Origin of the sequence: Streptomyces sp. NPDC014870, assembly GCF_043081505.1 — a bacterium.
Taxonomy (GTDB): domain Bacteria; phylum Actinomycetota; class Actinomycetes; order Streptomycetales; family Streptomycetaceae; genus Streptomyces.
This window is the reverse complement of sequence record NZ_JBIBWQ010000006.1, coordinates 459648-516471: the sequence shown is the minus strand read 5'-3', so window position 1 is coordinate 516471 and position 56824 is coordinate 459648. Positions and strand designations below refer to the sequence as shown.

At 72.1% G+C, this 56824-nt stretch carries 44 protein-coding genes and 1 other RNA gene; 29 read left to right on the top strand and 16 right to left on the bottom strand.

The window, feature by feature from the left end:
• Nucleotides 1–245 precede the first annotated feature (245 nt).
• Nucleotides 246–746 carry a hypothetical protein gene (locus tag ACF09C_RS20375; protein ID WP_392092974.1) on the top strand — a complete coding sequence of 167 codons (501 nt, stop codon included), beginning with the start codon at nt 246–248 and terminating at the stop codon, nt 744–746.
• A gap of 74 nt (nt 747–820) precedes the next feature.
• On the opposite strand, the gene ACF09C_RS20370 is transcribed toward ACF09C_RS20375, so the two are convergent.
• Genes ACF09C_RS20370 through ACF09C_RS20350 form a run of 5 tightly spaced genes read right to left on the bottom strand, consistent with a single transcriptional unit; the run spans nt 821 to nt 6252 of the window.
• Nucleotides 821–2131: a DUF58 domain-containing protein gene (locus ACF09C_RS20370; protein WP_392092972.1), complete on the bottom strand. Its 1311-nt coding sequence runs from the start codon at nt 2129–2131 to the stop codon at nt 821–823.
• Nucleotides 2132–2143: 12 nt separating this feature from the next.
• Nucleotides 2144–3127, bottom strand: coding sequence for an AAA family ATPase (locus tag ACF09C_RS20365; protein ID WP_392092970.1), 984 nt, complete (start codon nt 3125–3127; stop codon nt 2144–2146).
• Entirely contained in the window at nt 3124–4335 is a 1212-nt protein-coding gene (locus ACF09C_RS20360; RefSeq protein WP_392092968.1) for a DUF4350 domain-containing protein, read from the bottom strand. Before ACF09C_RS20360 ends, ACF09C_RS20365 begins: the two co-directional genes overlap by 4 nt.
• Entirely contained in the window at nt 4332–5021 is a 690-nt protein-coding gene (locus ACF09C_RS20355) for a DUF4129 domain-containing protein (RefSeq protein WP_392092966.1), read from the bottom strand. The genes ACF09C_RS20360 and ACF09C_RS20355 overlap by 4 nt, the downstream gene beginning before the upstream one ends.
• Nucleotides 5022–5025: 4 nt before the next feature.
• Nucleotides 5026–6252 (bottom strand): hypothetical protein, encoded by a 1227-nt coding sequence (locus ACF09C_RS20350; protein ID WP_392092964.1) that lies wholly within the window; start codon nt 6250–6252, stop codon nt 5026–5028.
• Between the two features lie 470 nt (nt 6253–6722).
• Here ACF09C_RS20350 and mtrA point away from each other — a divergent pair, with 470 nt between their 5' ends.
• The 6 genes from mtrA (at nt 6723) to ACF09C_RS20320 (ending at nt 14149) form a co-directional block, all read left to right on the top strand.
• Complete coding sequence (mtrA, locus tag ACF09C_RS20345) at nt 6723–7400, top strand: two-component system response regulator MtrA (protein ID WP_055539974.1); 678 nt, start codon at nt 6723–6725, stop codon at nt 7398–7400.
• 1 nt (nt 7401) lies between these two features.
• A complete protein-coding gene (gene mtrB, locus ACF09C_RS20340; RefSeq protein ID WP_392092962.1) occupies nt 7402–9432 on the top strand; it encodes an MtrAB system histidine kinase MtrB in 2031 nt (676 codons plus the stop codon).
• Nucleotides 9422–11284 (top strand): LpqB family beta-propeller domain-containing protein, encoded by a 1863-nt coding sequence (locus ACF09C_RS20335; RefSeq protein WP_392092961.1) that lies wholly within the window; start codon nt 9422–9424, stop codon nt 11282–11284. The genes mtrB and ACF09C_RS20335 overlap by 11 nt, the downstream gene beginning before the upstream one ends.
• Before the next feature lie 113 nt (nt 11285–11397).
• Complete coding sequence (locus tag ACF09C_RS20330; protein WP_392092959.1) at nt 11398–12153, top strand: ComF family protein; 756 nt, start codon at nt 11398–11400, stop codon at nt 12151–12153.
• Between the two features lie 341 nt (nt 12154–12494).
• The gene (hpf, locus tag ACF09C_RS20325; protein WP_362423456.1) at nt 12495–13175 is read left to right on the top strand and encodes a ribosome hibernation-promoting factor, HPF/YfiA family; all 681 of its coding nucleotides are present in this window, start codon (nt 12495–12497) and stop codon (nt 13173–13175) included.
• 218 nt (nt 13176–13393) lie between these two features.
• Complete coding sequence (locus ACF09C_RS20320) at nt 13394–14149, top strand: response regulator transcription factor (protein WP_362423492.1); 756 nt, start codon at nt 13394–13396, stop codon at nt 14147–14149.
• Nucleotides 14150–14275: 126 nt separating this feature from the next.
• Here the strand turns inward: ACF09C_RS20320 and ACF09C_RS20315 are convergent, their stop codons facing one another.
• Both ACF09C_RS20315 and ACF09C_RS20310 read right to left on the bottom strand, forming a co-directional pair.
• Entirely contained in the window at nt 14276–15439 is a 1164-nt protein-coding gene (locus ACF09C_RS20315; protein ID WP_392092956.1) for a winged helix-turn-helix domain-containing protein, read from the bottom strand.
• Between the two features lie 30 nt (nt 15440–15469).
• Nucleotides 15470–16072, bottom strand: a complete 603-nt coding sequence (locus ACF09C_RS20310) for a GNAT family N-acetyltransferase (protein ID WP_392092954.1) — start codon at nt 16070–16072, stop codon at nt 15470–15472.
• A 264-nt stretch (nt 16073–16336) separates the two neighbouring features.
• Between ACF09C_RS20310 and secA the strand changes: the two genes are divergently transcribed.
• Entirely contained in the window at nt 16337–19147 is a 2811-nt protein-coding gene (gene secA / locus ACF09C_RS20305) for a preprotein translocase subunit SecA (protein WP_392092953.1), read from the top strand.
• A 132-nt stretch (nt 19148–19279) separates the two neighbouring features.
• Here secA and ACF09C_RS20300 read toward each other — a convergent pair whose 3' ends face one another.
• The gene (locus tag ACF09C_RS20300; protein ID WP_392092952.1) at nt 19280–19768 is read right to left on the bottom strand and encodes an Rv3235 family protein; all 489 of its coding nucleotides are present in this window, start codon (nt 19766–19768) and stop codon (nt 19280–19282) included.
• Nucleotides 19769–20062: 294 nt separating this feature from the next.
• Here ACF09C_RS20300 and ACF09C_RS20295 point away from each other — a divergent pair, with 294 nt between their 5' ends.
• Complete coding sequence (locus ACF09C_RS20295) at nt 20063–20569, top strand: DUF6912 family protein (RefSeq protein ID WP_392092950.1); 507 nt, start codon at nt 20063–20065, stop codon at nt 20567–20569.
• Nucleotides 20570–20606: 37 nt separating this feature from the next.
• The gene (locus tag ACF09C_RS20290; RefSeq protein WP_392092949.1) at nt 20607–21284 is read left to right on the top strand and encodes an HAD family hydrolase; all 678 of its coding nucleotides are present in this window, start codon (nt 20607–20609) and stop codon (nt 21282–21284) included.
• 251 nt (nt 21285–21535) lie between these two features.
• Here ACF09C_RS20290 and ACF09C_RS20285 read toward each other — a convergent pair whose 3' ends face one another.
• Nucleotides 21536–22090, bottom strand: coding sequence for a DJ-1/PfpI family protein (locus ACF09C_RS20285; protein ID WP_392092947.1), 555 nt, complete (start codon nt 22088–22090; stop codon nt 21536–21538).
• 384 nt (nt 22091–22474) lie between these two features.
• Between ACF09C_RS20285 and ACF09C_RS20280 the strand changes: the two genes are divergently transcribed.
• Nucleotides 22475–27436 carry an NAD-glutamate dehydrogenase gene (locus tag ACF09C_RS20280; RefSeq protein WP_392092946.1) on the top strand — a complete coding sequence of 1654 codons (4962 nt, stop codon included), beginning with the start codon at nt 22475–22477 and terminating at the stop codon, nt 27434–27436.
• 117 nt (nt 27437–27553) lie between these two features.
• Here ACF09C_RS20280 and ACF09C_RS20275 read toward each other — a convergent pair whose 3' ends face one another.
• From ACF09C_RS20275 to ACF09C_RS20265, 3 genes are all read right to left on the bottom strand, one after another.
• Nucleotides 27554–28678, bottom strand: a complete 1125-nt coding sequence (locus ACF09C_RS20275; protein WP_392093018.1) for a glycosyltransferase 87 family protein — start codon at nt 28676–28678, stop codon at nt 27554–27556.
• A 360-nt stretch (nt 28679–29038) separates the two neighbouring features.
• Complete coding sequence (locus ACF09C_RS20270) at nt 29039–29842, bottom strand: ABC transporter ATP-binding protein (protein WP_392092944.1); 804 nt, start codon at nt 29840–29842, stop codon at nt 29039–29041.
• Entirely contained in the window at nt 29835–30761 is a 927-nt protein-coding gene (locus tag ACF09C_RS20265) for an ABC transporter permease (protein WP_392092943.1), read from the bottom strand. Before ACF09C_RS20265 ends, ACF09C_RS20270 begins: the two co-directional genes overlap by 8 nt.
• Nucleotides 30762–30913: 152 nt before the next feature.
• On the opposite strand from ACF09C_RS20265, the gene ACF09C_RS20260 reads away from it, so the two are divergent.
• Nucleotides 30914–31519, top strand: coding sequence for a TetR/AcrR family transcriptional regulator (locus ACF09C_RS20260; RefSeq protein ID WP_392092941.1), 606 nt, complete (start codon nt 30914–30916; stop codon nt 31517–31519).
• Nucleotides 31520–31717: 198 nt separating this feature from the next.
• On the opposite strand, the gene ACF09C_RS20255 is transcribed toward ACF09C_RS20260, so the two are convergent.
• Nucleotides 31718–35344, bottom strand: coding sequence for an FtsK/SpoIIIE domain-containing protein (locus ACF09C_RS20255; protein ID WP_392092940.1), 3627 nt, complete (start codon nt 35342–35344; stop codon nt 31718–31720).
• 431 nt (nt 35345–35775) lie between these two features.
• Here ACF09C_RS20255 and ACF09C_RS20250 point away from each other — a divergent pair, with 431 nt between their 5' ends.
• The 4 genes from ACF09C_RS20250 (at nt 35776) to ACF09C_RS20235 (ending at nt 41437) form a co-directional block, all read left to right on the top strand.
• A complete protein-coding gene (locus tag ACF09C_RS20250) occupies nt 35776–37470 on the top strand; it encodes a protein kinase (RefSeq protein ID WP_392092938.1) in 1695 nt (564 codons plus the stop codon).
• 127 nt (nt 37471–37597) lie between these two features.
• The gene (locus ACF09C_RS20245; RefSeq protein ID WP_392092936.1) at nt 37598–38863 is read left to right on the top strand and encodes a serine/threonine-protein kinase; all 1266 of its coding nucleotides are present in this window, start codon (nt 37598–37600) and stop codon (nt 38861–38863) included.
• 43 nt (nt 38864–38906) lie between these two features.
• Nucleotides 38907–40010, top strand: a complete 1104-nt coding sequence (gene prfB / locus ACF09C_RS20240) for a peptide chain release factor 2 (RefSeq protein WP_392092934.1) — start codon at nt 38907–38909, stop codon at nt 40008–40010.
• A 386-nt stretch (nt 40011–40396) separates the two neighbouring features.
• Complete coding sequence (locus ACF09C_RS20235; RefSeq protein ID WP_392092932.1) at nt 40397–41437, top strand: LPXTG cell wall anchor domain-containing protein; 1041 nt, start codon at nt 40397–40399, stop codon at nt 41435–41437.
• 124 nt (nt 41438–41561) lie between these two features.
• Here the strand turns inward: ACF09C_RS20235 and ACF09C_RS20230 are convergent, their stop codons facing one another.
• Complete coding sequence (locus ACF09C_RS20230) at nt 41562–41747, bottom strand: hypothetical protein (protein WP_392092930.1); 186 nt, start codon at nt 41745–41747, stop codon at nt 41562–41564.
• Nucleotides 41748–42011: 264 nt separating this feature from the next.
• On the opposite strand from ACF09C_RS20230, the gene ftsE reads away from it, so the two are divergent.
• From ftsE to ACF09C_RS20195, 7 genes are all read left to right on the top strand, one after another.
• Complete coding sequence (ftsE, locus tag ACF09C_RS20225) at nt 42012–42701, top strand: cell division ATP-binding protein FtsE (RefSeq protein WP_260229593.1); 690 nt, start codon at nt 42012–42014, stop codon at nt 42699–42701.
• 21 nt (nt 42702–42722) lie between these two features.
• Nucleotides 42723–43640 carry a permease-like cell division protein FtsX gene (gene ftsX, locus ACF09C_RS20220; protein WP_362423403.1) on the top strand — a complete coding sequence of 306 codons (918 nt, stop codon included), beginning with the start codon at nt 42723–42725 and terminating at the stop codon, nt 43638–43640.
• A gap of 78 nt (nt 43641–43718) precedes the next feature.
• A complete protein-coding gene (locus tag ACF09C_RS20215; protein ID WP_392092928.1) occupies nt 43719–44909 on the top strand; it encodes a S41 family peptidase in 1191 nt (396 codons plus the stop codon).
• Between the two features lie 18 nt (nt 44910–44927).
• The gene (gene smpB, locus ACF09C_RS20210) at nt 44928–45470 is read left to right on the top strand and encodes an SsrA-binding protein SmpB (RefSeq protein WP_392092926.1); all 543 of its coding nucleotides are present in this window, start codon (nt 44928–44930) and stop codon (nt 45468–45470) included.
• A 110-nt stretch (nt 45471–45580) separates the two neighbouring features.
• Nucleotides 45581–45950: a transfer-messenger RNA gene (gene ssrA / locus ACF09C_RS20205) on the top strand.
• A gap of 212 nt (nt 45951–46162) precedes the next feature.
• Entirely contained in the window at nt 46163–47536 is a 1374-nt protein-coding gene (locus ACF09C_RS20200; protein WP_392092925.1) for a nitrate/nitrite transporter, read from the top strand.
• Between the two features lie 76 nt (nt 47537–47612).
• Nucleotides 47613–48749 (top strand): uroporphyrinogen-III synthase, encoded by a 1137-nt coding sequence (locus ACF09C_RS20195; RefSeq protein WP_392092923.1) that lies wholly within the window; start codon nt 47613–47615, stop codon nt 48747–48749.
• A 25-nt stretch (nt 48750–48774) separates the two neighbouring features.
• On the opposite strand, the gene ACF09C_RS20190 is transcribed toward ACF09C_RS20195, so the two are convergent.
• Together ACF09C_RS20190 and ACF09C_RS20185 are read right to left on the bottom strand one after the other, a co-directional pair.
• The gene (locus ACF09C_RS20190) at nt 48775–49170 is read right to left on the bottom strand and encodes a type II toxin-antitoxin system VapC family toxin (protein ID WP_392092921.1); all 396 of its coding nucleotides are present in this window, start codon (nt 49168–49170) and stop codon (nt 48775–48777) included.
• Nucleotides 49167–49406 (bottom strand): hypothetical protein, encoded by a 240-nt coding sequence (locus ACF09C_RS20185; RefSeq protein WP_392092919.1) that lies wholly within the window; start codon nt 49404–49406, stop codon nt 49167–49169. Before ACF09C_RS20185 ends, ACF09C_RS20190 begins: the two co-directional genes overlap by 4 nt.
• A 114-nt stretch (nt 49407–49520) precedes the next feature.
• On the opposite strand from ACF09C_RS20185, the gene ACF09C_RS20180 reads away from it, so the two are divergent.
• The 6 genes from ACF09C_RS20180 to ACF09C_RS20155 all read left to right on the top strand — a co-directional run bounded on the left by ACF09C_RS20180 (nt 49521) and on the right by ACF09C_RS20155 (nt 56668).
• Nucleotides 49521–50072, top strand: coding sequence for an ABATE domain-containing protein (locus ACF09C_RS20180; RefSeq protein WP_392092917.1), 552 nt, complete (start codon nt 49521–49523; stop codon nt 50070–50072).
• Between the two features lie 94 nt (nt 50073–50166).
• Nucleotides 50167–50754, top strand: a complete 588-nt coding sequence (locus ACF09C_RS20175) for a sigma-70 family RNA polymerase sigma factor (RefSeq protein WP_362423382.1) — start codon at nt 50167–50169, stop codon at nt 50752–50754.
• On the top strand, nt 50751–51644 hold the full coding sequence (locus ACF09C_RS20170) for a zf-HC2 domain-containing protein (protein ID WP_392092916.1): 894 nt from the start codon (nt 50751–50753) through the stop codon (nt 51642–51644). Before ACF09C_RS20175 ends, ACF09C_RS20170 begins: the two co-directional genes overlap by 4 nt.
• Before the next feature lie 101 nt (nt 51645–51745).
• Entirely contained in the window at nt 51746–54091 is a 2346-nt protein-coding gene (locus tag ACF09C_RS20165) for a HelD family protein (protein WP_392093017.1), read from the top strand.
• 443 nt (nt 54092–54534) lie between these two features.
• Nucleotides 54535–55974, top strand: a complete 1440-nt coding sequence (locus tag ACF09C_RS20160) for an NAD-dependent malic enzyme (RefSeq protein ID WP_392092914.1) — start codon at nt 54535–54537, stop codon at nt 55972–55974.
• A gap of 412 nt (nt 55975–56386) precedes the next feature.
• Nucleotides 56387–56668, top strand: coding sequence for an HU family DNA-binding protein (locus tag ACF09C_RS20155; protein WP_017237029.1), 282 nt, complete (start codon nt 56387–56389; stop codon nt 56666–56668).
• Nucleotides 56669–56824 lie beyond the last annotated feature (156 nt).

Below are 56824 nucleotides of genomic sequence, written 5' to 3'. Positions count from 1 at the left end.
CTGCAGGGGGGACCCTGTGGGAGAGTAGGACGCCGCCGAACAATTTTTAGCCTCAACCCCCGGACCTGGTCCGGGGGTTGAGGCATTTTTGCGTTGCGCTTCTTTCGGCCATCTCTTGATGTGGCCATGACATTTCAAGGTCGCTGTGGCACCCTCGTGGCGCACCGCACTCCGAACCCGGGTGGCTCACCCAGCGGCTCGGGTTCCCCCCACCCACAACGCTGTGGCAAGGAGGAGCGACTGACATGAAGTACACCCCCACACTGACCGGATTGGCTGCCTTGGTGATCGCGGCCGGCATCGGTGCTTCCACGACGGCGTACGCCGACACGACTGAGGAGCGCAAGGTCGACGGAGTGATCGTCGTCTCGGGGAACACCTGCAGCTGGACCAACGCCACCGCCAGTGCCAGTCCGCCGAGCGCTCTCACCGTCGACCGGGCCACCATCAACAAGCCTGGTGGCAACCTGACGTGCGGCGGGGGCATATCCGCCTCGCTCAACAACAACCCGGCCTTCACCTTCGACGATGCCGCCGGTACCGCGAGGACCGACGTCATCGACATCACCGGGCAGCAGTCGTTCGTCTCCTGCCGGTACAAGGCGACGAACATCGTCTGGAACCGGGACGGGGCCACCAGGAAGTACCTGAACACGCCGTTCACGGCATCCAAGGTCTCGGGCTCGTTCCTGTGCCCGGGGTCCTTCAGTGCCGCGGCCGGGGAGGCCTCCGTCGTGTTCCGTTGATTGATTCGGATGCAGTGAGCGATATCGGTGGTCGGTGCGGCGTGTTCGCCGCGCCGACCACCGGTTCGTGTGGGTCAGAGGCGGCCGGCGGCCTTCAGGGCCAGGTAGGCGTCGGCCAGGGCCGGGGCCAGGTTGTCGGGAGTGGCGTCGACGACCGTGACCCCGTGGCGACGGAGCTGGTCGGCCGTGCGGTGGCGCTGGGCCTGGGCCTGGGTGGCGGCCGCGGCTTCGTAGACGCCGTCGATCGTGCCGCGGCGGGTGGCCATGTCGGCCGTGTGCGGGTCCGCTACCGAGGCCAGCAGGACCGTGTGGCGCTGGGTGAGCTGAGGGAGCACCGGGAGGAGGCCCTCCTCGATCGGGGCCGCGTCGAGGCTGGTCAGCAGCACGAGGAGGGAGCGGCGCGGGGCTCGGGCCAGGGCGGTGGCGGCAAGGCCTCGGGCGTCCGTCTCCACGAGTTCGGGTTCGAGCGGGGCGAGGGCGTTGACGACGGCCGGCAGGACGTCGCCGGCGGAGCGGCCCTGTACCTGGGCGCGGAGTCGGCGGTCGTAGGCCAGGAGGTCGACGCGGTCACCGGCGCGTGCGGCGAGGGCGGTGAGGAGGAGGGCGGCGTCCATCGCGGCGTCGAGGCGGGGGACGTCCCCGACGCGTCCGGCGGAGGTGCGGCCGGTGTCGAGGACGATGAGGATGTGGCGGTCGCGCTCGGGGCGCCAGGTGCGGACGGCGACGGTGGTCTGGCGGGCCGTGGCCCGCCAGTCGATGGAGCGGGTGTCGTCGCCGGGGACGTACTCGCGGAGGCTGTCGAACTCGGTGCCCTCGCCGCGGGTGAGGACGCTGGTGCGGCCGTCGAGCTCGCGGAGGCGGGCAAGGCGTGACGGCAGGTGCTTGCGGCTGGCGAAGGAGGGCAGAACGCGCAGCGTCCACGGCACGGTGTGGTTGCCCTGTCGGGCGGCCAGGCCGAGGGGGCCGTAGGAGCGGACGGTGACGCGGACGGCGTGGCGGTCGCCTCGACGGGTGGGGCGCAGGGACGTCGTGAGGCGTCGGCGTTCGCCGGCGGGGACGGTCAACGTGTGGCGTGAGGCGGCCTGTTCGGAGCCGGGCAGCCAGCTGCTGGGCGGCCAGGCGTCGCGGAGCTGGGCGCGCAGGCGGCGGCTGGAGGGGTTGGTGACGGTGAGCTGGACCTCGGCGGCGTCACCCAGTCGAACTGTTGTGTCACCGCTTCGGGTGAACTGCAGCGTTCGCACTGGCGCGGCCCTCGCGTAGTCGCACAGAATTGCGAGTGCGAGGGGTGCGTTCACCGCGAGCATCCCCGTCCAGCTGGGGGCGAGGATGCCCACGGGGAGTGATCCGAGAGCGGCGAGCAGGGCGGTTCGTCCGGTGAGGGCCATGGGGCGCCGTTCTCAGCGGGGTACGGGGACGTGGGCGAGGATCGAGTTGATGACGGAGTCGGCGGTGACGCCCTCCATCTCGGCCTCCGGGCGGAGTTGGACGCGGTGGCGGAGCGTGGGGAGCGCGAGGGCCTTCACATCGTCCGGGGTGACGTAGTCCCGGCCGGTGAGCCAGGCCCAGGCGCGGGCGGTGGAGAGCAGGGCCGTGGCACCTCGGGGGGAGACGCCGAGGGTGAGTGAGGGGGAATCACGCGTGGCACGACAGATATCGACGACATAGCCGGCGATCTCGGGGCTCACCGAGGTCTTGGCGACGGCATCGCGGGCGGCCTCGAGTTCGGCGGGGCCGGCGACCGGTCGGACTCCGGCGGCCTGGAGGTCGCGGGGGTTGAAGCCGTTCGCGTGCCGGGTCAGGACGTTGATCTCGTCCTCGCGAGAGGGCAGCGGGACCGTCAGCTTCAGCAGGAAGCGGTCGAGTTGGGCTTCGGGGAGCGGATAGGTGCCCTCGTACTCGACCGGGTTCTGGGTCGCCGCGACGAGGAACGGGTCCGGGAGCGGACGGGGGATTCCGTCGACGGTGACCTGGCGTTCCTCCATGGCCTCGAGGAGGGAGGACTGGGTCTTGGGGGGCGTCCGGTTGATCTCGTCGGCGAGCAGCAGGTGGGTGAAGACCGGGCCGGGCTGGAAGGAGAACTCGGCGGTGCGGGCGTCGTAGACGAGGGAGCCGGTGACATCGCTCGGCATCAGGTCGGGGGTGAACTGGACGCGCTTGGTGTCGAGTTCGAGCGTTGCCGCGAGCGCGCGGACCAGCAGCGTCTTGGCGACGCCGGGGACGCCTTCGAGGAGTACGTGGCCCCGGCACAGGAGGGCGACGACGAGACCGGTGACGGCGGGGTCCTGGCCGACCACGGCCTTCCCGATTTCGGTGCGCAGGGCCTCCAGGGAGGCGCGGGCGCTGTCCGAGCTCGTCGGGGTCTCGGGGGTCGGGGCGCTCATGAGGTGCGTACCTCTCTTTCGAGGGCGTCTAGTTGGTCAGCCAGGTGGATGAGTGCGGCGTCGTCGGCGGGGGCCGGGCCGAAGAGCAGGTCCCTGGGGTCCGCGCCGGTTCCGGGGAGCCTCGTGGAGAGCGCGGGGAGCAGGGTCTCGGGGGAGTGCGCGTCCTGGGCGGCGACGCCGAGGAGCGGGGCGATCCGGGTGCGGGTCGCGGTGCGCAGGACGGCGGCGGCGCGGTCGCGGGCGTCGGCCTTGCGGTAGAGGCGGGCGCGGCCCTCGGTGGCCTCGGAGGCGCGGATGGCGACCGGGAGGGGTTCGGTCACCAGGGGGCCCAGGCGCCGTCCTCGCCAGATGGCGGCGAGGACGGCGGCCAGGGCGAGTTGGAGCGTCCCCCAGAGCCAGCCCGGGGGGACGAGCGAGAAGAAGGAGTCGGTGGTGCTTTCGGGGGTCCCGTTCCCGGGAGTGCCGTCGGCGGCGGACGGATCTGTCAGGGAGGGGAGGTACCAGAGGAGATGCGGGCGGGAGCCGAGGAGCTGCAGGGCGAGCGAGGCGTTGCCCTGCTCGTCGAGACGTTCGTTGGTGAGGATGTCGGCCGAGCCGAGGAGGACGGTGTCACCGCCTCCGGGGGTGGACAGCGCGACGAGGGTGGGCCGGTCGTCGGCGGGGTAGCAGGTGGTCGCGCCGTCGGTGTCGACGGTGTAGCGCTCGCCGCCGATGTCGACGCTGCCGGCGCGCACGGCGGCGGGAAGGGCGCAGTGCGGTTCGCGGGCCTTCACCGAGGTGCTGGGTGCCGTGGTGACGTCGGGGGCGAGGGTGCCGAGGGACGCGGATCCGGCGCCGACGAGGACGGTGCGGCCGCCGGAGGCGGTCATGGTCCGCCGCAGGACGGTCTGCTGATGGTCGGTCAGCAGGTCCGGTGTGGTGACCAGGAGGGTGCTGTCGGCGTCGGCGGCGGTCGTGGCCTCGTCGAGGGTGGTGACCACCTGGACGGTGACGCCCTGGGCCCTGAGGATCTCGGCGACGGCGCGGCTGCCGTTGGGGTCGGCCGAGCGCGGGTCGAGGTGGCCGTGGTGGTCGGCGGAGCGCACGGTCGCCAGGACCAGGCCGCCGATGAGGACCAGGGCGAGGACGACGAGCACACCGCGGGCCCGGGCCCAGAGCTGGCGGGGTGCGAGCGAGGTCGAGGTGGTGCTGGTACGGGGCCGGCTCATACGGGCGCCCCCGCGTCGGCGGTGTCGAGGGTCGGCCTGGTCCGCTCCAGGGAGGTGTCCAGGTTCTCGATGCGGCGGTACGCGGCTTCGTCGGCGGTGCGGCCGCCGTATGTGACGTCGTCGAAGGAGCGGGCCGCGGCGCGGAGTTCGTCGGTGTGGGCGGGCAGGGTGCGGGCGGCCTCGGCGGCGGCCTCGTCGGCGGTGCGGCCGGGGCGGGGGTCGAGCAGCGTGCGCTCCTCCAGGGAGCGGACGATGGCTCGCATCCGCTCCTGGACGGCCTGGTTCCAGCGGCCTGCGGCGGCGTGTCGGGCGGCGGCGGTCCGGTGGTCGTCCGCGGTGCGGGGGCCGTCCTCGAAGAGGGAGTCGCCGTCGGCGGAGGTGCGTCGGGGGGTGCCGAGCCGCCACCAGAGCGCGGCGACCAGGGCGAGTACGACCACGACGAGTACGACCAGTCCGAGCAGGCCGCCGGGGGTCGCGCTCGCGGCCGCGTCGAAGAGGCCGCCGACCCATTCCCAGAAGCGGTTCAGGCCGCGTTCGAGGAGGCTGGGGTCGTTCTCGTGGTACATCGGTTTGGACAGTTCCCGCTCCGCCGCCTCCCGTGCGGGGTCGCGGGGAACGTCCACCGGTACGTCGTCGGCGCCCAGGAACGGCCGCCGCGCCGTGATCGTGCCCCCCGTTTCGATCACCCCGTCAGCTCCCGGTGGCCGGTTCGCCGGGGGCGGGGCCGTAGCCGGGGACACCGGCGGCTCGGGCGAGTTCGAGGTCCAGGGCTTCGCGGCGGATGCGCTGGTCGACGTAGAGGAGGACGGTCACACCGGCCGAGATCGGGTACGTGATCGCGTTGATGAGGACGCTGCCGATGCCGGTGATGATCAGGAAGGGCCAGCCGAACTCGGGGGTGGAGTCGGAGAGCAGGCTGCTGAACCCGTCGCCGTCCGCCGCCATTCCGGCGATGGTGAACGGGACGAGGACGATCATCGCGACCAGCAGGATGATCAGCTGGGTCAGCAGCGTGATGCCGAAGATCCGCCACCAGGAGCCCTGGACCAGCTTGGCGGACCGCTTCAGCGACGTGATGACGCCCTGCCGTTCCAGCATCAGGGCGGGCGAGGCCAGGCTGAAGCGGACCATCAGCCAGATGACGACCACCAGTCCGCCCAGCGCGCCCAGGGCGACGAGCAGCGCGCCGGCCGCGGAGCCGATGAGGAGACCGGGCAGCAGGGCGACGGTCATGATGCCCGCGCTCATCAGCGGCAGGAGCAGGGTCAGCCCGCAGAGCTTGAGCACCCGGGGCCTGGCCTCCTGCCAGGCGGCGCCGAGCGTGACCGGGCGGCCGAGGACCGCGCGGCTGATGACCACGGTGAGCAGCGCGGCGCTGACCAGGGTGGCCATGATGAGGATGAGGAACGCCGGGATGGAGGCGATCAGGCTCGTCTGCAGGGAGTCGCCGAGCTGGGCCAGGGCCTCGTCCGGGGTCGCGTCCCGGTTGATCGCGGGCGGCGTGGGGACCAGGTAGCGCTGGACGAGGATCTCGGCGATCTGCGAGATCACCGCGACGGTGACCGTGATCGTGAGGACCGTGCGCCAGTAGGTGCGCATCGTCGACACCGCGCCGTCGAGGATCTCGCCCATGCCCAGGGGGCGCAGCGGGATCACACCGGGCTTGGCGGCCGGGGGCCGCCCCCAGTTGCCGTAGGGCGGCTGTCCGCCCCAGCCCTGGCCGGGGCGGGGTGCAGGTGCCTGCCCGGGGACCGGGGCGGTCGGCGGGGACCACTGTCCGGCGGGCGGCTGGTCCTTGGACCACTGGGGGGCGGAGTCGTTCACGTCACCGGGCGTCGCGGGCCGGGGGACCCCGGCGCCGTCCTGGCCGTCGGAGGGAGCGGACCCGGGCGAGGTCCAGCCCGGAGTGTCGTTCACGGTCGTCCACCTCGAGGAATGGTCGCGGGGCCGACTCGGCGAGCCGGCACGGTCACAGGGGCCGTCCCCATGGGGGCGGCGGGCCGTGAGCCATCGTGCCACGAGGGGCCCTTCGGCGGGCGGGGGCCTGTATCACGTTCGTACCGCCATCGATCCCACCGTGGACGGGGACCGGGCGCAGATCGGGCGGATGTCTGATCAGTGGGGACAAAACGCGGCGGGCGCTGGGCGAGCGGCCGTCGCGGGGGAGCGGCCGGTGGTGCGGGCGGAGGTGTTCCCGTGGGCTGAGTGGGGCCGCTCAGGGTACGGTTCAGCACGGCTGACGGGGGTTACGGGGGTGACATCCATGTCCGGTATCGACACTCACGGACACCGACCGTCAACGGTGGGCAACCGCGGACGTCACCGCAGGTCAGTGAGGTATCTCACCAGCCGCCTTGAGACTGATACGGAAATGGGATGATGTCGATATGAAGGGACGCGTTCTCGTCGTCGACGACGACACCGCACTGGCCGAGATGCTCGGGATCGTGCTGCGGGGTGAAGGGTTCGAGCCGTCGTTCGTCGCGGACGGCGACAAGGCGCTCGCGGCATTCCGCGAGGTCAAGCCGGACCTGGTGCTGCTGGACCTGATGCTGCCCGGAAGGGACGGCATCGAGGTGTGCCGGCTCATCAGGGCCGAGTCCGGCGTGCCCATCGTCATGCTGACGGCCAAGAGCGACACCGTCGACGTCGTCGTGGGCCTGGAGTCCGGGGCCGACGACTACATCGTCAAGCCGTTCAAGCCGAAGGAGCTCGTCGCCCGGATCAGGGCGCGGCTGCGGAGGTCGGAGGAGCCCGCCCCTGAGCAGCTCGCCATCGGTGACCTGGTCATCGACGTGGCCGGGCACTCGGTGAAGCGGGACGGGCAGTCCATCGCCCTGACGCCGCTCGAGTTCGACCTGCTGGTCGCGCTGGCGCGCAAGCCGTGGCAGGTGTTCACCCGCGAGGTCCTGCTGGAGCAGGTCTGGGGCTACCGCCACGCGGCCGACACCCGGCTGGTGAACGTGCACGTCCAGCGGCTGCGCTCGAAGGTCGAGAAGGACCCGGAGCGGCCGGAGATCGTGGTGACCGTCCGGGGCGTCGGTTACAAGGCGGGGCCGAGCTGACATGAGTATGGGCAGTGCTGCTCCAAAGGCCGGGGACCGAGGAGTCCGGTCGGGGCGGGCTGCCGGACCGGGGCGGGGGGGCTCGCGTTTCGGCCGTCTGCTCCAGGACGGGGCGCCGGGTGGTTCGGCGCTCCGGCTCCTCGCGCGCTGGGTGCGTCGTCCGCTGCTGCCCGCCGTACGGCTGTGGCGGCGGAACATCCAGCTGCGGGTGGTCGCGGGCACGCTGCTGATGTCGCTCGGCGTGGTGCTGCTGCTCGGCCTGGTCGTCATCGGCCAGGTCCGCAACGGGCTCCTCGACGCCAAGGAGCAGGCCGCCCAGAGCCAGGCGGCCGGCGGGTTCTCCGCCGCCCAGGACAAGGCGGCGACCACGCCGGCCGGGCCGGGCGGGCAGGAGGGCGGCCGGGCCGGTTCCTCGCTCACCTGGCGTTCCACGCTGGTCGAGCAGCTCGCCAGCGGTGGCCAGAGCGCGTTCAACGTGGTCGCGCTCTCCCTGGAGGACTCGGACGGGCCCGCGAGCCGGGGCGCCCGCGCCTCCGGCGAGGTCGACCCCGCCACGAGCATCCCCGCCGAACTGCGGCACTCCGTCGGGCAGGGCGCGGGCACCTTCCAGACGTACACCCGGATCCACTACACCAACGGCAAGAGCTCCGAGCCGGGGCTCGTCGTCGGCAAGCGGCTCAACGACTCCGAGGGCACCCAGTACGAGCTGTACTACCTCTTCCCGCTGACGCAGGAGGAGGACTCCCTCACCCTGGTCAAGGGCACTCTGGCGACGGCCGGGCTGTTCGTCGTGGTCCTGCTCGGCGCGATCGCCTGGCTCGTGGTGCGCCAGATCGTCACGCCCGTACGGATGGCGGCGGGGGTGGCCGAGCGGCTGTCGGCCGGGCGGCTGCAGGAGCGGATGAAGGTCACCGGCGAGGACGACATCGCCCGCCTCGGTGAGGCCTTCAACAAGATGGCGCAGAACCTCCAGCTGAAGATCCAGCAGTTGGAGGAGCTGTCGCGGATGCAGCGGCGGTTCGTCTCGGACGTGTCGCACGAGCTGCGGACCCCGCTGACGACCGTACGGATGGCGGCCGACGTCATCCACGAGGCGCGCGTCGACTTCGACCCGGTCACCGCGCGCTCCGCCGAGCTGCTCGGCGACCAGCTCGACCGCTTCGAGTCGCTGCTCGCCGACCTGCTGGAGATCAGCCGCTTCGACGCCGGAGCGGCGGCCCTGGAGGCCGAGCCGATAGACCTGCGCCAGGTCGTACGGCGGGTGATCGGCGGCGCCGAGCCGCTCGCCGAACGCAAGGGCGGCCGGATCGTGGTCGTCGGCGACGAGCAGCCGGTCGTGGCCGAGGCGGACGCCCGCCGGGTCGAGCGGGTGCTGCGCAACCTGGTGGTCAACGCGGTCGAGCACGGTGACGGCCGGGACGTCGTCGTCAAGCTGGCCGCCGCAGGCGGGGCCGTCGCGATCGCCGTACGGGACTACGGCGTGGGCCTCAAGCCGGGCGAGGCGACCCGGGTGTTCAACCGCTTCTGGCGGGCCGACCCGGCACGCGCGCGTACCACCGGCGGGACGGGGCTCGGCCTGTCCATCGCCGTCGAGGACGCGCGGCTGCACGGCGGCTGGCTGCAGGCCTGGGGCGAGCCCGGCGGCGGCTCGCAGTTCCGGCTCACCCTGCCGCGGACCGCGGACGAGCCGCTGCGCGGCTCCCCGATCCCGCTGGAGCCGGAGGACTCCCGGCGCAACCGGGAGGAGGCCAGGAACCGGCCCGGCGTCCCGGGACCGGGACGCCCGCACGGGGAGACGCGGGGAAACGCCACGCACCAGGGCCAGGTGTCGCTGCCGGTGCAGCCCGGGGGAGCCCGGCCGGCCCTGCCCGTACCGCCGCGGGTGCCGCCGGCGGCACGGGCCACGGTGGATCCGACGGCGTTGCCGGGCAGTGGTGCCCGGGTGGTCGCGCGGGCCACGGCGGAGGCCGACAGCGGTGAGGCGAGGGCCTCGACGCACGCCGAGGGGGAGGACGGAACACGTGGGCGCTGACTTCCGAGGCGGGCGGAAGGCGGCCAGGTCGAGCGTGCTGCTCGCGTGCGGCGGGCTGCTGGTGGCCGGGTGCGCGACGATGCCCGACGGCGGGGACGTACGGCAGGTGAAGGCGTCCAACCTGGGCGACTCGCAGGTCCGCGTCTACGCGGTGCAGCCGCGTGAGAACGCCGAGCCGGACGAGATCGTCGACGGCTTCCTGGAGGCCATGACCAGTGACGATCCGGGGTTCGCGACGGCCAAGAAGTATCTGACGAAGCAGGCCGCGAAGAACTGGAAGCCGGAGCAGAGCATCAACGTGCTCACCACGGCGCCGGACCGCGAGCAGGCCGACCGGCTGCCCGACCCCGAGACGCAGGGGCGGTCCTACCCGATCCGCGGCCGGCAGATCGCGACCGTCGACGCCCGGCACGCCTACCAGCCGAGGAAGCCCACCGAGTACCGGGACTTCATCCACGTCGTGCAGCAGCCCGCCGCCGACGGGAAGGGCAAGGAGTGGCGCATCGACCACCTGCCCCCCGGTCTGGTCCTCAGCGAGGCCGACTTCCAGCGGAACTACCGCTCCGTCAATACGTACTACTTCGCGTCCGGTGAGGACTGGGTCGTCGCCGACCCGGTGTACATCCGGCAGCGGCAGGACCCGGTGACCCGGATGGACCCGGTGACGCAGACCGTCAAGGCGCTGCTCGAAGGGCCGACGAACTGGCTGCAACCCGCCGTCGATTCGCGTTTCCCGTCCGGTACGCGGCTGAAGGACGGTGTCACCGCGCTCGCGACGGACGACCAGTCGACGCTGAAGGTGCCGCTGAACGCGAAGGCCGACCGGGTGGGCGGGGAGGTGTGCCGCGAGATGGCGGCCCAGCTGCTGTTCACCCTGGGCGACCTGACGTCCGTGCGGGTCGAGCAGGTGGAGCTGCAGCGGGGTTCCGACGGCGGCCGGCTGTGCGTGCTGTCCAAGGCGCAGGCCGAGGAGTTCGCTCCGGTGCGCGACTCGGGACGGGCGGAGAACCCGTTCTTCGTCGACGAGGAGGGCATGCTCAGGACGCTGCCGGTCGGCGGCAAGGAGGACGCGCCGGCCGAAACGACCCTGGGGCCGTTCGGCAAGGGCGCGACGCCGCTGCGGTCGGTCGCCGTCGACCGGGACGAGAGCCGCGCGGCCGGGGTCGGCAAGGACGGCAAGGAGCTGCGCGTGGCGTCGATCCTCGCCGACCACGAGCTGCGGCCCCCGCTGGTGTCGAGCACCGCGGCCCGGCCCGAGGACCGGCTGTCCGTGCCGAGCTGGGACGGGCGCGGTGACCTGTGGGTCGCCGACCGCGACCCGGCCGACCCGAAGCTGTGGACCGTGCCGGACGGTGAGGGCACGCCTGTCGAGGTACGGGCCCCCTGGCTGACCGGCGGCGTGCGCGTGGAGTCGCTGCGGCTCTCCGCGGACGGCGTGCGCATCGCCCTTCTCCTGAAGGAGAAGGACGGCCGGACGACCCTGAAGATCGGGCGGGTCGAGCGGGAGGGCGACGCGACGCGGCCGACGGTCTCGGTCGTGGACCTGCAGGCCGTGGCGCCGCGCATGGAGACGGTCACGGCCGTGTCCTGGGCCGGCCCGAGCCGGCTCGTGGTGGTCGGCAAGGAAGCCGGTGGCGTCCAGCAGGTCCGGTACGTCCAGACCGACGGCGCGACGTCGGCGGCCTCGGTGCTGCCGGGCCTCAACGGGGTGACGGCGGTGACCGCTCCCAACGACGACAGGGCACCGGTCGTCGCGGACTCCGGCAACGACGGCATCGTGCGACTGGTGCCCGGGGCGAACTGGCAGCGGCTCGTCAAGATCGCGGGCAGGGCGCCGGTCTACCCGGGGTAGCCGGCGCGCCGCGGGGTCCCTCCAGGGCCGTGCCGCCAGGGGCCTCTCCGGGCGCTCGTGGGGCGTTGTCCACAGGGGTGGCCGGGTCGGTTCCGCAGGAGGACAGTGGAGCCATGCGCGGGTGGTGGCGCGAGATCGCCGGGCTGGTGCTGCCGGTCGCCTGTGGAGGCTGCGGCAGCCCCCGTACGGAGCTGTGCCCGCCGTGCCGCGAGGAGCTGAGCGGGCCCGGGCCGCGCCGGGTCACGCCCCTGCCCGAGCCGGCCGGGCTGCCGGTGGTGCACGCCGCCGCGCCGTACGCCGACGCCGTGCGCTCCGTGCTGCTCGCCCACAAGGAGCGGGGCGCGCTCTGTCTGGCCGAGCCGCTCGGCGGCGCGCTCGCGGGCGCCGTGGAGGCGGCTGCCGGGCGCTGTGACAGCCCGGGGGCCGGCCCCCTTCTCCTCGTACCGGTGCCCTCGTCCCGTCGCTCGGTGCGGGCGCGTGGCCACGATCCGACCCGGCGCGTCGCGCTCGCCGCCGCGGGGCGGTTGCGCCGTCGGGGGCGGGCCGCACGGGTGATTCCGGTCCTGCGTCAGCGTCGTGCCGTCGCGGACCAGTCGGGACTCGGCGCCGCGGGACGTTTCGCCAATCTGGCCGGGGCACTGGAGGTCGTGGCGGGCGGTGCACGGCTCATGGAACGCGGGCGGGTGGTGCTCGTCGACGATCTGATGACCACGGGCGCGTCGCTGGCCGAGGCGGCGCGGGCACTGAGTGCCGTACACCCCTCGTTCATTCCGGGACTGAACGGAGGAGATGTGGAGAGAGGATCCCTACGCCCGACGGCGGCGGTGGTCGCCTGTTCTCCATCGTCGTTCGACATACGTTCGACATAAACCGGAACTGCCCGGGGACTTGCATCGTTGCAGGTGGTGAGAGGTGAATACACCCGTACGGAGGTATGTCGCCGCAGCGGGTGCCGACACCCGACCGAACGAGCTATGTTCGGTTGTGAGGAGTGGCGAATGCTACGCCTCACCGAATGCACGGGTGCGCCTACAGGACAGGAGTTCAGGGCGAATTAACCTCAGGTTGGTGGGGTGGGGATCTTGCCGACTGGGGAGGAGGAGGTGAAAGTCGCCAAGTCCGAGGCTCCGGCATTCACCGGAGTCTGGTGCAAAGGGAGATGCTCAGTGGCGTAGGAGCCGATCTGAGCGATCCGGGAACGGAGTTCTGCGTGGACATCGTCGTCAAGGGCCGCAAGACCGAGGTGCCCGAGCGGTTCCGCAAGCACGTGGCCGAGAAGCTGAAGCTGGAGAAGATCCAGAAGCTCGACGGCAAGGTGATCAGCCTCGACGTCGAGGTGTCCAAGGAGCACAACCCGCGGCAGGCCGACCGGTCCGACCGTGTGGAGATCACCGTCCATTCCCGAGGCCCGGTGATCCGGGCGGAAGCGGCAGCAGGCGACCCGTACGCAGCGCTCGACCTCGCCCACGGCAAGCTCGAGGCGCGACTGCGCAAGCAGCACGACAAGCGGTACACCCGCCGCGGCAACGGCCGGCTGTCGGCCGCGGAGGTCGCCGACGTGGTGCCGGGTGTCGCCCAGCTCAACGGGAACGGCCAGCTGGTCGCCGAGGAGTCCGGTGCCGTGCCCACCACGATGATGGGCTCCATCGAAGTACAGGGCGAAGGCCCCCTGGTGGTCCGCGAGAAGACGCACGCGGCCGCCCCGATGACCCTCGACCAGGCGCTCTACGAGATGGAACTCGTCGGTCACGACTTCTATCTGTTCGTCGACTCCGACACGAAGCAGCCGAGTGTCGTCTACCGGCGACACGCGTACGACTACGGCGTCATCCACCTGGAGAGCGACCCGCTCGCCGAGGGTGGCGGCGCCGGCGGTGCCCTCGGCGGCTGACCCGCAGCCCGCAGGCACCCCCCCACCACATCCACAACTGTCCATCTCGGTGCCCCTGGAGCGCCCCGTGCGCCCCCAGGGGCACCCCCGTGCGACCACGGGATCGCCGCGTCGTCGCCCGGGCATGAAATCATGGCGTGCACGCCAACCGGTGCTCCCTGAGCAGCGGTTGGAGGACCGAACACGAATTCAGGCCATGGCCTTCAGGGGGAGGAACGATGGCGGACAGCTTCGGGCCGGTGCACAGCGGGCGAGAGTCCGATGGCGCGGCCTTCCCCGAGGGATCGGATTCGGCCAGCGGGGACTCCCGCAAAGAGCCGATCCGGGTCCTTGTGGTGGACGACCATGCCCTCTTTCGCCGGGGTCTGGAGATCGTCCTTGCCCAGGAGGAGGACATCCAGGTCGTCGGCGAGGCGGGTGACGGGGCGGAGGCGGTCGACAAGGCCGCGGATTTGTTGCCCGACATCGTCCTGATGGATGTGCGGATGCCCAAACGAGGCGGCATCGAGGCGTGTACGTCCATCAAGGAGGTGGCCCCCAGCGCGAAGATCATCATGCTGACGATCAGCGACGAGGAGGCCGATCTCTACGACGCGATCAAGGCGGGCGCGACCGGCTATCTCCTGAAGGAGATCTCCACGGACGAGGTCGCCACGGCGATTCGCGCGGTGGCCGACGGCCAGTCGCAGATCTCGCCGTCGATGGCGTCCAAACTCCTCACCGAGTTCAAGTCGATGATCCAGCGGACCGACGAGCGCCGCCTTGTGCCCGCGCCCCGGCTGACCGATCGCGAGCTGGAGGTGCTGAAGCTGGTCGCCACCGGGATGAACAACCGGGACATCGCGAAGGAACTCTTCATCTCCGAGAACACGGTGAAGAACCACGTCCGGAACATCCTGGAGAAGCTGCAGCTGCACTCCAGGATGGAGGCCGTGGTGTACGCGATGCGGGAGAAGATCCTCGAGATCAGGTGAGGGCCGCGGGGCACACGCCCTCGGCCACGCGCCCCGGCCACGCGTCCTGGGCTCGCGTCCTGGGCAAGCGCCCCGAGGGCTCGCGCCCCGGGCATGCGCGCCCCGCGGGGCGCCCCCGGTGTGTCCTCAGCCGAGGGCGGCGGTCAGGGCCTTGGCGATCGCCGGGGTGTCCGTGCGCTCGATGCGCACCGCGTCGCAGCCCACCCACTCGGCCGCCTCGCGCAGTGCCTGAGCCATCGGCGCGACCGCCTTGGCGGACTCCAGGGACACCTGGCGGGCCACCAGCGTGCGGCCGTCCCGGGCCGGGTCCACCCGGCCCAGCAGCTTGCCGCCCGCGAGCAGCGGCATCGCGAAGTAGCCGTGCACGCGCTTCTGCTTCGGCACGTACGCCTCCAGGCGGTGCGTGAAACCGAAGATCCGCTCCGTCCGCGGCCGCTCCCAGATCAGCGAGTCGAACGGCGAAAGCAGCGTCGTACGGGGCCGTCCGCGCGGCTCGCTCGCCAGCGCCGCCGGGTCCGCCCAGGCCGGCTTGGACCAGCCCGCGACCGCGACCGGGACCAGGCCCGAGGCCTCGACGACCGCGTCGAACTGCTCGCTCTTCAGCCGGTGGTAGTCGGCGATGTCCGCGCGCGTGCCCACCCCGAGCGCCTCGCCCGCCTGTCGGACCAGCCGGCGGAGGCACTCGGTGTCGTCCAGCTCGTCGTGGAGCACCGCGTCCGGGATCGCCCGCTCGGCCAGGTCGTAGACCCGCTTCCAGCCGCGCCGCTCGGTGCACACCACCTCGCCGTACATCAGGGCCCGCTCGACGGCGATCTTCGACTCGGACCAGTCCCACCACTCGCCCTTGTTCTTCGCGCCGCCGAGCTCCGTCGCCGTCTGCGGGCCCTCGGCCCGCAGCTGCTTGATCACCGCGTCGTACGCGCCGTCGGGCAGGTCGTGGTACCACTGCGGGCGGCCGCGGTAGGCGCGGCGCCGGAAGGCGAACAGCGGCCACTCCTCGACCGGCAGGATGCAGGCCGCGTGCGACCAGTACTCGAAGGCGTGGCCGTCGGTCCAGTACGCGTCCTCGACCGTCGTACGGCCCACGGCGCCCAGGCGCGCGTACGGGATCAGCTCGTGCGAGCGGGCCAGGACGGAGATCGTGTCGAGCTGGACCTGCCCGAGGTGACGCAGCACGCCCCGCACGCCCGCGCGGCGGTCGGGCGCCCCCAGGAAACCCTGGGCGCGCAGGGCGATGCGGCGGGCTTCGTCCGCGGACAGTTCGGCGACGGGCTGCGGCGTGGTGGTCATGATCCGCACCCTAGACGGCGGCACTGACACTCAGGCCGCGGAAGGCGGAACCGGCGGCTGGGCGGGCTGCGCCGGCAGATACGGCAGGGAGCCCGGCAGCCCCAGGTCGGAGGGGAGCAGCGAGCCCACCCAGGTGTCCCGCAGGACCCCCTTGTTCGGCAGTGCGGCCCGCAGGACGCCCTCGATCCGGAATCCGGCCTTCTCGGCCGTGGCCAGCGAGCCCACGTTGCCGACCTCGGCCCGCCACTCCAGGCGCGTGCAGGCCAGGTCCGTGAAGGCCCAGCGGGCGAGGGCGAGGACGGTCTCCGTCATGTAGCCGCGGCCCCGGTGCTCCTTGGCCGTCCAGAAGCCGATCTCCCAGCTGCCCGAGCGCGGGTGGTGGAGCGCGGCGGCGGCGAGGAGCGGGCCGCCCTCCCGGAGCCGTACGGCGAAGGAGTACTCGGTGTCGTTGCGCCAGCCGTCCGGGACGATCCGGTTGAGGAAGAACTCGGCGTCCTGACGGACGTAGGGCGAGGGCACCGTCGTCCAGCGCTGGATGTCGGGGTCCTGGCAGTGGGCGAGGACCTCGTCCAGGTCCTCCGGCCCGAAGGTCTCGAGGGTCAGGCGGTCCGTGGTCAGTGTCGTCGGCTCCATGACGGAATTCTGGTCAGCGCGGACCACCGCGGCGAGCGGTTTTCGTGACCGGGCGAGCCGAACACTTTTCGGGTGGCGCGGCACCTTCGGCGCTTCTCGTGCGTTCTCATTCCGGGCAGCGGTGACGCTCCGGCCCTCGGGCCTCCCGGCGCGGCGGCGGTCTCGCTTACGATGGCCGTTGCGGTGGGGACCACCTGCCGTGCCCGCGCCCGAGTCCATCACACGACCCAGTGCCAGGCCCGACCGGCAAGGAGACCAGCCTCAGTGTCCGTCTTCAACAAGCTCATGCGTGCAGGCGAAGGCAAGATCCTGCGCAAACTGCACCGCATCGCGGACCAGGTCAACTCCATCGAAGAGGACTTCGTCAACCTCTCCGACGCCGAGTTGCGTGGGCTCACGGAGGAGTACAAGCAGCGGTACGCCGACGGCGAGAGCCTCGACGACCTGCTCCCCGAGGCCTTCGCGACCGTCCGCGAGGCCGCCAAGCGCGTCCTCGGCCAGCGTCACTACGACGTGCAGCTCATGGGCGGCGCCGCCCTCCACCTCGGCTATGTCGCCGAGATGAAGACCGGTGAGGGCAAGACCCTCGTCGGTACGCTCCCGGCCTACCTGAACGCGCTGTCCGGCAAGGGCGTCCACCTGATCACGGTGAACGACTACCTGGCCGAGCGCGACTCCGAGATGATGGGCCGGGTCCACAAGTTCCTGGGCCTGACCGTCGGCTGCATCCTGGCCAACATGACCCCGGCCCAGCGCCGTGAGCAGTACGGCTGCGACATCACGTACGGCACGAACAACGAGTTCGGCTTCGACTACCTCCGCGACAACATGGCGTGGTCGAAGGACGAGCTCGTCCAGCGCGGCCACAACTTCGCCTGTGTCGACGAGGTCGACTCGATCCTGGTCGACGAGGCCCGTACGCCGCTGATCATCTCCGGCCCGGCCGACCAGGCCACGAAGTGGTACGGCGACTTCGCCAAGCTGGTCACCCGCCTCACCAAGGGCGAGGCCGGTGTCCCGCTCAAGGGCATCGAGGAGACCGGCGACTACGAGGTCGACGAGAAGAAGCGGACCGTCGGCATCCACGAGTCCGGCGTCGCCAAGGTCGAGGACTGGCTGGGCATCGACAACCTCTACGAGTCGGTGAACACCCCGCTCGTCGGGTACCTGAACAACGCCATCAAGGCCAAGGAACTGTTCAAGAAGGACAAGGACTACGTCGTCATGGACGGCGAAGTCATGATCGTCGACGAGCACACCGGCCGTATCCTCGCCGGCCGCCGCTACAACGAGGGCATGCACCAGGCGATCGAGGCGAAGGAAGGGGTGGACATCAAGGACGAGAACCAGACGCTCGCCACGATCACCCTGCAGAACTTCTTCCGCCTCTACGACAAGCTCTCCGGCATGACCGGTACGGCCATGACCGAGGCCGCCGAGTTCCACCAGATCTACAAGCTCGGCGTCGTCCCGATCCCGACGAACAGGCCGATGATCCGCAAGGACCAGTCGGACCTGATCTACCGGACCGAGGTCGCCAAGTTCGCCGCCGTCGTCGACGACATCGCGGAGAAGCACGAGAAGGGCCAGCCGATCCTCGTCGGTACGACGTCGGTCGAGAAGTCCGAGTACCTCTCGCAGCAGCTCTCCAAGCGCGGCATCCAGCACGAGGTGCTCAACGCCAAGCAGCACGACCGTGAGGCCACGATCGTCGCGCAGGCGGGCCGCAAGGGCGCCGTCACCGTCGCCACGAACATGGCCGGCCGAGGCACCGACATCAAGCTCGGCGGCAACCCGGACGACCTCGCCGAGGCGGAGCTGCGCCAGGCGGGCCTCGACCCGGTCGAGCACGTCGAGGAGTGGGCCGCGGCCCTCCCCGCCGCCCTCGAGCGCGCCGAGAAGGCCGTGAAGGCGGAGTTCGAGGAGGTCAAGGAGCTCGGCGGGCTGTACGTGCTCGGCACCGAGCGCCACGAGTCGCGCCGGATCGACAACCAGCTGCGCGGCCGTTCCGGCCGTCAGGGCGACCCGGGCGAGTCCCGCTTCTACCTCTCCCTCGGTGACGACCTGATGCGCCTGTTCAAGGCCCAGATGGTCGAGCGCGTCATGGCCATGGCCAACGTGCCGGACGACGTGCCGATCGAGAACAAGATGGTCACCCGCGCCATCGCCTCCGCCCAGTCCCAGGTCGAGACCCAGAACTTCGAGACGCGTAAGAACGTCCTGAAGTACGACGAGGTCCTCAACCGGCAGCGCGAGGTCATCTACGGCGAGCGCCGCCGCGTCCTGGAGGGCGAGGACCTGCACGAGCAGATCCAGCACTTCATGGACGACACGATCGACGACTACATCCGCCAGGAGACCGCAGAGGGCTTCGCGGAGGAGTGGGACCTCGACCGGCTGTGGAACGCGTTCAAGCAGCTCTACCCGGTGAAGGCGACCGTGGACGAGCTGGAGGACGCGGCCGGTGACCGCGCGGGCATCACGGCCGAGTTCATCGCCGAGTCCGTCAAGGACGACATCCACGAGCAGTACGACGCCCGTGAGAAGTCGCTCGGCTCGGACATCATGCGCGAGCTGGAGCGCCGCGTGGTCCTCTCCGTGCTCGACCGCAAGTGGCGCGAGCACCTCTACGAGATGGACTACCTCCAGGAGGGCATCGGCCTGCGCGCGATGGCCCAGAAGGACCCGCTGGTCGAGTACCAGCGCGAGGGCTTCGACATGTTCACCGCCATGATGGAGGGCATCAAGGAGGAGTCCGTCGGCTACCTGTTCAACCTGGAGGTCCAGGTCGAGCAGCAGGTCGAGGAGGTCCCGGTGCAGGACGCGGCGCCGTCCCTCAGCAAGCAGGACGCGGTGCCGGCGGGCAACGGGCGCCCGGAGATCCGCGCGAAGGGCCTGGAGGCCCCGCAGCGTCCGGACCGGCTGCACTTCACCGCGCCGAAGGTGGACGGCGACGGCAGCGTCGTCGAGGGCGACTTCGTCAGCGAGGACGCGTCGGCCGGCGGTGACGGTCTGACGCGTGCGGAGCGGCGCAAGGCGCAGAAGAGCACGGGCGGGCGTCGCCGCAAGAAGTAGCCCCCGGGGGTTTCCCTGCGGTGGAGAAGTAGCCCTGGGATTTCCTGGGGTGGAGGGGCCGGGCACCTGGTGGGTGTCCGGCCCCTCCGTCGTGCTGCGGGCGCGCTGGCGGGCCGGCAGCACGGGCGTGTTTCAGGGGTGGGCGGTCTGGGGTGGCACGCGTGCGTGGAGGCCGTCCAGCTCCACGGCCGCGCAGCGCCAGCGGCGGTCGGCGCCGGGTTCGAGGCGGAAGGCCATGGCCCGTACCCCCTGGCCCGTCGCGACGCTGGCGAAGGCCTCAAGACCGCCCGTGGTGGTGGGCTGGGCGTGGCAGCGGCGCAGGACGGGACGGATGGTCCCGTGACCCCCGAAGGGGGTCGTGGGGGCCAGCTGGACCAGCTGCTCGTACGCCTCGCCCACGGTGTGGCCCAGCATCCAGTGGACGGGCCGCTGGCCGCTGAGGACGAGCAGCAGACGCTCGGCGAAGTAGGTGTGGGTGGGGAGGGCGCGGGGCGCCGTACGGGCGCGTGGCACCGTCGCTCCCGGGCGCGCCCCGGCGGAGCCCCGGGGGCCCGTGCCCGCGGGGCCGCGGGGTGCGGTGCGGCTGGTGGTGGGCGTGTGCGTGGTGGTGGTGCCGGCCATCGTGGGTCCCCGTCCCTCGTGATTCTGGTGTGCGTCTGCGCCCGGTGGTCTACCCGGCGGTAACTTCTGTTGGGGATCTTGTACGGGGACGGTTCGCGGCGTCGCAAGGCGGCGGGGAGGGGCCGGCGAGGTACCGGCGGGTTCACCTATCAGGGTGATGGGGCCTGTGCTCCGGGTCTGTCGGCGTGGGGTGGGGGATCCCTCGGGTGGACCGGCGAGACCGTCGCCCGAAGACCCCGATGGGGTACTCCGCACGTATCCTGAGGGCGTTTCCGACTACGAAAGCGGCCAGCCATGCGCGTGTACGTCCCCCTGACCCTTCCCGGTCTCGCACAGGCGCACAAGGCGGGCGAGGTCGGGCCCGGTCCGCTGACCGCCTACGCCGTCACGCCCGCGCTGCGCGAGTGGTACGTCTCCGACGACATCGAGGAGCTCGAGTACGCGGCGCTCAACCGGGCCGCCGCCGCGTCGCTGCGGCTGCTCGCCGGGGACCCCTCGGCCGCGCGGCGCCGGATCGTCGTCGCGGTCGACGTGCCCGACAAGGAGGCCGTGGTCGACCCCGACCGGGGGCTCGACGCCGGTTCGCTGGGCGAGGTCCGTATCGCCGGAGCCGTGGCGCTGGCCAAGGCGGCGGCCGTGCACGCCGACGCGGACGACGCCGAGGCGGACGTCTCGGCGGCGGCGGACGCGCTGGGCGCGGCGGACCTGGGCGACGACGACGCGCAGTTCACGGTGGACGGGGCGGAGGACCACGAGCTGCTGTGGTTCGGGGTGCAGGAGATTCCGGGGCTGCTCGGCTGACTCCTCGCGTGTCGGTGGTCGCCGGTACCGTCTTTGCATGGGGAAGCACGGGAAGCACCACGGGAAGCACCTGGTCTGGGACTGGAACGGCACGCTGCTCGACGACATCGAGGCGGTCATCGGCGCGACGAACGCGGCCTTCGCCGAGCTGGGTCTTGAGCCGATCACGCTCGCGCGGTACCGGGAGCTGTACACGGTGCCGGTGCCGAAGTTCTACGAGCGGCTGATGGGGCGGCTGCCGACGGATGCCGAGTGGCTCGTCATGGACGACGCCTTCCACCGGCACTACTGGCAACGCGCTGACGCGTGCGGGCTGACGGCCGGGGCGGCGGAGCTGTTGGCCGCGCGCCAGGAGTCCGGGTTCACGCAGTCGCTGCTGTCGCTCGCGCCGCACACCGAGCTGGTGCCGCTCGTGCGGCGGCACGGGATCGAAGAGCGGTTCGTGCGCGTGGACGGGCGGATCGGGTCGTCGACGGAGGGGAAGTCGGCGCACATGGTGCGGCATCTGGAGGCGCTGGCGGGCGTGGCGCCCTCGCCCGAGCGGGTCGTGGTGATCGGCGACGCGGCCGATGACGCGCGGGCGGCGCGGCATGTGGGGGCGCGGGCGGTGCTGTACACCGGGGGGTCGCACAGCCGGGCGTCGCTGGAAGCGGTGGGGGTGCCGGTGGTGGACTCGCTGGCGGAGGCGGTCGCGGTGGCGGAGGAGCTGGTCTAGGGGGCGGTGGCGCTGCGCGGCGGTGCGGGCTGCCGGGCCGGTGCGGCCGGGTGGGGGCGCGCCCGGCCTTCGGCCGGGCTGGGTGTTCCCACCCGCACCACCCGTGCGGCTGAGACGACAGACGTGCGGGTCCTCTCGTGGGTGGCCCGGCGCCGTCGGCGGCTGCCGCCTGTGTGTCGGTCGTAGGGGGGCGGGGTCGGTGGGTGGTCCCGTGTGCGGCCGCCCGCCGAGCCCGCCCCGCCCGCCGGCTCTCAGCCCGCCGCTCGCAGGACCTTCAGGAACTCGCGCATCCACGTCGGGTGGTCCGGCCAGGCCCTCGAGGAGATCAGGGTGCCGTCCACCACCGCCTCCGTGTCCTGGAAGGTCGCGCCCGCCGCCTGCATGTCGAGCTCCAGGGCCGGGTACGCCGTCACCCTGCGGCCCTCCAGGCCGCCGATCGCGGCCGTCAGGAGCGGGCCGTGGCAGATCTGGGCGACCGGCTTGTCCGCGTCGAAGAAGGACTTGAGGATCTTGCGGAGCTCCGGGTCGTTGCGGAGGTACTCCGGCGCCCGGCCGCCCGGGATCACGACCGCCACGTAGTCGCCCGGGTCCACCTCGGAGAAGGCCAGGTCGGCGGGCCAGGTGTAGCCAGGCTTCTCCGTGTACGTGTCGTAGCCCGGCTCGAAGTCGTGCACGACGAAGCGGAGCTGCTTGCGCGCGGGGGCCGCGATGTGGACCTCGTAGCCCTCTTCCAGGAGGCGCTGGTAGGGGTACATCACCTCCAGCGACTCCGCCGCGTCCCCGGTGACGATCAAGATCTTTGCCATGGTGACTCCCGGATCTCGGATCTCGGTTTCCTGCCCCAGGACACTGTGTCGCTGTCCATATCGTCAAACTTCCACCCCCTCTTTTGTACACATACGGACCATGACGATCGGGGGGGCTGGAGCGATAGGCTTTTCCCGTGATCAGCGCGATACGCCGAGGGGGCAGCGAAGCCCCCGGCCATCGCCCGGAGCGCCTACGCGGCCGGGCCGACACGGCGTTCGCTGATTCTCACGCCCCGGGCGCCGGGCCAGAAATGGCTGATAACGGCTCGGGCATCTCCCATCGCGGCATAACGTCGACATCGACCGGTATCACCGCGTCGTGGCGTTGTGTCCTTTCTTCCACCGACGTCACGCAATGGCGCGCGACAGGAGCCAGAGGACATGCAGACCAAGCTGGACGAAGCCAAGGCCGAGCTGCTCGCACGGGCCGCCCGGGTAGCTGAGACCGGCCCGGTCGGGGGGCAACTTCCGACGGGGCCCGAGAACGGGAAGCGCCCGGACCGGGACACCGTGCTCGACTACCTCCAGCGCTACTACCTGCACACCGCGCCCGAGGACCTCACCGACCGTGACCCGGTGGACGTCTTCGGCGCCGCTCTCTCGCACTACCGGCTCGCGGAGAACCGCCCCCAGGGCACCGCGAACGTCCGCGTCCACACCCCGACGGTCGAGGAGAACGGCTGGACCTGCAGCCACTCCGTCGTCGAGGTCGTCACCGACGACATGCCCTTCCTCGTCGACTCCGTGACCAACGAGCTGTCGCGTCAGGGGCGCGGCATCCACGTCGTCATCCACCCCCAGGTCACCGTCCGCCGCGACCTCACCGGCAAGCTCATCGAGGTCATGACCGGTGACGCCGCCCAGGGCGAGCTGCCCCACGACGCGCTCGTCGAGTCCTGGATCCACGTCGAGATCGACCGCGAGACCGACCGCGCCGACCTCAAGCAGATCACCAGCGACCTGCTCCGCGTCCTGTCCGACGTCCGCGAGACCGTCGAGGACTGGGAGAAGATGCGCGACGCCGCTCTGCGCATCGCCGACGGCCTGCCCGACGAGCCCATGGCCGACGACCTGCGGCCCACCGAGGTCGACGAGGCCCGCGAGCTGCTGCGCTGGCTCGCCGCCGACCACTTCACCTTCCTCGGCTACCGCGAGTACGAGCTGGTCAACGGGGACGCGCTGGCCGCCATCCCCGGCACGGGACTCGGCGTCCTGCGCTCCGACCCGCACCACAGCGGCGAGGACGAGAACCACGCCCACCCCGTCTCGCCCTCCTTCAGCCGGCTGCCCGCCGACGCCCGCGCCAAGGCGCGCGAGCACAAGCTGCTGGTCCTCACCAAGGCCAACAGCCGCGCCACCGTGCACCGGCCCTCCTACCTCGACTACGTCGGTGTGAAGAAGTTCGACGCGGCCGGGAACGTGGTCGGGGAGCGGCGGTTCCTCGGGCTGTTCTCGTCCGCCGCGTACACCGAGTCCGTCCGGCGCGTGCCCGTCATCAGCCGCAAGGTCCAGGAGGTCCTGGACGGGGCCGGCTTCTCGCCCAACAGCCACGACGGCCGCGACCTGCTCCAGATCCTGGAGACGTACCCCCGCGACGAGCTCTTCCAGACGCCGCCCGACGAGCTCCGCGAGGTCGTCACCAGCGTCCTGTACCTGCAGGAGCGGCGCCGGCTCCGGCTCTACCTGCGCCAGGAGGAGTACGGCCGCTTCTACTCGGCCCTCGTCTACCTGCCGCGCGACCGGTTCAACACCACTGTCCGCGAGCGGCTCACCGACATCCTCAAGGAGGAGCTCGACGGGACGAGCGTCGACTTCACCCTGATGAGCACCGAGTCGGTGCTCACCCGGCTGCACTTCGTCGTCCGCGTCGCCCCCGGCACCGAGCTGAGCCAGCTCACCGACGCCGACAAGGACCGCATCGAGGCGCGGCTCGTCGAGGCCGCCCGCTCCTGGGCCGACGGCTTCGGCGAGGCCCTCAACGCCGAGTTCGGCGAGGAGCGCGCCGCCGAGCTGCTGCGCAAGTACGGCAACGCCTTCCCCGAGGGCTACAAGGCCGACCACTCGCCGCGCGCCGCCGTCGCCGACCTGGTCCACCTGGAGAAGCTCAGCCACAGCGGCAAGGAGTTCGCGCTCTCGCTGTACGAGCCGGTCGGCGCCGGCCCCGGCGAGCGCCGCTTCAAGATCTACAAGGCGGGCGACCAGATCTCCCTCTCCGCCGTGCTCCCGGTGCTGAACCGGCTCGGCGTTGAGGTCATCGACGAGCGTCCGTACGAGCTGCGCTGCGCGGACCGTACGCACGCCTGGGTCTACGACTTCGGCATGCGGATGCCCGCCCCGACCGCCAACGGCCAGTCGTTCTCCGACGACGCCCGCGAGCGGTTCCAGGAGGCGTTCGCCGCGACCTGGACCGGCGAGGCCGAGAACGACGGCTTCAACTCGCTGGTGCTCTCCGCCGGTCTCACCTGGCGGCAGGCCATGGTGCTGCGCGCCTACGCGAAGTACCTGCGCCAGGCCGGTTCGACGTTCAGCCAGGACTACATGGAGGACACCCTCCGCAACAACGTCCACACCACCCGGCTGCTCGTCTCCCTCTTCGAGGCCCGGATGGCCCCCGAGCGCCAGCGCGCCGGCGTCGAGCTGACCGACGCGCTGCTCGAGGAGCTGGACGCCGCCCTCGACCAGGTCGCGAGCCTGGACGAGGACCGCATCCTGCGCTCCTTCCTCACCGTCATCAAGGCGACCCTGCGGACCAACTTCTTCCAGAACGCGGCGGACGGTCACCCGCACGCCTACGTCTCGATGAAGTTCGACCCGCAGGCCATCCCCGACCTCCCCGCGCCCCGCCCGGCGTTCGAGATCTGGGTGTACTCGCCGCGCGTCGAGGGCGTCCACCTGCGCTTCGGCAAGGTCGCCCGAGGCGGTCTGCGCTGGTCCGACCGGCGTGAGGACTTCCGTACGGAGATCCTCGGCCTGGTCAAGGCGCAGATGGTGAAGAACACCGTCATCGTGCCCGTCGGCGCCAAGGGCGGCTTCGTCGCCAAGCAGCTCCCGGACCCGTCCGTGGACCGGGACGCCTGGCTGGCCGAGGGCATCGCCAGCTACAAGACCTTCATCTCGGCGCTCCTCGACATCACCGACAACCTCGTCGCGGGCGAGGTCGTCCCGCCGGCCGACGTGGTCCGCCACGACGAGGACGACACCTACCTCGTCGTCGCCGCCGACAAGGGCACCGCGACCTTCTCCGACATCGCCAACGAGGTCGCCGTCTCCTACGGCTTCTGGCTCGGCGACGCCTTCGCCTCCGGCGGCTCCGCCGGTTACGACCACAAGGGCATGGGCATCACCGCCCGCGGCGCCTGGGAGTCCGTCAAGCGGCACTTCCGCGAGCTCGGCCACGACACCCAGACCGAGGACTTCACCGTCGTCGGCGTCGGTGACATGTCCGGTGACGTCTTCGGCAACGGCATGCTGCTCTCCGAGCACATCCGGCTCGTCGCGGCCTTCGACCACCGCCACATCTTCATCGACCCGACCCCGGACGCGGCCGTCTCGTACGCCGAGCGGCGCCGCCTCTTCGAGCTGCCCCGCAGCTCCTGGGCCGACTACAACACCGAGCTGCTCTCGGCGGGCGGCGGCATCCACCCCCGTACCGCCAAGTCGATCCCGGTCAACGCGCAGATGCGCGCGGCTCTCGGCATCGACGCCGGCGTCAGCAAGATGACCCCGGCCGAGCTGATGCAGGCGATCCTGCACTCGCCCGTCGACCTGCTGTGGAACGGCGGCATCGGTACGTACGTCAAGGCGTCCACCGAGTCGAACGCGGACGTCGGCGACAAGGCGAACGACGCCATCCGCGTCAACGGCGAGGACCTGCGCGTCAAGGTCGTCGGCGAGGGCGGCAACCTCGGTCTGACCCAGCTCGGCCGCATCGAGTTCGCCCGCAAGGGCGGACCCGAGGGCGAGGGCGGCAAGGTCAACACCGACGCCATCGACAACAGCGCCGGTGTGGACACCTCCGACCACGAGGTCAACATCAAGATCCTGCTCAACGGGCTCGTCACCGAGGGCGACATGACCGTCAAGCAGCGGAACAAGATCCTCGCCGAGATGACCGACGAGGTCGGCGCGCTCGTCCTGCGCAACAACTACGCGCAGAACGTCGCCCTGGCCAACGCCGTCACCCAGTCGCCGTCCCTGCTCCACGCCCACCAGCGCTTCATGCGCCGGCTCGGCCGCGACGGGGCGCTCGACCGCTCGCTGGAGTTCCTGCCCAACGACCGGCAGATTCGTGAGCTGCTCAACAACGTCAAGGGGCTGAGCCAGCCGGAGCTCGCCGTCCTCCTCGCGTACACCAAGATCACGGTGGCGGACGAGCTGATCCACACCGAGCTGCCGGACGACCCGTACCTGCGCGGTCTGCTCCACGCGTACTTCCCGACGCAGCTGCGCGAGAAGTTCGCCGACGCGGTCGACAGCCACCCGCTGCGCCGCGAGATCGTCACCACGGTCCTGGTCAACGACACCGTCAACACCGGTGGCTCGACCTTCCTGCACCGCCTCCGTGAGGAGACCGGCGCGTCGATCGAGGAGATCGTCCGCGCGCAGACCGCCGCCCGCGCGATCTTCCGGCTCGGCGAGGTCTGGGACGCCGTCGAGGCGCTCGACAACCGCGTCCCGGCCGATGTCCAGACCCGGATGCGGCTGCACTCCCGCCGGCTGGTCGAGCGCGGCACACGCTGGCTGCTCGGCAACCGTCCGCAGCCGCTCCAGCTCGCCGAGACCATCGAGTTCTTCGCCGAGCGCGTGGAGAGCGTCTGGGCCAAGCTGCCGGAGCTGCTGCGCGGCGCGGACCTGGACTGGTACAAGTCGATCCTGGACGAGCTGACCGAGGTCGGTGTGCCGGAGGAGCTCGCCCTGCGGGTCGCCGGCTTCTCCTCCGCCTTCCCGACGCTCGACATCGTCGCGATCGCGGACCGCACCGCCAAGGACCCGATGGCGGTCGCCGAGGTCTACTACGACCTGGCCGACCGGCTCCGGATCACCCAGCTCATGGACCGGATCATCGAGCTGCCGCGCGCCGACCGGTGGCAGTCGATGGCCCGCGCCTCCATCCGCGAGGACCTCTTCGCCGCGCACGCCGCCCTCACGGCGGACGTGCTGTCGGCGGGCAACGGGACCTCGTCGCCGGAGGAGCGGTTCGGGGCCTGGGAGGACAAGAACGCGGCGATCCTCGGCCGCGCGCGCACCACGCTCGAGGAGATCCAGGGCTCGGAGACCTTCGACCTGGCGAACCTGTCGGTGGCGATGCGGACGATGCGGCAGCTGCTGCGGTCGCACGGCTAGTCGATGAGGTGATGTACGAAAAGGGGCCCCGCCGGATTTCCGGCGGGGCCCCTTTCGTGCCTGGGGCCTTCCGTGCGTGGTGCCCTTCCGTGCGTGGGGCCCCTTCCGTACGTGGGCTCACTTCCGTGTCGTCGACGTCCACAGCCGGCGCGCCGCGAGCAGGGCCGCCGCGAGCAGCAGCCCGTTGCGGAGCACCATGATCGTCACGCCCTCCCAGGCACCGGCCACCACCTCCTCGTAGAGCACCGGGTACGCCAGTGAGCTCAGCCCGGCCGTCGGCAGGAGCAGCAGCGCCACCGGCCGCATCACGGTCCGGCGGGAGGTCAGACAGACGGCGGCGAGGCCGAGCAGCCAGATCATGTACTGCGGGCTGATCACCCGGCTGGTGACCGTGAAGAGCAGGACGGCGGCGAGCGCCGCGTCCAGCGGCGTCGCCTCGGTCCAGGTGCGCGCCCGGAGCCGCCAGATCAGCAGCCAGACGAAGGCGAGGGCGGTCAGGAGCAGGGCGAGCCGGCCCACGCTGGAGACGTACGGGCCGACGTACTCGAAGGCGCCGTAGCGGTACTCGACGCCGCCCGGCCAGATGTCGGCCGCCCGCGCGAGCGCGAGCGCGGTGCCGCCGAGGGACTCGATCTGGATGCCGCGGCTGCCCTGCTGGCGCAGGAAGGCGAGCGAGTCGGAGAAGCAGAGCGCCAGGACCGCGAGGAGCGCGAGGACGGTGGTGGCCGCGGCGATCCAGGCGTCTCGGGTCGTACGCCCCCGGGGCGTGCCGATCAGGGTCAGCACCGGCCACACCTTGACCAGCGCGCCGAGCCCGGCGAGGGCGCCGCCGATCCGGTGTCCGGCGGCCGAGCGGGACGCCACCGCGAGCAGGGCGAGTACGGCGAGGGCGGTGACCTGGACGTCGTACCGGGCGAGGGGGATGTGCAGGAGCAGCGGGAGCCCGGCGACCCAGACCCAGGCGCCGTGCGTGACGCGGCTGCTGTCCGCGCGGGCGAGCGCCAGGGCGACGACGGCGTCGGCGAGGAGGGTGAGGGCGACGAAGGCCTGGAAGTACGTGAGCCAGGGCAGCGCGCCGGGGGACATGATGACCAGGCCCGCGCCGGGTGGGTACTGCCAGGTGACGTCGTCCACGGGGTAGGTGCCCTGGGCGAACTGGCGGTACCAGATCTGGTAGAGGACGTACACCTCGCGGCTGACCCCGCCGATGCCCAGGTTGTCGCGCAGCAGGAGCAACAGCATGCCCGCGCGGCTGAGGACCCAGACGACGGTCAGGGCGAGGGCGGGGCCGCGGCCGACGTTGACGAAGGTCGCGGAGGTGAAGGTGTCCGACTCGAAGGGGGAACTCGTGAGGGCGGGCGGTGCGGGGGCGCAGGTCGATCGGTCGTCTGCCCGCTCGAGTGTGTCGTCGGCCCGCGGGAGTGCGTCGTCTGCCGGCCCGGGGCCGTCGTCGGCCCGCCCGGGCTCGTCGTGGTCGGGCGAGGGCGAGGGCGAGGGCGAGGGCTGGGGCTGGGGCTGGGGCGGGGGCTGTGGGGTGCGGTCGCGATGCGTCGTCATCGAAACCGCACTCTATTGTGGTTTGGGGGTATTTCCGGGCTTTTGTCAGCCCTTCTTGGTGAACGCTTCGTATGCCGCCACCACCTCCTTCGCCGGGCCGTCCATTCGCAGCGTGCCCGCCTCGAGCCAGAGCGCCCGGTCGCAGGTCTCGGTGATGGTCGAGTTGGAGTGGGAGACGAGGAAGACGGTGCCGGCCTCGGCCCGCAGCTCGTCGATCCGCTCCTGGCTGCGGCGGCGGAACCGGGCGTCGCCCGTGGACAGTGCCTCGTCGATCAGCAGTACGTCGTGGCTCTTGGCGGCCGCGATGGAGAAACGGAGGCGGGCGCCCATGCCGGAGGAGTACGTGCGCATGGGCAGCGAGATGAAGTCGCCCTTCTCGTTGATCCCGGAGAAGTCCACGATGTCGTCGTAGCGGTCGTCGACCTCCCCGCGCGTCATGCCCATCGCGAGCCCGCCGAGGATCACGTTCCGCTCGCCCGTCAGGTCGTTCATCAGCGCCGCGTTCACGCCGAGCAGGGAGGGCTGGCCCCGGGTGTAGATGCTGCCCCGGTTGACCGGCAGCAGGCCCGCGACGGCCTTGAGGAGGGTGGACTTCCCCGAACCGTTCGAACCGATCAGGCCGATCGCCTCACCCCGGTACGCGGCGAAGCTGACGCCCTTGACCGCGTGGACCTTGCGCGCGCCGGGTGTCGCGCGGCGCGCGAAGATCCGGCCGAGCGCCGCCGTGGCGCTGCCCTTGCCGGTACGGGCGCCGTTGACGGTGTAGGTGATGTGGACGTCGTCGGCGACGACGGTGGGTTCGCGGTCCGCGGAGCCGGGTGCGGTCGTCGTCAGGGTCTGTTCAGCCACGGCCGTACGTCTCCTCTGCCTTCCAGAAGTAGATGAACCCGCCCGCGAAGGCCGCCAGCGCCCAGCCGGCGGCGAGCGCCCAGACGTGGGAGGGCAGTTGGCCCGCGGTGAAGCTCTCGATCAGGGCGAAGCGCATCAGGTCGATGTAGACGCTCGCCGGATTGCACTGCAGGGCCGTGATCACCAGCTCCGGGAGCCGGCCGCTGCGGGCCAGGTGGTCGAGGGACCACATGACACCGGAGACGTACATCCAGGTGCGCAGCAGGAAGGGCATCAGCTGGGCGATGTCCGGCGTCCGCGCGGCGAGCCGGGCCATCGCGAGCGCCACGCCCGTGTTGAACAGGGCCTGCAGGAAGAGCGCGGGAACGGCGAGCAGCCAGCTCCAGCGCGGGAACTCGCCGAAGCAGAACAGGATCCCGACCAGCGCGGCGAGCGAGAGCACCAGCTGCTGGAGCTGCTGCAGCGCGAGGGCGATCGGGAGGCTCGCGCGGGGGAAGTGCAGGGCGCGGACGAGGCCGAGGTTCCCGCTGATGGCGCGGGTGCCGGTCATGATCGACTGGGAGGTGAAGGTCCACACGAAGACGCCCGTGATCAGGAACGGGACGTAGTCCGGGATCCCCTCCTGGACGTTCATCAGGACGCCGAAGATCAGGTAGTAGACCGCCGCGTTGAGCAGCGGGGTCATCAGCTGCCAGAGCTGTCCGAGCTTCGCGTTGCTGTACTGGGCCGTGAGCCGGGCGGTCGCGAACGCGGTGATGAACCCGCGGCGGGACCAGAGCTGCCGGACGTACGCGGGGAGGCTCGGGCGGGCGCCGCTGACCGAGAGGCCGTGGCGCAGGGCGAGCGCGCGGAGGTCTTCGGGTGCGGCCTGGGCGGCCCCGGGGGTGGGAGTGGGTTTCGTGAGCGTCTCGGTGGTCACGAGGTCGCTTTCGGCGAGGGGGCGTGGGGTGTGCGGCTGTTTCGACGATGGAACGGGTCCGTATCGTCGCTACGGGGAGAGTAGGACGGAGTTACGTCGCAACGCAACCGTTCCGTCGTGACGTGGGCGTGGCGTTGGCTAGGATCCCGCTCATGACCCCACCTCCCGGAACCCCCCGCCGTGCCCCCGCGGGAGCCGCCGTGCTCCGGGAGGACGTCACCGAGGCCATCCGCGCCGCCGTCTTCGAGGAACTGGCCGCCGTCGGCTTCGCCCGGATGTCCATCGAGGGCATCGCGCGCCGCGCGGGGGTCGGCAAGACCGCCGTCTACCGCCGCTGGAAGTCCAAGCTCTCGCTCGTCCTCGACCTGCTCGGCGCCTTCGCGGCGCAGGGGCTGCCGGCCCCGGCGACCGGTTCGCTGTACGGGGACGTCCGTGCGCTCCTCGTCGTCGGCTCGCACGCCCTGCGCCACCCGGTGGCCTCCCAGGTCATCCCGGACCTGCTGGTGGAGGCCGCGCGGCAGCCGGAGATCGCCGAGGCGATCAAGGCCGCGCTCCTCGACAGCCAGCAGGGCGTGGTGGCGCAGATCGTCCGCGAGGCCGTGGCACGCGGCGAGCTGGCTGCGGACGCGGACCCGGACCGGGCCCTGGACCTGATCGTGGGCCCGCTCTACTGGCGGCTCGTGGTGGTGCGCGGCGAGCTGCCGAAGGGGTACGTGGACGACCTCGCGCGCGCGGCGGTGGCGGCGCTCAAGGCGTAGCGCGGCGGGCGGGTGTTGTCCGCCGACCGGGCTCGCTCGGAGCCGGTCGCGTAGCGCCGCGGGCGGGCGCCCTCCGCCGACCGGGCTCGCTCGGGACCGGTGCCCCTGCGCCCCTCACTTCATCACCCCACCGCGCCCGCGCTCCCTCCCGGCGCGGACTGGCGCCGGAAGGCGACGGCGACGGCTCCCCGCGTGCCGTCAGGTGCGGGTCGCGGGGGTGAGCGGGGAGATCGGAGACGCGTCGAGGGAGCGGGCGGCGCGGTCGAGCGCGCTGGCGAGGAGCGCGAGGTCGGTCGGGCCGTTGCCCAGCTCGCGGACCGGCCGGCGGGTGGGCGGGTCGCCCATCCGCTCCCACTCCAGCGGCACGACCGTCGGCCGGAGCGTCGCCGTGCGCGGGATGCGGCCGGTGACCCGGCCGGCCTGGAACGGGGTCACCCGGCCGTCCGGGTGGCCGAGCCGCCCCCGGCCGGGCGCGGGGTCGTCGGGGCCGGGTGCGGCCGGGGCCGCGTCGAGCACGATCCGCAGCCGGGCGCCGTGGGCCAGCTCCGTGTCCGCCGTACGGTCGGGGCGTGCCGAGGTCGCGACGAGGTGCACCCCGAGGCGTGCCCCGGCGCGCGCGACGGCTTCCAGGGCCCGTACGACGGACCCGGCGGCGGGCCGCCCGGGGGAGCCGAGCGCGGGGGCCACGAGCGCGTCGAAGTCGTCGACGAGCACGACGAGCCGCGGCAGCGCGGCGGCCTCGTCACCCCCGCCGACGCGGGCCACCCGCCCGCTGGGGCGGTCGCGGTCGGCGAGGTCGCCGGCGCCCGGGTGCGGGGTGCGGCCGCTGGGCCGGTCGCCCAGAACGTCCGCGCCCGGGCGGGGCGTCCGGCCGCTGGGCAGGTACGTGAGGTCGTCGGCGCCCGGGTGAGGGGTGTCCGTGCCGGCCGGGTGGGGTGTCCGGCCGCTCGGCCGGTCGCCGAGAACGTCCGCGCCGGGGTGCGGGGTGCGCCCGCTGGGCCGGTAGGTGAGGTCGTCCGCGCCGGGGTGCGCGGTACGGCGGCTGGGGCGGTCGGCGAGATCCTCGGCACCGGGGGGCGGGGTGCGCCCGCTCGGCCGGTCGCCCAGAAGGTCCGCGCCCGGGCGGGGCGTCCGGCCGCGGGGGAGGTACGTGAGGTCGTCGGCGCCCGGGTGGGGGGTCCGGCCGCTCGGGCGGTACGGGATGTCTTCGGCCCCCGGGCGCGGGGTGTCCGTGCCGGTCGGGCGGGGGGCGGCGGTGGTGCCCGGGCGGTCGCCGACCGGGCCCTCGCCCGTGCGGAGGGTGCGGCCGCTCGGGCGGTCGCCCAGGTCGCCCTTGCGGGCGTCCGGGATGCGGGCGGTGGCGCCCGGGGGCAGGGACTCCGCCGCGCTCGGCGCGCGCTGGCCGATCATGCGCGCGGCCTGACGGTCGGCGAAGTGCCCGTCGCCCAGGATCTCCGCCCGGCGCTTCAGCTCCGCGCCCAGCGCCTGCGCGAACTCCCGCATGCGTACCGGGTCGGAGGCCACCAGGTGCTCGGTGACGTGCGGCAGCTCCGTCAACGCCGCGAGCCCCTCGCCGCGCTCACCTCCCGCGCCGTCGACGAGGAGCAGCCCCAGCCGGTCCGGGCGGCCGCCGGCCGCCAGGGACGCCGCGATCGAACGGAGCAGCTCCGTCCGACCGCTGCCCGCGGGACCCTCGATCAGCAGATGGGGTCCTTCCTCGGTCAGGTCGACCGAGACCGGCCCGCGCGGCCCGGCGCCCAGGACGGCCGTACCGTCCCCGGCCGCCGCCCAGCGCGCGAGGAGCGAGGCGGGCGTCGCCCGTGCGAGCCCCAGCTCGTCGAGGAGCCGCGCGGACCGGGGCAGCGCCGTCGCGGCCGTCCGCCCCCGCGCCGCCGGGGCGTCCGTACGCAGCGGGGCGAGCGCCCGGCCGAAGCGCTCCGCCCAGGCCACGGACACCGCGTCCGCCACGCCCACCGTCCCGTGGCCCGCCGCCCGGCCGCCCGCCGTACGCAGCAGCCGCAGCGCCGTCGCCACGTCACCGCTCAGCAGGGCGACCGCCCCGCACTCGCGGAACGCGAGCGAGGCCGCGCAGGCGCTCTCGTAGGTGGCCGCGACGGGGGAGACCGGCGACGCGGCCGGGGCCTCGGCCAGGCAGATCAGATGGATGCCGGCGGCCGCCCCGACCCCCGCGAGCCGCGCGGTGGTCTCGCGCAGCGCCGCCGTACCGGGGTCGCCGTCCACGATCACGACCGTCACAGGACCTGCGTACCGCGCCGCCGCCTCCGCGACCGTCGCACGGTCGGCGCTCGGCCAGCCGGGCCCGAGCGGTCCGTCGTCGAGCCGCCGGGTCAGCTCCGCCGTACGCGCCTGGGCCTGGTCGCGGTCGTACGCGAGGAGGAGACGGCAGTCCTGCCCGTGGGCCGGGCGCAGCTGCGGGAGCCAGCCGAGCCAGCCCCAGGCCCGCCGCCGCTCCTCGAGGGGGCGGGCGCGGTCCGCGCTGATCAGCACGATCTCCAGGTCGGTGGGGGAGTGCAGGGCCGCGAGCTGGGCCACCACGGAGCGCGCCAGGCCGGCGAGCCGGTCGCCGGGGCCCGCGAGCCCGAGCGAGCCCGCCTCACGCAGCCCGACGGTGACGGGCACCCCGGACAGCTCGGCCCGGTCGGTCGTACCGAGCCGGACGACGAGCGCCTCGGGGTGGTCCGCCCCGCGCTCCCAGAGCCGGGGCCCGGGCCCGAGGGCGGTGAGCAGGACGGCCGCCGGGTCCGGCCAGGTCTCGGCGGTCGAGGTCGCGGTGGCGGGGCCGGTGAGCCGGTCCACGCCCTGCTGCCGGGTGTGGGTGTCCGTGCCGGCGTCGCCCGGGTGCGGGTCCTGGACGTCCTCCCTGACACCGGTGAAGCGGCGGGCCCAGGCTCCTATCCCGCGCCTGCCGCGCGCCGGCGGGGCCTCGCGCTCGGTCCGCCGGATCCTGCTGTGCCCCTCGCCCGCGTCCTCGTCGTCCGGGCCCGCGCCCAGCGCGTCGGCCACGCGCGCGTGCGGGGGCGAGCCGGCCGCGGAGCCGTCGTCGCCGGAGGCCGTGCCGACGGCCGCACCGCCGCGCGGCTCTGGCACGGAGGCGCCGCGCGGCTCTGGCACGGAGGCCCCGGAACCGGCCGTACCCGCCCCGGGCCCCGGTGTCGCGAGCTCCACGCGCAGGTGGCCCTCGCCGTCGGGCGCCGTCGCCAGGGCGGCCGGACCACGGTCCTCCGGGCCCGTGAGGCGGAGGGCGGACTCGCCGAGGCGCAGCAGCGCGCCGGGGGCCAGCGGGACCGGTCGCTCGCCGACCGCGACGCCGTCCAGCGTCGTGCCGTTCGTGGAACCGGCGTCCGCGACCGTGACCCGGCCGTCGGCGCCGACCGTCACCGTGCAGTGCATCCGGGAGACGTCCGGGTCGTCGAGCGGGACGTCCGCGTCGAGGGAGCGGCCGATTCTGATCGGTCCGCGGTGCAGCAGGTGCACGCCTCCCGCGTCGGGGCCCGCGACGACGTGCAGCCGGGCCGAGGCGTCCTCGGCCGGGAGGTCGTCCTCGCCGGGGACGTGCAGCGTGAGGATCGCGCCGTCGACCAGCGGGGGCTCGCCGAGCGAGCACCGGCGCGCGTCGAGCCGCTCCCTGCCCGCGTACAGCACGGTGGAACCGGACAGGGAGCTGTCCGGGCCCGAGACGGCCGCGGCGAGCTGGGAGGCCACGGCGGCCAGGGCCGTCCCCGCAGGGGCGGTGACGAGCACGTCGCATGCGCGCCCGGCGCCGTGCCCGGCGTGCGGCGCGAGGACGGTCAGCCGGATCTGCATCGCCGTCAGCGGTCCCTTCTGCGCGGGTGCCCGGCAGGGGAACCGCCCGGTGCCTCCCCCCACCCGGCACGGACGCGTCGTCCGGTACAGGTCGGCACGGCACGAGGGGCTCCCGACCCGCTACGCGACGTGCTGTGTGCATCCTCGCACCTGCCACCGACAACCCGCCCGCGGGTCGCCTCCAAGTGATCTTGAATGGTCGGCTGTGGACCTAAAAGTGCCTGGTTGGGAACGCCTTCGGACGTGCGCGGCAACCACCGGCGGCGCCCGAGCGTCTTGTTTTCGGACAAGTCGTATGCCGGAATCAGCCGTCCACAGGTCGACCGTCGACCCGTTCGGCGGCACTAAAGTGGGTCGGACACCCGGACGGGTCACAACTCAGGACAGGAACCCGGGAATCCCAGGACCACGATCAGCAGGGAGCGCGTGACGTGCGGCCAATCGGCAGCAAGTACCTGCTCGAGGAGCCGCTCGGACGCGGCGCCACGGGCACCGTCTGGCGAGCCCGCCAGAGGGAGGCCGCGGGCGCCGAGGCGGCCGTGCAGGGTCAGCCCGGCGAGACCGTGGCGATCAAGGTCCTCAAGGAGGAGCTGGCCAACGACGCGGACATCGTGATGCGCTTCCTGCGCGAGCGGTCCGTGCTGCTCCGGCTCACCCACCCCAACATCGTGCGCACCCGCGACCTGGTCGTCGAGGGCGACGTCCTCGCCCTGGTCATGGACCTCGTCGAGGGCCCGGACCTGCACCGCTACATCCGCGAGAACGGCCCGCTCACCCCGGTCGCCGCCGCGCTGCTGACCGCGCAGATCGCCGACGCGCTCGCCGCCAGCCACGCCGACGGCGTCGTCCACCGCGACCTCAAGCCCGCCAACGTGCTGCTCGCCGAGCAGAACGGCGAGATGCACCCGATGCTGACCGACTTCGGCATCGCGCGCCTCGCCGACTCCCCGGGCCTGACCCGTACGCACGAGTTCGTCGGCACGCCCGCGTACGTCGCGCCGGAGTCCGCCGAGGGCCGCCCGCAGACCTCCGCCGTCGACATCTACGGCGCCGGCATCCTGCTCTACGAGCTGGTCACCGGCCGTCCCCCGTTCGCCGGCGGCACCGCGCTCGAAGTCCTGCACCGGCACCTCAGCGAGGAGCCGAGGCGCCCCTCGACCGTGCCCGCCCCGCTGTGGACGGTCATCGAGCGCTGCCTGAGCAAGGACCCCGACCGCAGGCCGAGCGCCGAGAACCTGGCCCGCGGGCTGCGTACGGTCGCGGCGGGCATCGGTGTGCACTCCACGCCCGCGCAGATCGAGGCCGCCGACGGCGTAGGCGCCCTGCTCGCCCCCGACCCGGCGCCCGCGCCGGTCCCGGGGATGCCCGGTGCCGCCGACCCGACCCAGGTGCTGCCGAGCAACGCCGGGCAGTACGACCCGGCCGCGCCGACCAGCGTCATGCAGACCAGCGGCCCGATGGGCGGGGGCGCCGACCCGACGGCGGTCCTGCCGCCCGTACCGTCGCAGCCGCCGCAGACCGGGCCGGGCGAGGAGCAGCCGCACCCCTGGCAGAGCCAGCTGGCCGCCGCCCGCGACCGCAACGAGCAGACGCAGGTCCAGTACCTGGACCCGAGCCAGGACCCCCTGCGGCGACGCCCGCAGCGCCAGCCGCAGCCGCCGCAGCACCAGCCCCACCAGCACCAGCAGCGCCAGGCCCCGCCGCCGTACCAGCAGCCCCAGCGGCCGCAGTACCAGCAGCAGCCTCCGCAGCAGCAGTACGCGCCCGCGCCGCAGCAGCAGTACCACCCGCCGCAGCAGGCCTACACGCCGCCGCAGCCCGCCCCGCAGGCTCCGCAGCCGCCCGCTCCGCGCGAGCCGCGACAGCCGCGTCGGCGCAGCGCCAACCCGATGCGGATCCCCGGGCTCGGCTGCCTCAAGGGCTGTCTCTTCTCGATCCTGATGTTCGTGGTCGCGGGCTGGCTCATCTGGGAGCTGACCCCGCTCCAGAGCTGGATCGCCGAGGGCAAGAGCTACTGGCAGGCCATCGGCGACGGAATCTCGTCCTTCACCGACTGGGTCTCCGGCCTCGCCGACTCCGGAAGCGGCAGCACGAGCGGTACGACCACCGGCGGTACCGGGCAGTAGACCGGCGGTACGGGCGGTAAGTCTGCCGATTTATCGACTTCCGAGGGGTGATTTCGCTTCGGAAGTGACGACCAGCGGCTGCGGACGCGTAACTTTGACGCGTCCGCCAGCCGCTGAGGGAGCAGTCTTGGCACGCAATATCGGCAGCCGCTACACGGCCCACCAGATCCTCGGCCGTGGCAGCGCCGGCACGGTGTGGCTCGGCGAGGGCCCGGAGGGCCCCGTCGCCATCAAGCTGCTGCGCGAGGACCTGGCCTCGGACCAGGAGCTCGTCGGCCGCTTCGTCCAGGAACGCACCGCCCTGCTCGGCCTCGACCACCCCAGGGTCGTCGCCGTCCGCGACCTCGTCGTCGACGGCAACGACCTGGCGCTCGTGATGGACCTCGTCCGCGGCACCGACCTGCGCACCCGCCTCGACCGCGAGCGCAGGCTCGCCCCCGAGGCGGCCGTCGCGATCATCGCGGACGTCGCGGACGGCCTCGCCGCCGCGCACAGAGCCGGGGTCGTCCACCGGGACGTCAAGCCCGAGAACATCCTGCTCGACATGGAGGGCCCGCTGGGCCCCGGCGGCGCCCACCCGGCACTCCTCACCGACTTCGGCGTCGCCAAGCTCATCGACACGCCCGGCCGCACCAAGGCGACCCGGATCATCGGCACGCCCGACTACCTCGCCCCGGAGATCGTCGAGGGCCTGCCGCCGCGCGCCGCCGTCGACATCTACGCCCTCGCGACCGTCCTGTACGAGCTCCTGGCCGGCTTCACGCCCTTCGGCGGCGGCCACCCGGGCGCCGTGCTGCGCCGCCACGTCACGGAGACCGTCGTCCCGCTGCCCGGCATCCCCGAGGAGCTGTGGCAGCTGATCGTCCAGTGCCTCGCGAAGGCCCCCGCGTCCCGGCTGCGCGCCTCGGAGCTGGGCAGTCGGCTGCGCGAGTGCCTGCCGCTGCTCAAGGGGCTGCCGCCGCTGGACGTGGACGAGCCCGACGACGCGGAGCAGCAGGCCCAGGAGCCGCGCGAGGACGACCCGTACGCCACGGGCGCGGGCCCGGGCGGCGCGGGCACGGCCGCCGGAGCGGCCACCCCGCGCCGGGCCGCGGTGCCCCTGGTCCCGGGCGCGTCCCCGGACTCCAACCGGGACACCCACACCTCCATGCGGGTCCCCGCCCCCGACGAGCTCGCCGGCGGCCCCCTGGGCACGGCCCGCGCCCCGCGCTCCGCGGGCGCCCGCCGTCCGGGCTCGGCCCGCCACAAGGCCGAGACGGTCCGCAAGCGCCGGATCACCCTCTCCGTCGCGGCGCTCCTGGTCGCCGGCGCGGTCGGGGTGGGCGGCTATCTGGCGACCGCGGACGAGTCCGACACACCCCCGCAGGACTCCAAGACGTCCACGCAGCCCTGATCGCGAGGGCCGGGGATGTGCGGGGAGCCGTTACGCTGGACGCGTGGCAGTCGTCGATGTATCAGAAGAGCTGAAGTCCCTCTCCTCGACCATGGGGTCGATCGAGGCCGTCCTGGACCTCGAAAAGCTGAGGGCCGACATTGCCGTGCTCGAGGAGCAGGCTGCGGCCCCGTCCCTCTGGGACGACCCGGAGGCGGCGCAGAAGATCACCAGCAAGCTTTCGCACCTCCAGGCCGAGGTCCGCAAGGCCGAGGCCCTGCGTGCCCGGATCGACGACGTCGGGGTGCTCTTCGAGCTCGCCGAGGAGATGGACGACCCGGACACCCGCGCCGAGGCGGAGACGGAGCTCGTCTCCGTCCGCAAGGCGCTGGACGAGATGGAAGTCCGCACGCTCCTGTCCGGCGAGTACGACGAGCGCGAGGCGCTGGTCAACATCCGCGCCGAGGCGGGCGGCGTGGACGCCGCCGACTTCGCGGAGCAACTCCAGCGCATGTACCTGCGCTGGGCCGAGCGGCACGGCTACGGCACGGAGGTCTACGAGACCTCGTACGCGGAAGAGGCCGGCATCAAGTCGACCACCTTCGTGGTCAAGGCGCCGTACGCCTACGGCACGCTCTCCGTCGAGCAGGGCACGCACCGTCTCGTCCGGATCTCCCCGTTCGACAACCAGGGCCGCCGCCAGACCTCGTTCGCGGGCGTCGAGATCCTCCCGGTCGTCGAGTCCTCGGACCACGTCGAGATCGAGGAGTCCGACCTGCGCGTGGACGTCTACCGCGCGTCGGGCCCCGGTGGCCAGGGCGTCAACACGACGGACTCGGCGGTGCGCATCACGCACCTCCCGACCGGCATCGTGGTCTCCTGCCAGAACGAGCGCTCGCAGATCCAGAACAAGGCGAGCGCCATGAACGTCCTCCAGGCCAAGCTCCTCGAGCGCCAGCGCCAGGAGGAGCGCGCCAGGATGGACGCGCTGAAGGACAGCGGCAGCTCCTGGGGCAACCAGATGCGCTCGTACGTCCTGCACCCGTACCAGATGGTCAAGGACCTCCGTACGGAGTTCGAGGTCGGTAACCCGCAGTCGGTCCTCGACGGCGAGATCGACGGCTTCCTGGAGGCGGGCATCCGCTGGCGCAAGCAGCAGGAGAAGTAACCTCCCGCTCCCCCTCACCACGGCACCGGGCCCCGCGTACGCACGCGGGGCCCGGTGCCGTTTCGCGCGCGGGTCCCGATTCGCGGGCGCAAGGGGGAACTTGCACTTCCTGACGCTTTGTCGACTTGGGAACTGGCCCCGGAGGGCCGGTAGTTCTACGTTTACGTCACAGTTGCATCCCCGCATGGCGGGCAACTGGTGATCTTTCGGGCATCGCACGCGCAACGTCCTTGACGCGTATGCGGAAAGTCGGAAGGGTGACAGGCTGCATGCGTATCTCTGGGGCGTGTGCGCACGGGGGCCGGTTGAGTGACACGCCGCTCCCGCTGCCCGAAGCCCCGAGCGCTGCTCCAATGACGAGATGAGCTACTGGGGGTAGCAGCCAGATGACCAAGAAGACGCGGATCCGTGTAGCGCGTATAGCGGCCGGCGCGGTGATCGCGGCCGGCGCGTCGCTCACCGCGGCGGGCGCCGCTTCCGCCGTGGGTGTGTCCTTCGGGGCCGAGGTCAACGACGGCACGATCGAGGTCCAGGCCGGCGTTCAGGGCGGCGAGGAAGGCGAGGACGGCGGCGCCGACGGCGGCGTCGACGCCGGCACCTCGACCGGTACGTCCACGGGCACCTCGACGGGTACGTCCACCGGTACCTCCACGGGTACGTCCACGGGCACGTCGACCGGTACCTCGACGGGCACGTCGACCGGTACGTCCACCGGTACCTCGACGGGCACGTCCACGGGCACCTCGACGGGTACGTCGACCGGTACCTCGACGGGCACGTCCACGGGCACGTCGACCGGTACCTCGACGGGCACGTCCACGGGCACCTCGACGGGTACCTCGACCGGTACGTCCACGGGCACCTCGACCGGCACCTCGACCGGTACGTCCACGGGCACGTCCACCGGTACCTCGACGGGCACGTCGACCGGCACGTCGACCGGCACCTCGACCGGTACGTCCACCGGTACCTCGACGGGCACGTCCACCGGTACCTCGACGGGCACGTCGACCGGCACGTCGACCGGTACGTCGACCGGTACCTCGACCGGCACGTCCACCGGCACCTCGACCGGCACGTCCACCGGCAACACCAGCCAGGGCGGCAACAACGGTGGCCAGGGTGACAACGGCGGCAACAACGGTGGCTCCGCCACCAACGGTGGCAACAACGGTGGCTCCTCCACCGACGGTGGCACCGGCACCTGCACCGTCGACCTCGACGGCGCCGAGTGCGTGAGCAACAACCCCGACACCGACAACGCCGGCTCGCAGCCCGTCGAGCAGGGCAAGGCCAAGGAGGAGCTGGCCGAGACCGGCGCCGCCGAGACCTCGTTCCTGATCATCGGCGCCGCGACCATGATCGCCGGTGGCATCGGCTTCCGGATGCTGCCGCGTCTGGTCGGCGGTGGCCGCGCCGCCGTCTGAGGCGAGCGCTAGCGCCGACGCGCGTACACGCGTACGAGAGGGCCGGGGGGCGTACCCCCGGCCCTCTCTTCGCGTTCTCGGTCTCCGGCTCGCGTGCGAGCCGCCTGCGGGCTCCGCGCGGGTGCTACACGGTCTGCAGTGCCGCCAGCAGGGCCATCGTCGCCAGCAGGGCGATCACCAGGGCCAGCACCATCGCCGGGGTCAGGCCCGTCGACGGACCCAGTCGCTCCCGGTTCGCGCGGCAGACGGGGCAGCGACCCTCCGCGACGGGGGCCGCGCAGTTGGCGCACACCAGTCGGTCATACGTCATGCGCTCTCCTCCTCCCGCTTCCGCACAGCGGTCCACACGGGGTTCACACCAACGACAACGCCCGGTGGCACCCGAGCGTTCCCCCTACCACTGTGCCAGCTCCGACGCGTTTCGGCGCGCCCCGTCGGATTACACCCGGAACGCAACGCTTCCGCCCCGGAGGGCGAAAAGGATAAACCGCGCAAGCCGGGACCGCGACTGCGCGGGTCATCCCGGGTCGCGTAAGGTCGCGCACACCTACTCCCGGCCGACCGTGGTGCATCCGTGATCCGATTCGACAATGTCTCCAAGTCCTATCCGAAGCAGAACCGCCCCGCGCTCCGGGATGTATCCCTGGAGATCGAGAAGGGGGAGTTCGTCTTCCTCGTCGGTTCCTCCGGCTCCGGAAAGTCGACTTTCCTCCGGCTGATCCTGCGCGAGGAGCGCTGCAGCCACGGCCAGGTGCACGTCCTCGGCAAGGACCTCGCCCGGCTCTCCAACTGGAAGGTGCCGCAGATGCGGCGCCAGCTCGGGACCGTCTTCCAGGACTTCCGGCTGCTGCCCAACAAGACCGTCGCCGAGAACGTCGCCTTCGCGCAGGAGGTGATCGGCAAGCCGCGCGGCGAGATCCGCAAGGCCGTGCCCCAGGTCCTCGACCTCGTCGGCCTCGGCGGCAAGGAGGACCGGATGCCCGGCGAGCTCTCCGGTGGTGAGCAGCAGCGCGTCGCCATCGCCCGGGCCTTCGTCAACCGGCCCATGCTGCTCATCGCGGACGAGCCCACCGGCAACCTCGACCCGCAGACCTCCGTCGGCATCATGAAGCTGCTCGACCGGATCAACAGGACAGGGACCACCGTCGTCATGGCGACCCACGACCAGAACATCGTCGACCAGATGCGCAAGCGCGTCATCGAGCTCGAGAAGGGCCGCCTCGTCCGCGACCAGGCGCGCGGCGTCTACGGATACCAGCACTGAGCAGGTAGGGGACAGATCACCATGCGCGCTCAGTTCGTGCTCTCCGAGATCGGCGTCGGCCTTCGCCGCAATCTCACGATGACCTTCGCCGTCATCGTCTCCGTGGCCCTCTCGCTCGCCCTGTTCGGCGGTGCGCTGCTCATGCGCGAGCAGGTCAGCACGATGAAGGACTACTGGTACGACAAGGTCAACGTCTCCATCTTCCTCTGCAACAAGAACGACGCGGCCACCTCCCCCAAGTGCGCCAAGGGTGCGGTGACCGCGCAGCAGAAGGAGCAGATCCAGGCCGATCTGAAGAAGATGGACATCGTCGAGACCGTCCACCACGAGACGACCGACGAGGCCTACAAGCACTACAAGGAGCAGTACAGCGACACCGCCATCGCCTCGGTCATCACGCCCGACCAGATGCAGGAGTCGTTCCGGGTCAAGCTCGACAACCCGGAGAAGTACAAGGTCGTCGCCACCGCCTTCGCCGGCCGGGACGGCGTGGAGTCCGTCCAGGACCAGCGCGGCATCCTGCAGAACCTCTTCGACCTGATGAACGGCATGAACGTCGCCGCCCTCGGCGTCATGGGGCTGATGCTGGTCATCGCGCTGATGCTGATCGTCAACACGGTGCGCGTCTCCGCCTTCAGCCGACGGCGCGAGACCGGCATCATGCGGCTGGTCGGCGCCTCCAGCTTCTACATCCAGATGCCGTTCATCATGGAGGCCGCCTTCGCCGGTCTCCTCGGCGGCGCCGTCGCCTGCGTCATGCTCCTGGTCGGCCGGTACTTCCTCATCGACCACGGCATCGCGCTCGCCGACAAGATGCAGCTGGTCAACTTCATCGGCTGGGACGCCGTGCTCGCGAAGCTGCCGCTCGTCCTCGCCATCGGCTTGCTGATGCCGGCCCTTGCTGCCTTCGTGGCGCTGCGCAAGTACCTGAAGGTGTGACAAGGACCCCGCTGTCACTCGTGGCGCCGTACGGTCAACCACCGTACGGCGCCATTGCTTTGTCCTAGAGTGAGCGCCATGCCTACCGGCCCCGAACCAAGTCCGCGGCCCCGCGTACTGCGCGGGGCCGCCCTGACGCTGGTCTTCGCCGGAGTGCTCGCGACGGCCGCGGCCACCGGGGTCCTGCCGCGGCAGGAGCCCACCGCCCTCAAGCGCGCCCCGCAGGCCGCGCCCGCCCGGGACCGGGACACCGTCGACCCCGCCGACCTCTCCCGTGCCGCCGCCGAGGCCATGGCCGACGGGAAGTCCGGCAAGCAGGCCGCCGAGGACTTCGTCAGCCGCAGCGGGGACCGCTGGGGCGCGGTGTACGGCAAGGCCGAGTTCGAGGAGTTCGCGCAGGCCCTCGACGGTTCGTACACCGGCGTCGGGCTCTCCGCGCGCAAGGCCGGGGCGGACCGGATCGAGATCTCCCGCGTCCAGGCGGGCGGACCCGCCGCCAAGGCCGGGCTGCGCGCCGGCGACCGGCTCGTCACCGTCGACGGGCGCTCCCTGGCCGGGCTCTCCGTCTCCGAGGTCGTCGCCCTGCTGCGCGGCGACGGCGCCGAGCGGGCCGGCTCCACCGTCGCCCTCGGTGTCGAGCGCGGCCGGTCCGCCTGGACCGAGACCCTGACCCGGGCCCGGCTCGCCAGCGACGACGTCACCGTCCGGCGCCTCGACGACGGGGCGGTACTGATCAAGGTGACCGCCTTCACCAAGGGCGTCGGCGAGCGGGTGCGGGAGGCGGTACGCAGCGCCCCGGCCGGCGCCGGTGTCCTCCTGGACCTGCGGGGCAACGCCGGCGGTCTGGTCGCCGAGGCCACCGCGGCCGCCTCCGCCTTCCTCGACGGCGGTCTGGTCGCCACGTACGACGTCGACGGCGAGCAGCGCGCGCTGTACGCGCAGAGCGGCGGCGACACCGCCCGGCCCGTGGTGACGCTGGTCGACGGCGGCACCATGAGCGCGGCCGAGCTGCTCACAGGCGCCCTGCAGGACCGCGGGCGGGCCGTCACCGTCGGCTCGCGCACCTTCGGCAAGGGCGCGGTGCAGATGCCGAGCACGCTGCCCGACGGCTCCGTCGCCGAGCTGACCGTCGGCCACTACCGCACCCCGGCGGGACACGGCGTCGACGGCCTCGGCATCACCCCCGACCTGGTGGTCGGCGACAGCGGGGGCGGGCGGGCCGAGGAGCGGGCGAGAACAGTATTGAGTGGCCTCGGAGGGGGCTCGTAGTGCGAAAATGGCCGCACTATGGCAAAGGGACTCGTGAACGTGCAGGGCAAGCCTGCCAAGAAGAAGGACCAGGACAAGGGTCCTGAGCGCAAGCTCATCGCGCAGAACAAGAAGGCGCGCCACGACTACCACATCATCGACACCTACGAGTGCGGTGTGGTGCTCATGGGCACCGAGGTGAAGTCGCTCCGGATGGGCCGTGCGTCGCTGGTCGACGGCTTCGTCCAGATCGACCGGGGCGAGGCGTGGCTGCACAACATCCACGTCCCGGAGTACTCCCAGGGCAGCTGGACCAACCACTCGGCGAAGCGGAAGCGCAAGCTGCTGCTGCACCGCGCGGAGATCGACAAGCTGGAGTCGAAGTCGCAGGAGACGGGTCACACGATCGTGCCCCTCGCCCTGTACTTCCTCAACGGCCGGGTCAAGGTCGAGATCGCGCTCGCCAAGGGCAAGAAGGAGTACGACAAGCGGCAGACGCTGCGGGAGAAGCAGGACACCCGCGAGACGAGCCGGGCGATCGCGGCGGCCAAGCGGCGCCAGCGGGCGGCCCAGCTCACGTAGGGACCGCGAACGCGCGCAGGGCCCCGTTAAGTCGCTGGCAACCGTACGCGGTCGTCACGTACGATGGGTCACGCACCTCACAGCGGGTGCGCGCCTTGAAAAATCAACATGGGGATGATCGGTTTCGACAGCGGATGTCGAAGCAGGGGAAGCGTGTCGAGGAAGCGGCAATGATCTCGTTAACCATATGTCGCAACCAATAATCGCCAACACCAAGCGCGATTCCTTCGCCCTCGCTGCCTAAGTAGCGACTTGCGAAGTGTCAGCCCGGGGGTGATCCCGACCCGGATCCTGGCATCATCAAGGGATCTAAACTCCTAGACCCGGTCACGGGGCCTGGGAGGAAATCAAACAGTGACTGAGCCCGTCGGAGACTTGTCCGCGTGATCTCCGGGGCTGAGAAAATCGCAGCGGACTGCACACGGAGAAGCCCTGGTTCCGCACCGTTGGACGCGGGTTCGATTCCCGCCATCTCCACTCATCCCATGTGGGCACGGGCCCGGCAGTCGTCACGACGACCGCCGGGCCTTTGTCGTGCCCGGGTGCTCACAGCAGTTGTGCGGGTCCGGTGAGAGCTAGGTTCCGTACCCGTCACTTCACGCCACCGGCGCCGAAACGCGGCTTCCCTAGCGTCAGCGCACAGAGGTCCAGAGCATCTGGACGCTCGGGACCCGACACCGTGGAGGTACGTGATGGGCGGCCGGTGGATCGAACGCTGGGAGCCGGAGGACGAGACCTTCTGGCGCGAGCAGGGCGAGAAGATCGCCCGGCGCAATCTCCTCTTCTCCGTGCTCTCCGAGCACATCGGATTCTCGATCTGGAGCCTGTGGTCCGTGATGGTCCTTTTCATGGGACCGCAGTACGGGATCGACCCGGCGGGCAAGTTCTTCCTGATCGCGACCGCGACCTTCGTCGGGGCGCTGATCCGCGTCCCGTACACCTTCGCCGTCGCGCGGTTCGGCGGCCGCAACTGGACGATCGTCAGCGCGCTGCTGCTCCTGCTGCCGACCGGCGTCGCCTACGCGGTGATGGAACCGGGCACCTCGTACGGCACCTTCCTGCTGGTCGCCGCGCTCACCGGGGTCGGCGGCGGCAACTTCGCCTCCTCCATGACCAACATCAACGCCTTCTTCCCTCTTCGGAAGAAGGGCTGGGCGCTCGGGCTCAACGCGGGCGGCGGGAACATCGGCGTCCCCGTCGTCCAGCTCGTCGGGCTCCTCGTCATCGGCACCGCCGGGGCGATGCACCCGCGGATCGTCCTCGGCGTGTACATCCCGCTCATCGTCGTCGCCGCCCTGTGCGCGGCGCTCTTCATGGACAACCTCGCCCCGGTGAAGAACGACACCGGCGCCGCGAAGGAGGCCGTGCGGGCCGGCCACACCTGGATCATGGCCTTCCTCTACATCGGCACCTTCGGCTCCTTCATCGGCTACAGCTTCGCCTTCGGGCTCGTCCTGCAGACCCAGTTCGGGCGCACCCCGCTCCAGGCCGCCTCGCTCACCTTCATCGGGCCGCTGCTCGGCTCGCTGATCAGGCCCGTCGGCGGCTCCCTCGCCGACCGGTACGGCGGCGCCCGCATCACGCTGTGGACCTTCGCCGCGATGGCCGCGTCGACCGGGGTCGTGGTCTACGCGTCGGTCGCCGAGTCGCTCGCCGTCTTCCTCGTCGGCTTCATCGGGCTCTTCGTCCTCAGCGGGCTCGGCAACGGCTCCACGTACAAGATGATCCCCGCGATCTTCCTCGCGCAGGGGCACCGCAAGGGCCTCTCGGGCGAGGCGGCGGAGGCGTACGGCCGCAGGCTCTCCGGAGCCTCCATGGGGCTGATCGGGGCCGTGGGCGCGCTCGGCGGGCTCGGCATCAACCTGGCCTTCCGGCAGTCCTTCCTGGCCGCGGGCACCGGCACCGCCGCCTTCGTCGCCTTCCTGCTCTTCTACGCGGCCTGCATGGTCGTGACCTGGGCGGTATACCTTCGCCGGCCGGCGGCCGTACCGGACACGGCGGAGGGCGTCGAGGGCACGGACGGTGCCAGCGAGAAGGCACGGCAGCTCGGTTACGCCGAGGTGTGATCCCCCAGTGGTCCGTAACGGGCAGGAAATCCAGGTGAACCGCATCCGTCACGCTTTCCCGTCAGGCTCGGCTCCCATGGACGAGCAAGAGCAGGGGCCCCTCGCGGGGTTCACCGTGGGGGTCACCGCGGCACGGCGAGCCGACGAGCTGGGCGCGCTGCTGCGCCGCAGGGGCGCGGTCGTGACGCACGGCCCGGCGCTGCGGATCGTGCCGCTCGCGGACGACACGGAACTGCTCGCCGCCACGAAGGACATCATCGACCACGCCCCGGACGTCGTCGTCGCCACGACGGCGATCGGCTTCCGGGGCTGGGTCGAGGCGGCGGACGGCTGGGGCCACGGCGAGGCACTCCTCGACCGCCTGCGGGGGGTGGAGCTGCTCGCCCGCGGCCCCAAGGTCAAGGGGGCGGTACGGGCCGCCGGTCTCACCGAGTCGTGGTCGCCGTCCTCGGAGTCCATGGCCGAGGTCCTCGACCGGCTGCTCGCCGAGGGCGTGGCGGGGCGGCGGATCGCGCTCCAGCTGCACGGGGAGCCGCTGCCGGGGTTCGTGGAGGCGCTCACGGCGGGCGGTGCGGAGGTCGTCGGCGTACCGGTCTACCGGTGGATGCCGCCCGAGGACATCGGCCCGCTCGACCGGCTCCTGGACGGGGTCCTGGCGGGCGCGCTCGACGCGGTGACCTTCACCAGCGCCCCGGCCGCCGCCTCGCTGCTGTCCCGCGCGGAGCACCGGGGCGCGCTGCCCGAGCTCCTCGCGGCCCTGCGGCACGACGTGCTCGCGGTGTGCGTGGGTCCGGTGACCGCGCTGCCGCTCCAGGCGCACGGCATCGACACCCTCCAGCCCGAGCGCTTCCGGCTCGGTCCACTGGTGCAGCTGCTCTGCCAGGAGCTGCCCGCCCGGGCGCGCAGCCTGCCGGTGGCCGGCCACCGGATCGAGATCCGGGGCCACGCGGTCCTCGTCGACGGCCTGCTGCGCCCGGTCCCGCCGGCCGGGATGGCCCTGCTCGCGGCCCTGGCCCGGCGGCCCGGCTGGGTGGTCTCCCGCCCCGACCTGCTCAGGGCCCTGCCCGGCGCGGGCCGGGACGAGCACGCGGTGGAGACGGCGATGGCCCGGCTCCGGACGGCCCTCGGCACCCCCAAGCTCATCCAGACGGTCGTCAAGCGCGGCTACCGGCTCGCCCTGGACCCGGTCGCGGACACGAAGTACGACGGGTAGGGGCGTGCGGTGGGGCCGTGCGCCCTCAGCCGATCACTTCGATCTCGCAGCGCGCGGCGCCGCAGCGGCTCAACCGGGCGTCGCCTGTGACCAGCGGGCAGGCGAAGGCCTCGGCGGCCGCGATGTACGCCGCGTCATAGCCGGACACGTTCTCTCGCAGCTCCCACATGCGGGGCAGGAGCCGCTTCACCTCGATCGTCTCGACAGCGGTGTCGGCAAGGGCGGCCACGGCGGAGTCGGCGCGCTGCTGAGTGATCTTCCTGCCCAGCAGACGCCCACGGACAGCGTGGAACACCTCGGTGAAGAGGTGCTCGGGTGCCGCCCAATGAGGGTCACGCATCAGGCGTGCCCTGGCCGCCTTGCCCGCGACATCGTCGTCGGTGAGAGCCACCAGGTACACGGAGGCGTCCACGACGATCACCTGGCGCGCTCCTCACGCGCGTCCGCGATCTCGGCGACCGCTTCGGCCGTCGTGGCGCGCGTGCCATCGGTGCGGTCCTCGAACGAGCGCAGCAGGGCGATGTTGTTCGCCCTGGCCGCCTCGTTCGTGACCAGGGCCAGCAGGTAGGCCTGCAGGGACTGCCCCAGCTGCTGGGCGCGGTCGGCCAGTATGTCGCGGATCTCGTCCGGTACGTCCCGAATCTGGAGAGCAACCATGCATGCATAATGCATGCACGACGCCGGCTCTGTCCACTGCTCCTCGCTCGTGCTCCGCGGCGACTCCGTGCCGCGGGGCTAGCCGCCCCGGCTGTTCCGGAGCACTCTGGTGCCATGACCGTACGGTTCGACTCCGGCCGGATCAGCCTGGACCTGGCCGCCCAACCGCTCGGCGAACCCCGGGCGCTCGACCACTTCCTGCGCGCCGCCGGACTCGTCCCCGCCGCCACGACGCTCCGCGCGCTCGACATCCTCTGGGTCGTCCGCTTCCGCGAACTGCGCGACTGCGTAGCCGAACTGGCCCACGCACAGCTCGACGGCCGCCGCGCCGACCGCGCACTGGCGCGCCTCAACGCCCTCGCCGCCGCCTCCGCACCACCCGCGCCCCGCGCCGTGCGCACCGAAACCGGCGGGCTCGTACGGGCGTTGGACGCCGAACCCGACTGCCGCGCCCTGCTCGCCGCCGTCGCACGGGACGCCGTCGACCTGCTCACCGACCCCACCGCCCGCGCCCAGTTGCGCCGTTGCGAGCGCGACGACTGCCGCCGCTGCTACCTGGACACCTCGCGCGGGCGCCGCCGCCGTTGGTGCTCCAGCGAAACCTGCGGCAACCGCGAGCGCGTTGCCCGGCATCGGGCAGCCCGAAGAGCGGACACGGTCGTCTGAGGGATCGCGAAAAAAGTTCGCGCGCCGTTGAGTCGAACCCGCACCCCGCTCCGTACCCCTGCACGACAACAAGGACTCGACCGGGGAGGTTCAGGTGCGCAAGGATGCGGCCGTGGCCGATGAACGTCCGCATCGGGCCCGGCATCGCAGCGAGACGTCGCGGGTCCGCCCCGACGTCCCCGACGAGGAGTTGATGCGTGCGCTCTATCGCGAACATGCCGGTCCCCTGCTCGCCTACGTACTCCGTCTCGTCGCCGGCGACCGCCAGCGCGCCGAGGACGTCGTGCAGGAGACGCTCATCCGTGCCTGGAAGAACGCCGGCGCGCTCAACCGGGCGACCGGCTCCGTCCGACCTTGGCTGGTGACGGTTGCCCGGCGCATCGTCATCGACGGACACCGAAGCCGGCAGGCCCGGCCGCAGGAGGTCGACCCGTCACCGCTCGAGGTCCTGCCCGCGGAGGACGAGATCGACAAGGCTCTGTGGCTGATGACGCTCTCTGACGCGCTCGACGACCTGACCCCCGCCCACCGGGAAGTGCTGGTCGAGACCTACTTCAAGGGGCGTACGGTCAATGAGGCGGCCGAGACCCTCGGCATACCCGCAGGGACGGTGCGTTCCCGGGTGTTCTACGCACTGCGTTCGATGAAGCTCGCGCTGGAGGAGAGGGGGGTATCGGCATGAGCAACGACATGACACCGCCGCACGACGCGGCGGGCGCGTACGTGCTGGGCATCCTGGACGACGTCGACGCCGCCGCCTTCGAGGCGCACCTGGTGGACTGCGACGTGTGCGCCGCGCACGTCGAGGAGTTCGCCGGGATGGAGCCGATGCTCGCCATGCTGGCGGACGCCGAGGCCCAGGGCGCGCCCCGCCCACCGCTCCTCGATCCCTACACCGACGAGGCCTTCGACGCCTTCGCGCCCCGCCCGCCGTCGCCCGCCGCCGCTCCCGGCCCGCCGATGTCCCCGCCGCTGCCCCGGCCGCGTCGCACACCCGCCGAGCCGATCGCCGTCGCCCCCGCGCCCGAGCTGCTCGACCGGCTGATCGACGAGGTCGGCGCCAAGCGCGCCGCGCGACGCCGCCGCTCGCTGTACCTCGTCGCGGCCGCCGCGATCCTGGTCGTCGGCGGTCCCGCCGTCGCCGTCGTCGCCACCTCCGGCGGGGACAGGAGCAGCCAGGCCGTCGCACCGCACCCGCACCCCACCAGCCCGGCCGAGGACGCCTTCTTCCACCACATGGACGAGAAGATCCAGGCCACCGACCCGACGACCAAGGTCAGCGCCACCGTCGGCCTGGAGAAGAAGGGCTGGGGCACCCACACCGTCCTGGAGCTCAAGAACGTCAAGGGCCCGCTGAAGTGCCGGCTGGTCGCCGTCTCCAAGAGCGGTGAGGAGGAGGTCGTGACCTCCTGGGCCGTGCCCAAGTGGGGGTACGGCATCCCCGGAGCCACCCAGGAGTCCGCCAAGAACCCGCTCTACGTCCACGGTGGCGCGGCCATGGACCGGGGCGACATCGACCATTTCGAAGTCCGGACCTTCGACGGCGAACGCCTCGTGGAGGTCGAGGCCTGACATTTCGGCCCCCTGTGGCGTACGCTCGACGGCTGCCCAGTGCACGTCAGAAGGGGGCCTCAGTGGCCGCGCAGGAAGCCGTGGAGGCCGTGGACGCCGCCATGGACGCCACCGACTCGGTCCGGGACCGTGAGATCGGTGTCGAGCAGGAACATCTGGACAAGGTCTACCGCCGCCTCGAGGAGAAGATCCACGAGGCGGAGTTCCTGATGAACGACGCCGCCAAACGCGGCCAGGTCGGCACCCCCGGCGCGCTCGCCGAGCGGGACGCCCAGGTGTTCCGGGCCGGGGTGCACCTCAACCGGCTCAACAACGAGTTCGAGGACTTCCTCTTCGGCCGGATCGACCTGCTGTTCGGCAAGGACGGCAAGAAGGGCCCCGACGGCGCGTACACCTCCGTCGAGCCCGCCGAGGACGCCGTACGGCCCGACAACACGGCCGAGATCGGCGAGACCCTCCACATCGGCCGGATCGGCGTCCTCGACTCCGACTACTCCCCGCTCGTCATCGACTGGCGGGCGCCCGCCGCCGCGCCCTTCTACCGCTCCACGCCGGTCGACCCCGGCCGTGTGGTGCGGCGCCGCGTCATCCGCTCCAAGGGCCGCAAGGTCCTCGGTGTCGAGGACGACCTGATGCGCCCCGAGCTGACCGCGACCCTCGACGGACGCGCGCTGCCGGTGATCGGCGACGGCGCCCTGATGGCCGCGCTCGGCCAGGCCCGCAGCCACACCATGCGCGACATCGTCTCCTCCATCCAGGCCGAGCAGGACCTGGTCATCCGCGCGCCCGCCGCCTCCGTCACGTACGTCGAGGGCGGCCCGGGCACCGGCAAGACGGCGGTCGCCCTGCACCGCGCGGCCTACCTGCTCTACCAGGACCGGCGCCGCTACGCGGGCGGCATCCTGATCGTCTCCCCGACACCGCTGCTCGTGTCGTACACCGAGGGCGTGCTGCCCTCGCTCGGCGAGGAGGGCCAGGTCGCCATCCGCGCGCTCGGCTCCCTCGCCCAGGACGCCGTCGGCGCGGAGGCCACCACCTACGACGAACCGGCCGTCGCCCGGGTCAAGGGCTCCTCCCGGATGCTCGCGGTGCTCCGCAAGGCCGCCCGCGGCGCCCTGGAGAGCCCGGCGCCCGCGCGGCAGGCCCAGCTCGCCCTGGACGACGACGACACGGCCGCCGCGACCGCCCCCGCCGGCACGCCCACCCGCCTCCGGGTCGTCGCCTTCGGGCGCCGCCTGGAGCTGGAGGGCGACGAGCTCCAGCGCATCCGGCACAACGTCCTCGGCGGCTCCGCGCCCGTCAACCTGCTGCGCCCGCGCGCCCGCAAGCTGCTGCTCGACGCCCTGTACGCCAAGTCCGGCGCGGCCGGACGGCACAGCGACCCCGAACTCGCCGCCGAGCTGCGCTCCTCCTTCGACGAGGACGTCTCCACCGAGGACGCCTTCCTGTCCTTCCTCGACGCCTGGTGGCCCGAGCTGACCCCGCGCCAGGTCCTCGACGCGATGGCCGACGAGAAGCGCCTCGGCCGCTGGGCCCGGCGTGTCCTCAACCCGGGCGAGGTCCGCCGGGTCGCCCGCTCGCTGCGCCGCGAGGGCTACTCCGTGCACGACGTGGCGCTCCTGGACGAGCTGCACACCCTCCTCGGCACGCCCGCCAGACCGCGCAAGAAGCGGGAGTACGACCCGCTGGACCAGCTGACGGGCCTGGAGGAGCTGATGCCCGTACGGGAGGAGACGCAGCGCGAGCGGGCCGAACGGCTCGCGGCGGAGCGCACCGAGTACGCGCACGTCATCGTCGACGAGGCGCAGGACCTGACGCCCATGCAGTGGCGGATGGTCGGCCGCCGCGGCCGCACCGCGACCTGGACGGTCGTCGGCGACCCGGCGCAGTCCTCCTGGTCGAACCCGGACGAGGCGGCCGAGGCCCGCGACGAGGCGCTCGGCAGCCGCCCGCGCCGCCGCTTCGAGCTGACCGTGAACTACCGCAACCCGGCCGAGATCGCCGAGCTGGCCGCCAAGGTGCTCGCTCTCGCCATGCCCGGCAAGGAGTCGCCCCGCGCGGTCCGCTCGACGGGTGTGGAGCCCCGCTTCGTGGCGCTGCCGGACAAGGGCGATCTGGCCGAAACCGTACGGGCGGAGGCCCGCCGGCTGCTCGAACGGGTGGACGGCACGGTCGGTGTCGTGGTCGCCATGAACCGCCGCGAACAGGCCGCCGGCTGGCTTGCCGAGCTCGGCGACCGGGTGGTGGCGCTGGGCTCGCTGGAGGCCAAGGGTCTGGAGTACGACGCCACGGTGGTGGTCTCGCCCGCGGAGATCGCGGACGAGTCCCCGGCCGGCCTGCGGGTGCTGTACGTGGCGCTGACCCGCGCCACCCAGCAGCTGACGGTGGTCTCGGGCGCCCGTGACGTACCGGACGAGGCGGGGGTCCCGGACCTGCTGAGGGACTGACCGGGGCGGCGCCGGTCTCCAGGGCTGAACAGCCCCGGTCGCGGCCGATCGGGGTCGATCGGGGCTGTTCAGGGCTGATTTCAGGTCAACCTGCGTCGCAGGAATCACTTACCAGGGTGGTTTGTTAGCCTGTCTATGGCACCGGCTCGATCCAAGCCCCCGGGCCCAACCTTCGTCCCTTAGAGGGACCACTTGCCGCGAGGCGAGCATGGCGGGTCGGTGCCATCTTGGACGTACATACAGAAGAGGTCCGCGTCACCCACGGGTGATCGCGGACCTCTTCTGTTTCCCCATGGTTTCTCGTATGGTGGAAACTACTTTCCGAAAACAATATGACCGCATTACCTGCTACCGGCTGGTAGGTGCGACGATCGGAGGGCGCCGCCGGGCAACCAGCCGGGGCGGCGTAGCAACGAAGCTAGGGAAAGCAGAGGAACTCGGCCATGGCAACGGCGCCCAGCGTCTCGTACTCGATGACGGTCCGGCTGGAGGTTCCCGCCAGCGGGACCGCGGTCTCCCAGCTCACCACCGCGGTGGAGTCCCACGGCGGTTCCGTCACCGGCCTCGACGTGACCGCCTCCGGCCACGAGAAGCTCCGGATCGACGTCACCATCGCCGCGACCTCCACCGCGCACGCCGACGAGATCGTCGCGCAGCTGCGCACCATCGAGGGCGTCGTCCTCGGCAAGGTCTCCGACCGTACGTTCCTGATGCACCTCGGTGGCAAGATCGAGATGGCGTCCAAGCACCCCATCCGCAACCGTGACGACCTCTCCATGATCTACACCCCGGGCGTGGCCCGGGTGTGCATGGCGATCGCCGAGAACCCCGAGGACGCCCGCCGCCTCACCATCAAGCGCAACTCCGTCGCAGTCGTGACGGACGGCTCCGCGGTCCTCGGCCTCGGCAACATCGGCCCCAAGGCCGCCCTGCCCGTCATGGAGGGCAAGGCGGCCCTCTTCAAGCGCTTCGCCGGCATCGACGCCTGGCCGATCTGCCTGGACACCCAGGACACCGACGCCATCGTCGAGATCGTCAAGGCCATCGCCCCCGGCTTCGCGGGCATCAACCTGGAGGACATCTCCGCGCCCCGCTGCTTCGAGATCGAGGCGCGGCTGCGCGAGGCCCTCGACATCCCGGTCTTCCACGACGACCAGCACGGCACCGCGATCGTCGTCCTCGCCGCCCTCACCAACGCCCTGCGCGTGGTGGGCAAGGGCGTCGGCGACGTACGGGTCGTCATGTCCGGTGCGGGCGCGGCCGGTACGGCCATCCTGAAGCTGCTCCTCGCGGCGGGCGTCAAGCACGCCGTCGTCGCCGACATCCACGGCGTCGTGCACGCCGGGCGCGAGGACCTGGTCGAGGCCGCGCCGGGCACCCCGCTGCGCTGGATCGCCGACAACACCAACCCCGAGGGCGTCACCGGCACCCTCAAGGAGGCCGTCGTCGGCGCGGACGTCTTCATCGGCGTCTCGGCCCCGAACCTGCTCGGCGCGGACGACGTCGCCGCCATGGCGGACGACGCGATCGTGTTCGCGCTCGCGAATCCGGACCCCGAGGTGGACCCGGCGATCGCCCGCCAGACGGCCGCCGTCGTGGCCACCGGCCGCTCGGACTTCCCCAACCAGATCAACAACGTGCTGGTCTTCCCGGGTGTCTTCCGCGGTCTGCTCGACGCCCAGTCCCGCACGGTCAACACGGAGATGATGCTGGCGGCCGCCGCGGCCCTCGCCGACGTCGTCACCGAGGGCGAGCTGAACCCGAACTACATCATCCCGTCGGTCTTCAACGACAAGGTCGCGGGCGCGGTCGCGGGCGCCGTCCGTACGGCCGCGAAGGCGGCCGGCGCGGGCGCCGGCGACAACGGGACGAACGGGCTCTGACAGGCCGTCGGAGGGCCGTGTGGGGCCGTACGAGGCCCCACGTCGGTCCGACGCCGGTCCGATGTCCGGACGGACATCGGCCGGACGTCGGCCCCCGCGCCCGGCGCGTCGCGCGTCGCGGGGCCGTAAACCCGCCTCTAGGGTGGCTGTTCGGCTCCAAAGAGTTTCGGCGGAGTCGACGGAACGTCACCACGCCGGAGGCCGTGGCGCTTTTCGTGTGACCCCAGAGAGTGCTGGATTGGCGTTCCCGCCGCTGGTGGGGGCAGGATGCCTATTCGGGCGCGAGGGTCTGTCAGCAGACCCGGGTCCGGGGACTGTCCGAGGGCCCTGGCAGCATCGGCATCGCTGTGCCCACTATGCGGCTCCGCCGCGTGGCACGCCTCACAGGCAAGAAGAACACGGGAGTAACAACATGAACCGCAGTGAGCTGGTGGCCGCCCTGGCCGACCGCGCCGAGGTGACCCGCAAGGACGCCGACGCCGTGCTGGCCGCTCTCGCCGAGACCGTCGGCGAGGTCGTCGCCAAGGGCGACGAGAAGGTCACCATCCCCGGCTTCCTGACCTTCGAGCGCACCCACCGTGCCGCTCGCACCGCTCGTAACCCGCAGACCGGCGACCCGATCAACATCCCGGCCGGTTACAGCGTGAAGGTCTCCGCGGGCTCGAAGCTCAAGGAAGCCGCCAAGGGCAAGTAAGGCGCCAAGGGCCTGGAAGCGGGCCTGAAGCGACAGAAGGGGGGGGCCCCCCCCCCCGGGGGGGGGGCCCGGGGGGGGGCCCCGGGGGGGGGCCCCCCCCCCCCCCCCCCCCCCCGGGGGGGACAACACCCCCCCGCCCCGGCGCGCGACCCGAGC

Coding starts and splice junctions, on each gene's coding strand:
- ACF09C_RS20230 (WP_392092930.1), bottom strand. CDS start 41,747: ATGACGTATGACCGACTGGTGTGCGCCAACTGCGCGGCCCCCGTCGCG.
- ACF09C_RS20290 (WP_392092949.1), top strand. CDS start 20,607: ATGGGGAAGCACGGGAAGCACCACGGGAAGCACCTGGTCTGGGACTGG.
- ACF09C_RS20260 (WP_392092941.1), top strand. CDS start 30,914: ATGACCCCACCTCCCGGAACCCCCCGCCGTGCCCCCGCGGGAGCCGCC.
- ACF09C_RS20315 (WP_392092956.1), bottom strand. CDS start 15,439: ATGACCACCACGCCGCAGCCCGTCGCCGAACTGTCCGCGGACGAAGCC.
- ACF09C_RS20275 (WP_392093018.1), bottom strand. CDS start 28,678: ATGCTGTTGCTCCTGCTGCGCGACAACCTGGGCATCGGCGGGGTCAGC.
- ACF09C_RS20255 (WP_392092940.1), bottom strand. CDS start 35,344: ATGCAGATCCGGCTGACCGTCCTCGCGCCGCACGCCGGGCACGGCGCC.
- smpB (WP_392092926.1), top strand. CDS start 44,928: ATGGCAAAGGGACTCGTGAACGTGCAGGGCAAGCCTGCCAAGAAGAAG.
- ACF09C_RS20170 (WP_392092916.1), top strand. CDS start 50,751: ATGAGCAACGACATGACACCGCCGCACGACGCGGCGGGCGCGTACGTG.
- ACF09C_RS20165 (WP_392093017.1), top strand. CDS start 51,746: ATGGACGCCACCGACTCGGTCCGGGACCGTGAGATCGGTGTCGAGCAG.
- mtrB (WP_392092962.1), top strand. CDS start 7,402: ATGAGTATGGGCAGTGCTGCTCCAAAGGCCGGGGACCGAGGAGTCCGG.
- ACF09C_RS20320 (WP_362423492.1), top strand. CDS start 13,394: ATGGCGGACAGCTTCGGGCCGGTGCACAGCGGGCGAGAGTCCGATGGC.
- ACF09C_RS20375 (WP_392092974.1), top strand. CDS start 246: ATGAAGTACACCCCCACACTGACCGGATTGGCTGCCTTGGTGATCGCG.
- ftsX (WP_362423403.1), top strand. CDS start 42,723: ATGCGCGCTCAGTTCGTGCTCTCCGAGATCGGCGTCGGCCTTCGCCGC.
- ACF09C_RS20330 (WP_392092959.1), top strand. CDS start 11,398: ATGCGCGGGTGGTGGCGCGAGATCGCCGGGCTGGTGCTGCCGGTCGCC.
- ACF09C_RS20310 (WP_392092954.1), bottom strand. CDS start 16,072: ATGGAGCCGACGACACTGACCACGGACCGCCTGACCCTCGAGACCTTC.
- ACF09C_RS20300 (WP_392092952.1), bottom strand. CDS start 19,768: ATGGCCGGCACCACCACCACGCACACGCCCACCACCAGCCGCACCGCA.
- ACF09C_RS20370 (WP_392092972.1), bottom strand. CDS start 2,131: ATGGCCCTCACCGGACGAACCGCCCTGCTCGCCGCTCTCGGATCACTC.
- ACF09C_RS20215 (WP_392092928.1), top strand. CDS start 43,719: ATGCCTACCGGCCCCGAACCAAGTCCGCGGCCCCGCGTACTGCGCGGG.
- ACF09C_RS20360 (WP_392092968.1), bottom strand. CDS start 4,335: ATGAGCCGGCCCCGTACCAGCACCACCTCGACCTCGCTCGCACCCCGC.
- ACF09C_RS20285 (WP_392092947.1), bottom strand. CDS start 22,090: ATGGCAAAGATCTTGATCGTCACCGGGGACGCGGCGGAGTCGCTGGAG.
- ACF09C_RS20195 (WP_392092923.1), top strand. CDS start 47,613: ATGGACGAGCAAGAGCAGGGGCCCCTCGCGGGGTTCACCGTGGGGGTC.
- ACF09C_RS20295 (WP_392092950.1), top strand. CDS start 20,063: ATGCGCGTGTACGTCCCCCTGACCCTTCCCGGTCTCGCACAGGCGCAC.
- ACF09C_RS20160 (WP_392092914.1), top strand. CDS start 54,535: ATGGCAACGGCGCCCAGCGTCTCGTACTCGATGACGGTCCGGCTGGAG.
- ACF09C_RS20280 (WP_392092946.1), top strand. CDS start 22,475: ATGCAGACCAAGCTGGACGAAGCCAAGGCCGAGCTGCTCGCACGGGCC.
- ACF09C_RS20235 (WP_392092932.1), top strand. CDS start 40,397: ATGACCAAGAAGACGCGGATCCGTGTAGCGCGTATAGCGGCCGGCGCG.
- ACF09C_RS20185 (WP_392092919.1), bottom strand. CDS start 49,406: ATGGTTGCTCTCCAGATTCGGGACGTACCGGACGAGATCCGCGACATA.
- mtrA (WP_055539974.1), top strand. CDS start 6,723: ATGAAGGGACGCGTTCTCGTCGTCGACGACGACACCGCACTGGCCGAG.
- ACF09C_RS20180 (WP_392092917.1), top strand. CDS start 49,521: ATGACCGTACGGTTCGACTCCGGCCGGATCAGCCTGGACCTGGCCGCC.
- ACF09C_RS20200 (WP_392092925.1), top strand. CDS start 46,163: ATGGGCGGCCGGTGGATCGAACGCTGGGAGCCGGAGGACGAGACCTTC.
- ACF09C_RS20365 (WP_392092970.1), bottom strand. CDS start 3,127: ATGAGCGCCCCGACCCCCGAGACCCCGACGAGCTCGGACAGCGCCCGC.
- ACF09C_RS20155 (WP_017237029.1), top strand. CDS start 56,387: ATGAACCGCAGTGAGCTGGTGGCCGCCCTGGCCGACCGCGCCGAGGTG.